Origin of the sequence: Aestuariibaculum marinum (genome assembly GCF_014596975.1) — a bacterium.
Taxonomy (GTDB): domain Bacteria; phylum Bacteroidota; class Bacteroidia; order Flavobacteriales; family Flavobacteriaceae; genus Aestuariibaculum; species Aestuariibaculum marinum.
Window position 1 is genome coordinate 173015 of record NZ_JACVXD010000003.1, and the last position, 57671, is coordinate 230685.

The 57671-nt window shown below is 35.4% G+C and carries 44 protein-coding genes (2 of these 44 running past the window's edge); 24 read left to right on the plus strand and 20 right to left on the minus strand.

Annotated features, from left to right (window positions below):
* The 4 genes in view from ICJ85_RS08035 to ICJ85_RS08050 are tightly spaced (at most 54 nt apart) and all read left to right on the plus strand, a layout consistent with a single transcriptional unit that may run on beyond the window.
* On the plus strand, window positions 1-1914 hold the 3' portion of the coding sequence (locus tag ICJ85_RS08035; protein WP_188223277.1) for a SusC/RagA family TonB-linked outer membrane protein. It extends 1005 nt beyond the left edge of the window; only the last 1914 of its 2919 coding nucleotides appear in the window; its start codon lies beyond the left edge, outside the window; the stop codon is at window positions 1912-1914.
* Window positions 1915-1932: 18 nt separating this feature from the next.
* Window positions 1933-3585 (plus strand): RagB/SusD family nutrient uptake outer membrane protein, encoded by a 1653-nt coding sequence (locus tag ICJ85_RS08040; RefSeq protein ID WP_188223278.1) that lies wholly within the window; start codon window positions 1933-1935, stop codon window positions 3583-3585.
* Between the two features lie 54 nt (window positions 3586-3639).
* The gene (locus ICJ85_RS08045) at window positions 3640-4200 is read left to right on the plus strand and encodes a discoidin domain-containing protein (protein ID WP_188223279.1); all 561 of its coding nucleotides are present in this window, start codon (window positions 3640-3642) and stop codon (window positions 4198-4200) included.
* A 32-nt stretch (window positions 4201-4232) separates the two neighbouring features.
* Entirely contained in the window at window positions 4233-6062 is a 1830-nt protein-coding gene (locus tag ICJ85_RS08050; protein ID WP_241739510.1) for a DUF3472 domain-containing protein, read from the plus strand.
* A 70-nt stretch (window positions 6063-6132) separates the two neighbouring features.
* On the opposite strand, the gene ICJ85_RS08055 is transcribed toward ICJ85_RS08050, so the two are convergent.
* Window positions 6133-6597 (minus strand): Lrp/AsnC family transcriptional regulator, encoded by a 465-nt coding sequence (locus tag ICJ85_RS08055; protein ID WP_188223281.1) that lies wholly within the window; start codon window positions 6595-6597, stop codon window positions 6133-6135.
* A gap of 169 nt (window positions 6598-6766) precedes the next feature.
* Between ICJ85_RS08055 and ICJ85_RS08060 the strand changes: the two genes are divergently transcribed.
* Window positions 6767-7723, plus strand: a complete 957-nt coding sequence (locus ICJ85_RS08060) for an NAD-dependent epimerase/dehydratase family protein (RefSeq protein ID WP_188223282.1) — start codon at window positions 6767-6769, stop codon at window positions 7721-7723.
* A 12-nt stretch (window positions 7724-7735) separates the two neighbouring features.
* Window positions 7736-8926, plus strand: coding sequence for a glycine C-acetyltransferase (gene kbl, locus ICJ85_RS08065; RefSeq protein WP_188223283.1), 1191 nt, complete (start codon window positions 7736-7738; stop codon window positions 8924-8926).
* A 43-nt stretch (window positions 8927-8969) separates the two neighbouring features.
* Here kbl and cydB read toward each other — a convergent pair whose 3' ends face one another.
* From cydB to ICJ85_RS08125, 12 genes are all read right to left on the minus strand, one after another.
* Entirely contained in the window at window positions 8970-10046 is a 1077-nt protein-coding gene (gene cydB / locus ICJ85_RS08070; RefSeq protein ID WP_188223284.1) for a cytochrome d ubiquinol oxidase subunit II, read from the minus strand.
* Window positions 10047-10048: 2 nt separating this feature from the next.
* Entirely contained in the window at window positions 10049-11380 is a 1332-nt protein-coding gene (locus ICJ85_RS08075; RefSeq protein ID WP_188223410.1) for a cytochrome ubiquinol oxidase subunit I, read from the minus strand.
* 203 nt (window positions 11381-11583) lie between these two features.
* Window positions 11584-12171 carry a methyltransferase domain-containing protein gene (locus ICJ85_RS08080; RefSeq protein ID WP_188223285.1) on the minus strand — a complete coding sequence of 196 codons (588 nt, stop codon included), beginning with the start codon at window positions 12169-12171 and terminating at the stop codon, window positions 11584-11586.
* Window positions 12172-12174: 3 nt separating this feature from the next.
* The gene (gene trxA / locus ICJ85_RS08085; RefSeq protein WP_188223286.1) at window positions 12175-12471 is read right to left on the minus strand and encodes a thioredoxin; all 297 of its coding nucleotides are present in this window, start codon (window positions 12469-12471) and stop codon (window positions 12175-12177) included.
* A 121-nt stretch (window positions 12472-12592) separates the two neighbouring features.
* A complete protein-coding gene (locus ICJ85_RS08090; RefSeq protein ID WP_188223287.1) occupies window positions 12593-13072 on the minus strand; it encodes a hypothetical protein in 480 nt (159 codons plus the stop codon).
* Between the two features lie 6 nt (window positions 13073-13078).
* On the minus strand, window positions 13079-13348 hold the full coding sequence (locus tag ICJ85_RS08095) for a heavy-metal-associated domain-containing protein (protein WP_188223288.1): 270 nt from the start codon (window positions 13346-13348) through the stop codon (window positions 13079-13081).
* 11 nt (window positions 13349-13359) lie between these two features.
* A complete protein-coding gene (locus tag ICJ85_RS08100) occupies window positions 13360-13692 on the minus strand; it encodes a rhodanese-like domain-containing protein (RefSeq protein ID WP_188223289.1) in 333 nt (110 codons plus the stop codon).
* A 130-nt stretch (window positions 13693-13822) separates the two neighbouring features.
* Window positions 13823-15235 (minus strand): MBL fold metallo-hydrolase, encoded by a 1413-nt coding sequence (locus tag ICJ85_RS08105; protein ID WP_188223290.1) that lies wholly within the window; start codon window positions 15233-15235, stop codon window positions 13823-13825.
* A gap of 68 nt (window positions 15236-15303) precedes the next feature.
* Entirely contained in the window at window positions 15304-16101 is a 798-nt protein-coding gene (locus ICJ85_RS08110; protein WP_188223291.1) for a sulfite exporter TauE/SafE family protein, read from the minus strand.
* 66 nt (window positions 16102-16167) lie between these two features.
* Window positions 16168-16800, minus strand: coding sequence for a Crp/Fnr family transcriptional regulator (locus ICJ85_RS08115; RefSeq protein ID WP_188223292.1), 633 nt, complete (start codon window positions 16798-16800; stop codon window positions 16168-16170).
* A gap of 130 nt (window positions 16801-16930) precedes the next feature.
* On the minus strand, window positions 16931-17887 hold the full coding sequence (locus tag ICJ85_RS08120) for a helix-turn-helix domain-containing protein (protein ID WP_188223293.1): 957 nt from the start codon (window positions 17885-17887) through the stop codon (window positions 16931-16933).
* 350 nt (window positions 17888-18237) lie between these two features.
* Window positions 18238-18837: a nitroreductase family protein gene (locus ICJ85_RS08125; RefSeq protein ID WP_188223294.1), complete on the minus strand. Its 600-nt coding sequence runs from the start codon at window positions 18835-18837 to the stop codon at window positions 18238-18240.
* 369 nt (window positions 18838-19206) lie between these two features.
* On the opposite strand from ICJ85_RS08125, the gene ICJ85_RS08130 reads away from it, so the two are divergent.
* The 9 genes from ICJ85_RS08130 to ICJ85_RS08170 all read left to right on the plus strand — a co-directional run bounded on the left by ICJ85_RS08130 (window position 19207) and on the right by ICJ85_RS08170 (window position 37124).
* Window positions 19207-20481, plus strand: a complete 1275-nt coding sequence (locus ICJ85_RS08130) for a BNR repeat-containing protein (RefSeq protein WP_241739511.1) — start codon at window positions 19207-19209, stop codon at window positions 20479-20481.
* 248 nt (window positions 20482-20729) lie between these two features.
* Window positions 20730-23837 (plus strand): glycoside hydrolase family 2 TIM barrel-domain containing protein, encoded by a 3108-nt coding sequence (locus ICJ85_RS08135; RefSeq protein WP_188223296.1) that lies wholly within the window; start codon window positions 20730-20732, stop codon window positions 23835-23837.
* Window positions 23838-23858: 21 nt separating this feature from the next.
* Window positions 23859-26009 carry a family 43 glycosylhydrolase gene (locus ICJ85_RS08140; RefSeq protein WP_188223297.1) on the plus strand — a complete coding sequence of 717 codons (2151 nt, stop codon included), beginning with the start codon at window positions 23859-23861 and terminating at the stop codon, window positions 26007-26009.
* Between the two features lie 124 nt (window positions 26010-26133).
* On the plus strand, window positions 26134-27201 hold the full coding sequence (locus ICJ85_RS08145) for a glycoside hydrolase family 43 protein (protein ID WP_188223298.1): 1068 nt from the start codon (window positions 26134-26136) through the stop codon (window positions 27199-27201).
* Window positions 27201-28205 carry a glycoside hydrolase family 43 protein gene (locus ICJ85_RS08150; RefSeq protein WP_188223299.1) on the plus strand — a complete coding sequence of 335 codons (1005 nt, stop codon included), beginning with the start codon at window positions 27201-27203 and terminating at the stop codon, window positions 28203-28205. The genes ICJ85_RS08145 and ICJ85_RS08150 overlap by 1 nt, the downstream gene beginning before the upstream one ends.
* A 23-nt stretch (window positions 28206-28228) precedes the next feature.
* The gene (locus ICJ85_RS08155) at window positions 28229-30070 is read left to right on the plus strand and encodes an NPCBM/NEW2 domain-containing protein (protein ID WP_188223300.1); all 1842 of its coding nucleotides are present in this window, start codon (window positions 28229-28231) and stop codon (window positions 30068-30070) included.
* A 50-nt stretch (window positions 30071-30120) separates the two neighbouring features.
* Window positions 30121-31089: a glycoside hydrolase family 43 protein gene (locus tag ICJ85_RS08160; RefSeq protein ID WP_317173064.1), complete on the plus strand. Its 969-nt coding sequence runs from the start codon at window positions 30121-30123 to the stop codon at window positions 31087-31089.
* 34 nt (window positions 31090-31123) lie between these two features.
* Window positions 31124-33112, plus strand: coding sequence for a DUF2264 domain-containing protein (locus ICJ85_RS08165; protein ID WP_241739513.1), 1989 nt, complete (start codon window positions 31124-31126; stop codon window positions 33110-33112).
* A complete protein-coding gene (locus ICJ85_RS08170) occupies window positions 33057-37124 on the plus strand; it encodes an FG-GAP-like repeat-containing protein (protein WP_188223302.1) in 4068 nt (1355 codons plus the stop codon). The genes ICJ85_RS08165 and ICJ85_RS08170 overlap by 56 nt, the downstream gene beginning before the upstream one ends.
* Window positions 37125-37194: 70 nt before the next feature.
* Here ICJ85_RS08170 and ICJ85_RS08175 read toward each other — a convergent pair whose 3' ends face one another.
* Window positions 37195-37827 carry a nitroreductase family protein gene (locus tag ICJ85_RS08175; protein WP_188223303.1) on the minus strand — a complete coding sequence of 211 codons (633 nt, stop codon included), beginning with the start codon at window positions 37825-37827 and terminating at the stop codon, window positions 37195-37197.
* 98 nt (window positions 37828-37925) lie between these two features.
* On the opposite strand from ICJ85_RS08175, the gene ICJ85_RS08180 reads away from it, so the two are divergent.
* From ICJ85_RS08180 to ICJ85_RS08190, 3 genes are all read left to right on the plus strand, one after another.
* On the plus strand, window positions 37926-38306 hold the full coding sequence (locus ICJ85_RS08180) for a winged helix-turn-helix transcriptional regulator (protein ID WP_188223304.1): 381 nt from the start codon (window positions 37926-37928) through the stop codon (window positions 38304-38306).
* Between the two features lie 191 nt (window positions 38307-38497).
* A complete protein-coding gene (locus ICJ85_RS08185; protein WP_188223305.1) occupies window positions 38498-40846 on the plus strand; it encodes a TonB-dependent receptor in 2349 nt (782 codons plus the stop codon).
* A 97-nt stretch (window positions 40847-40943) separates the two neighbouring features.
* Complete coding sequence (locus ICJ85_RS08190; protein ID WP_188223306.1) at window positions 40944-41984, plus strand: PepSY-associated TM helix domain-containing protein; 1041 nt, start codon at window positions 40944-40946, stop codon at window positions 41982-41984.
* Here ICJ85_RS08190 and ICJ85_RS08195 read toward each other — a convergent pair whose 3' ends face one another.
* From ICJ85_RS08195 to ICJ85_RS08210, 4 genes are all read right to left on the minus strand, one after another.
* Window positions 41985-42137: an SsrA-binding protein gene (locus ICJ85_RS08195; protein ID WP_188223307.1), complete on the minus strand. Its 153-nt coding sequence runs from the start codon at window positions 42135-42137 to the stop codon at window positions 41985-41987. It lies immediately after the preceding gene.
* 511 nt (window positions 42138-42648) lie between these two features.
* Complete coding sequence (locus ICJ85_RS08200) at window positions 42649-44589, minus strand: M56 family metallopeptidase (protein ID WP_188223308.1); 1941 nt, start codon at window positions 44587-44589, stop codon at window positions 42649-42651.
* A 2-nt stretch (window positions 44590-44591) separates the two neighbouring features.
* Complete coding sequence (locus tag ICJ85_RS08205; RefSeq protein ID WP_188223309.1) at window positions 44592-44954, minus strand: BlaI/MecI/CopY family transcriptional regulator; 363 nt, start codon at window positions 44952-44954, stop codon at window positions 44592-44594.
* 138 nt (window positions 44955-45092) lie between these two features.
* Window positions 45093-45935, minus strand: coding sequence for a hypothetical protein (locus tag ICJ85_RS08210; RefSeq protein ID WP_188223310.1), 843 nt, complete (start codon window positions 45933-45935; stop codon window positions 45093-45095).
* 153 nt (window positions 45936-46088) lie between these two features.
* Here ICJ85_RS08210 and ICJ85_RS08215 point away from each other — a divergent pair, with 153 nt between their 5' ends.
* Window positions 46089-47036: a calcium/sodium antiporter gene (locus ICJ85_RS08215; RefSeq protein WP_188223311.1), complete on the plus strand. Its 948-nt coding sequence runs from the start codon at window positions 46089-46091 to the stop codon at window positions 47034-47036.
* 122 nt (window positions 47037-47158) lie between these two features.
* On the opposite strand, the gene ICJ85_RS08220 is transcribed toward ICJ85_RS08215, so the two are convergent.
* Window positions 47159-48181 carry a glutamine synthetase beta-grasp domain-containing protein gene (locus ICJ85_RS08220; RefSeq protein WP_188223312.1) on the minus strand — a complete coding sequence of 341 codons (1023 nt, stop codon included), beginning with the start codon at window positions 48179-48181 and terminating at the stop codon, window positions 47159-47161.
* Between the two features lie 258 nt (window positions 48182-48439).
* Here ICJ85_RS08220 and ICJ85_RS08225 point away from each other — a divergent pair, with 258 nt between their 5' ends.
* From ICJ85_RS08225 to ICJ85_RS08240, 4 genes are all read left to right on the plus strand, one after another.
* Window positions 48440-50626, plus strand: coding sequence for a glutamine synthetase III family protein (locus ICJ85_RS08225; RefSeq protein ID WP_188223313.1), 2187 nt, complete (start codon window positions 48440-48442; stop codon window positions 50624-50626).
* Between the two features lie 143 nt (window positions 50627-50769).
* Entirely contained in the window at window positions 50770-51948 is a 1179-nt protein-coding gene (locus ICJ85_RS08230; RefSeq protein ID WP_188223314.1) for an AIR synthase related protein, read from the plus strand.
* Between the two features lie 135 nt (window positions 51949-52083).
* Window positions 52084-53043, plus strand: coding sequence for a DUF3078 domain-containing protein (locus ICJ85_RS08235; RefSeq protein ID WP_188223315.1), 960 nt, complete (start codon window positions 52084-52086; stop codon window positions 53041-53043).
* Window positions 53044-53333: 290 nt separating this feature from the next.
* A complete protein-coding gene (locus tag ICJ85_RS08240; RefSeq protein WP_188223316.1) occupies window positions 53334-55892 on the plus strand; it encodes an adenosylcobalamin-dependent ribonucleoside-diphosphate reductase in 2559 nt (852 codons plus the stop codon).
* Window positions 55893-55940: 48 nt separating this feature from the next.
* On the opposite strand, the gene ICJ85_RS08245 is transcribed toward ICJ85_RS08240, so the two are convergent.
* Window positions 55941-56555: an ATP-binding cassette domain-containing protein gene (locus ICJ85_RS08245; protein WP_241739514.1), complete on the minus strand. Its 615-nt coding sequence runs from the start codon at window positions 56553-56555 to the stop codon at window positions 55941-55943.
* Window positions 56556-56992: 437 nt separating this feature from the next.
* On the opposite strand from ICJ85_RS08245, the gene prfA reads away from it, so the two are divergent.
* Window positions 56993-57671: the 5' portion of a peptide chain release factor 1 gene (gene prfA, locus ICJ85_RS08250; RefSeq protein ID WP_188223318.1), read on the plus strand. It continues 398 nt past the right edge of the window; 679 of the gene's 1077 nt are visible here — the first part of the coding sequence; it begins with the start codon at window positions 56993-56995; the stop codon falls past the right edge of the window.

A 57671-nucleotide genomic window follows, 5' to 3' on the forward strand; every position in this document is an offset into this window, starting at 1 on the left:
AGAATGAACTTAGATTACGATGTAAGCAAACGCTTAACGTTAAAACCTAAAATGTCTTTTAGCTTTGATGATAGGTATAATGCAGAACATGGACGTTATTCTTCTTACACCAACTTACCATGGGATATTCCTTTTGATGCAGACGGAAACCCTATAAAAGCACAGGATTCTAATGAGTGGATTGGTAGAGATCAGTCTAACTATTACTACGATTTACAATGGAACTATGGGAAAAGTAAAACTTTTAACATGAGTTTTAATGGTGATTTCGAATTTAAAATTTTAGATAATTTAAGTCTTATTTCAACCAATAACTTCACATTATATCATTCTAACGGTATGTCTTACGCAGACCCGCTTTCTGTTGGAGGTACAGCAGATAATGGAAGTTTATATAATTCTTCAGCGAGACGATTTACAAGATTAACAAACCAAATGCTTAAGTATACTAAGGAGTTTGGAGATCATGCCATTACAGCATTAGCAGCTTACGAGTACAACGATTACATGTATGAAGATATGGACGCTACAGGAATTGGTTTAGTTGGTGGGGGTACTATCCTTGACGTTACTTCAGAGCCAAAATCAATTGGAGGTTATAAAAATGAATATGCTTTACAATCAGCTTTCTTAAACGTAGATTATTCATATAGCAACCGCTACTATTTTAAAGGATCTATTAGACGAGATGGTGCTTCTAACTTTGGTTTAGAAAACCAATACGGAACATTCTTTTCAGTTGGAGCAGGTTGGAATATTAGTAACGAAAGTTTCTTTAACAGCGATGCTGTAGATTTATTAAAATTAAGAGTAAGTTACGGTTCTGTTGGTAACAGACCAAGCTCTTTATATCCTTATCAAGGAACATATTCTGCCAGCACACATTACGATGGTATTCCTGCTGCAACATTATCGCAATATGGTAATCCAGATTTAGGTTGGGAAAAATCGTATGAAGCAAATTTTGCTTTAGATATGAGTTTCTTTAACAGACTTAATGTTACTGCAGAGTATTATAATAAAGATACTTCAGATTTATTGTACTACGTAGATTTACCTGCATTAACAGGATTTAATGGATACTGGGAAAACGTTGGAGGATTAAAAAACTCAGGTTTTGAGGTAGCTATTGATGGCGATGTGGTAAGAACTACCGATTTTAATTGGAATTTAGGATTTAACATAGGTGTAAATACCAATGAAATTACCGAATTATTCGAGGGGCAAACTCAAATTCCAAGAGGAAATAAAATTTTTAAAGTAGGTGAAGATATGAACTCTTGGTATATGCGTAAGTGGGCAGGTGTTCACCCGGCAAACGGAGACCCGTTATGGGAGGTTGTAGATTCTGAAACGGGAGATGTAAGCTATACAAGTAACTACAATGAAGCTACAGAACAATTAGTAGGTAGTGCAACTCCAGATTTTATTGGTGGTTTTTCTTCTAACATAGCATATAAAGGGTTTACCCTTGACGCAAGATTTAGCTTCGTGTCTGGAGGATCAATTTACAACAGTTCAAGAGAATTATTTGATTCAGATGGATTATACCCAACATTTAATCAGCAAGTTTTAATCGATGGTTGGTCGCGTTGGGAACAGCCAGGTGATAATGCAACACACCCAAGAGCAATTTATGGAGGTAACAACAATTCAAATAAGCCATCATCACGTTATTTAGAAGATAGAAGTTATTTAAAACTTAAAAACGTAACCTTAGGATATAACATTCCTACTACAATTTTAGAGAAATTACAGTTAAGCGACGCCAGAGTTTATGTAGCTGGAGATAACTTATTAACATTTACAAATTATTCAGGAATGGATCCTGAGGTTGGAGGAATTAATGGAGATACAAGTATGTCTTACCCTGTGCCAACAAGATTTGTATTTGGTTTAAACTTTTCTTTCTAATTATAAAAACAAACACAAATGAAAAAATCAATAGTAGCACTTATAACCATTGGATTATTGAACCTTTCTTGTGATATAGAAAGAAATCCATACGATGAAATCGCTGTATCAACACTTTTTGAAAGTGAAGGCGCTTTACAAACAGCCACTTTAGGAAATTATGCCTTATTAAAAGGAAAAGACGGGATTGATGGTTGGAACGACCAGTTACACCGTATGAGTGAGTACCCTGGAGATAATGTCTCATTAAGTGGAAGTACAACCGATCCTTTAAATTTTATTTATAACTACAGAGCTATTACAACAAACGGAAGGGTTGCAGATTTCTGGAACGATTCGTACAAAGTAGTAGTAGGATGTAACGTAATTATCGAGTCGGCTGCCGAAGGAGAATCTGATGTATTAGATCACTTATTGGGAGAAAATTATTATTTACGAGCCTTAGTGTATTTTCAAATGGGGAATATTTTTGGCCGTCCGTATAATCAAGGAACAGATAATTTATCAGTGCCTTTAAAATTAACTTCAGATACCGAAGATGTGCCTAATCGTCATACAGTAGGCGAAGTTTACGATCAAGTTATTAGCGATTTATTAAAGGCAGAATCTTTAATGTCTTTAGATAAATCGGCTGGTTTTGCAACTAAAGAAGCGGCTCAGGCCTTATTGTCTCGTGTGTATTTATACATGGAAGATAACGTGAATGCTGAAGTTTATGCAGATAAAGTAATTACATCGGGTAGATATCAATTATTATCATATAGTGATTTTAGAGAAATGAATTATTTAAATCCAAAGAATAATTCAGAAGCTATTTTCAATATCATGTTAAATACTAAATCAGATTTACCAGGGTCTTATGATTGGTATACTGTAGGTGCTTTATATGCGACCATCGATGGTGCAGGATGGGGAGAAATGTATCCTTCTAGTACATATTTAAATTTATTAAATGAAAACCCAAGCGATGCCAGATTAGCTTTTATTCAACCACAATATATTGAAGAAACTCCGGCAAACAGAAACCCTTGGGTGTACTGGGTGAATTCATCTTATGAGTATGAAACAAGATTAACTCAAGAAGTAGCTGGTGTAACAACTTTTACTCAAGATGGTATGACGTATACTGTTCAAGAGGAAGATGTTAACGGAAAAACCAAGTATTTCTTCATGAATGGTACAACAAAACAGTATGTAGACAAAGGTTTTGAAATGCCTAAACGTAATGGATTCCCAAAATGGTTTATTACTAAATGTTCGCTTCAGGAAGACGATGTACATTTATGGTCTCCATCGGTGTCTCGTTTATCTGAAATGTATTTAAACAAGGCTGAGTCTTTTGCTAAACGCGAAATGGATCAACAAGCTATCGATCAGGTAAATATTATTAGAGAGAGAGCTGGAATTCCTGCTTATACTTTAGAGACAATTCCAGAAGGCAAAACCGTTTTAGACATTGTTTTAGAAGAGCGTCGTTTAGAGTTAGCTTATGAAGGACACCGTAAATTTGATGTCTTTAGAAATGGACAAACCATGAACCGTAGATATCCTGGTGGTCATTTATGGGGTGCAAATCCATTCTACGAAATTCCTGCAACAAGCAATAGAGTAGTAGAGTTTATCCCTGAAAAACAAATATTGTTACAACCTGGGTTAATTCAAAACGATTAAGAAATAATTTATAAAAGCCCTGAAAAGGGCTTTTGATAACTCAAAATATTAACTATGAAAAATTTCATTAAAAATAGAAAAAACGCTGTAGTTACGTTTTTAACAGGATTGGCTTTAGTATTGGTTTCTTGTTCATTAGATACGGTAACTCCAGACCCAGATAAATTACCATCGGTGCCTTTAAGTAGAGCCGGATGGGAGGTTATAGATTACAGTAGTCAGGAAGACCAAGGAGGCGAAGGCGATACCGGTAGATGTGCAGATATTTTAGATGGTAACCCAGATACGTTCTGGCATAGCTGTTGGAATGGTTGTACGCCTGTACCACCACACTTTATTACTGTAGATATGCAAACCGAGCAAGAAGCAAAAGGTTTCTTTTTAATGCAAAGACAATCATTATCAAGAAATATCGAGACTTGCGAAATTCAAATTAGTTCAGATAATTCTAACTGGGAGTCTTTAGGGGTGTTTACCTTAGAAAAAGTTAAAAACCAACAGGATTTAGCTTTCGAAAGTCCTAAGACTTTCAGATACTTTAAATTTATTGTTAAAACTGTATTTGATGGTACAGATAATGCAGCATTAGCTGAATTAGTACCGTATACAAATTAATTGAATTTAGTAATAAATACATGAAAACTTTTATGAAGTTAATAATTAACGTTATTGTTTTCAGTCTTGTTTTAATGAAGGTGTCTTGTAGTTCAAGCGACTCAGGTACCTTCGTTGAAGAAGACCCAATTACAGAAACTCCTGATAATAGTGTTGATGTAAAAAAACTATCAATTTCAGTGGCTTGCGAAGGAAATAGTTGGGTTGCAGAAACCATATATCCTGAGAATACCGGAAATATTGTTGGTGAAGGAGGTATTTCTAATTGGACGGATGCAAATAACAAGATCAGAACCTACTTTTATGCAAAAACAACTGGAGATATTCAGGTTGGTTTAAAAGGTAAATTTACGTCAACTACAAAGCTTAAAGTTACTTTAGGGAGCGTGAGTAAAGAGGTAGAATTTGAATCTTCAGCTACGGCTCAAAAATATGCTGTAGGTACTTTTAAGATTGAAAGCAAAGGATATCATTTTGTGGAGTTAGAAGGTTTAATTAAATCAGGAAGTACGTTTGGTGAAATCTCTGATATTTTATTAGGCAACGCCACTTGGAGTTCTAATATAGTGTCTGTACAACCCGATTGGTTTTATTGGGGACGTCGAGGACCATCAGTACACCTGGGCTATACCATGCCAGAAGGTAAAAACATAACTTGGTTTTATAATGAATTAACTGTTCCTGAAGGGATGGATCCAATAGGTACATATTTTATGGCTAATGGTTTTGCCGATGGATATTTTGGTATGCAAGTAAACTCAGAAACCGAAAGACGCGTATTGTTTTCTGTTTGGAGTGCTTACGATACTCAGGATCCTAATCAAATTCCTGATGAATACACTGTAGATCCATTAGGGTACGGAACAGATGTAACAGTTAAAGAGTTTGGAGGTGAAGGTTCTGGAGCGCAAAGTTATTTGGTATATAATTGGAAAGCAGGGAATACATATAAATTCTTATTGAGAGGAGAGTCGAACACTGAAAATACTATGGATTACACGGCTTATTTTTATGCCCCTGAAGTTGGTGATTGGAAATTAATAGCAAGTTTTAGAAGACCTTTCCCTTCAAATTCAGCTAAATATTTAGGGCGTTTACATTCTTTCTTAGAGAATTTTACACCATCAATGGGAAGTAATGTTAGAAAAATAAATTATTCAAATCAATGGGTTTATGATACTAACGGAACTTGGTCTGAAATGACAGGCGCGAAATTTACCGTAGATAATACGGCAGCCAGTGGTGTTCGTTTTGACTATGATGGAGGGGCTGATGGAGCAAATTTTTATTTAAGGAATTGCGGATTCTTTAGCGATAATGAAATACCAAACACCTCATTCACGCGAACTCCAAAAGGCGTAGCTCCAACAGTAGACTTTAGTAAATTAGAAGTTCCTAAAATACCTGAAGAAGTAGTGCGTAATCTTTTAGATAGAAGTACATGGACTGTTGTAGATTATAGTTCACAGGAAGATCAAGGAGGAGAAGGCGATACTGGTAAGTGTTATGATATTTTAGATAACGATGTTAATACGTATTGGCATTCTTGTTGGAATAATTGTACAGGAACACCGCCTCATCATATAGTTGTAGATATGGGAGAAAGTAAAACTATTGCAGGTTTTAGATTTATCCAAAGACAATCCTTATCGAGAGCTGTAAAGGATATTGAATTACAAGTGAGTGCTGATAATACGACATGGACAAGTATTGGAGACTTTACGTTGGCTAATGTGTCTACAGTTTTAGATATTGATTTAAGTGAAGCTAAAACATTTAGATATTTTAAATTTATAGCTAAAACATCTCATGATGGAAGTGACTTTGCTGCTATGGCAGAAATAGTGCCATATACAAATTAAAAATAATTGTTTGGTTTAACTTTTTATAGAAGTTAGTTGAGAGCCTTTGGTGTTATGCCAAAGGCTTCTTCTATATAACAAATTCTGTAGATTGTTTAATTTCTTTTAAAACAAAGTAACTTTCTAAAATTCCAATGTTCGATATGTTAGAAAGCTTCACCCGTACAAAATCATGATAGTCATCTAAACTTTTCATATTTATTTTTAGAAAGAAATCCACTTTTCCAGCCATATGAAAACACTCTTGCACTTCAGGAAGTTCTTTAATCTGCTCTTCAAATTTATCAATAAACCCTTCGTTATGGTAGCGCAGTGATACCATACAAATAACGGTAACCGGGTAGTTGAGTAGCTTCTTATCTAATAAGGCAACATACTTTTTTATATAACCATCGTTTTCCAGTCGTTTTATACGTTCATAAACCGGAGAAACCGTCATGTTTAAAGTAGCAGCAATCTCTTTAGTGGTCTTTTTAGAATCGTTTTGTAGGATTTTTAAAATGGTCAAATCCACATTATCCAGTTTTTCTACCATAAGATTCAAGTTAATTTTTCTTCAAATAAAGATAAATAATTATTTTAAAAGTAAAATTTTCTTTAAAATTTAATTTTTAAAATATTAATCACTTAATATGGTTGTTTTGTTAGTGTATTTCGTCTTTTAAATGGCATAATTTGTAATTTTATACTTTATAATTTCAGGTATGAAAAACGAAAAAATATTAGTTACGGGAGCTGGTGGTCAGTTAGGTTCTGTGTTAGTTGAAGCCCTTAAAAACAAGTTTGGAGAAGATGCTGTTATTGCTTCAGATTTAAACCCTATCAAAAATTATAAAGGTATTTATGAGCAGTTGGATGTTACCAATAAAAACTGTCTGGAGTATATCGTTAAAAAGTATAAGGTGACTCAAATTTATCACTTGGCAGCCATTTTATCGGCTAAAGGCGAGCAGAATCCATTACAAACCTGGGACATAAATATGAAAACTTTATTTAATGTCTTAGAGGTATCGGTTGCTGAAAAGGTGAGTAAAGTTTTTTACCCGAGTTCCATTGCGGTATATGGTGATATGGCGCCTAAAATGAATACAGCTCAGAGCGATTTCTTAAATCCATCAACGGTTTATGGGATTAGTAAAGCTTCAGGTGAAAACTGGGCACAATACTATTTCTTAAAATACGGTTTAGATGTCCGTTCGTTACGTTATCCGGGAGTAATTGGATACCAATCTTTGCCAGGAGGCGGAACTACCGATTATGCTGTTGAAATTTATCATAAAGCGATAAAAGAAGAAAACTTTGAATGTTATTTGAGAGCCGATGCGATGCTTCCAATGATTTACATGGAGGATACCATTCGTGCCACTTTAGAACTTATGGATGCGCCAAAGGAGTCGATTTCTGTAAGAACATCGTATAATCTTCAGGGGATGAGTTTTACTCCAGAGGAAATTACAGCGTCTATTCAAAAATATTATCCTAATTTTAAGGTGACTTATAATCCGGATTTCAGACAAAACATTGCTGAAAACTGGCCGTCATCTTTAGACGATCATCAAGCAAGACAAGATTGGGGATGGCAACCTAAGTACGATTTAGATGCCATGACTCAGGACATGCTTAAACACTTAAAAGAACAATACAATTTAGTAACTCTATAAAAATTCAAACATATGTACGGAGCAGTTAAACAACAGCTTGAAAACGAGTTAAACGAAATAAAAGAATCTGGACTTTACAAAAAGGAGCGTGTTATTACGACGCCTCAAGGTGCAGAAATAAATACGACCGCAGGTAATGAAGTTTTAAATTTTTGTGCAAACAATTATTTAGGATTGTCTTCGCATCCCGATGTTGTAGAGGCTGGGATTGAAGCTATGAGAACGCACGGATTTGGATTGTCTTCTGTGCGTTTCATTTGCGGTACGCAGGATATCCATAAAGAATTGGAACAGAAAACATCTGAGTTTTTAGGTATGGAAGACTGTATTCTTTACGCAGCAGCATTTGATGCTAATGGGGGTGTTTTTGAACCTATTTTAGGTCCTGAAGATGCGATTATTTCAGATGAATTAAACCATGCATCAATCATTGATGGTATTCGTTTGTGTAAAGCGGTGCGTTACCGTTATTCTCATAATAACATGGAAGCTTTAGAAGAGCAGTTAAAAGCGGCCTCTGGAGCAAGAAGAAAATTAATTGTTACTGATGGTGTCTTCTCTATGGATGGTACAATCGCACAATTAGATAAAATTTGTGATTTAGCTGATAAATACGAAGCTATGGTTATGGTTGACGAATGTCATGCCACAGGATTTGTTGGTAAAACAGGTCGCGGAACACATGAGTATAAAAATGTTATGGGACGTATCGATATCATCACCGGAACTTACGGAAAAGCTTTAGGTGGTGCTTCAGGAGGATTTACAGCTGCGAAAAAAGAAATCGTTGAGATGTTAAGACAAAAATCACGTCCGTATTTATTCTCGAATACTTTGGCACCAGCGATTGCCGGAGCATCGATTGCGGTTTTAGATAAATTAAAAACATCAACCGATTTAATTGAAAAAGTTCAGAATAACGCCAAACGTTTCAGAACAAAGATGACTGAGGCTGGTTTCGACATCATTCCTGGTGAGCACCCAATTGTTCCAGTTATGTTATATGATGCTAAATTAGCTCAGGAATTTGCTGCCAGATTACTTGATGAAGGCATTTATGTGATCGCCTTTTTCTATCCGGTAGTACCAAAAGGAAAAGCAAGAATTCGTGTACAGCTTTCTGCCGGACACGAAATACATCATATCGATAAAGCTGTTGAAGCCTTCACTAAAGTAGGGAAAGCCTTGAACGTTATTAAATAACAACAGCTTTTAATTAAACTAAAACTTTCTTAAATGGGTAATGTTAGTGCTCTCCGTAGCCTACATTATCCATTTTTCCTTTAAATACTTTATACTGAATGGTAAAGTAAACAGCAACTAAAATCACCGCAATAATAAACCAGTTAACACCAATTGAAAGTCCGTAACTGTCAGCGGCCATGTTGTAAATGGTTAAATCTGGATTTGTTGTATTTGTTGAAGGTAATAACTTCGGAAAAATAGAGGCCACTGTTGAGGTAATTCCTCCGAACAAAAACAACGAAGAAAATAAAAATCCCATACCGTCTTTTTTGAAAGTCCTTACTTTAAACAACCCGAATAACCCTGTAAAAGTGATGATTGGAAAGACCCACAACCACGGTGTTTTTATAAAGTTATGGAAGGGCTGTGGTTCGATAATATGCCAGATGAAAAGGGATAGAACAACCAAAGCAAGCAACCCAAAATTCAGTTTAAATATGATGCTTTTTAGTTTTGAATTTAATTCTGAATTGGTTTTGTAAATAATCCAGTTCGCCCCGTGAATGGTTAAGGCGATAACTCCAATAATTCCTAATAAAATGGTAAACCAGTCAATAATACCTAAATGTTCGGCTTTAGGGCTAAATGTGGGATTCCAAAGCGGTAAAAAGAAATAATGCGGTTCGTGTGCTGAAACGCCATCAGTCACCATCCCTAAGTTAACGCCACGCACCACGTTTCCTAAGGCAATTCCGAAGAATAACGCTAGAAGTAAACTTGCTATTCCGAAGGCTTTATCCCAAATGGTTTCCCATATTTTGTTGTGTATTTGTCCGCGTAATTCTAAACCAATGGCTCTAAAAATGAGTAGCCATAAAATCATAATTAACGGCAGGTAAAATCCACTAAATGATGCTGCGTAAAGGGTAGGGAAAGCAAAAAATAAAACGCCACCAGCAGCAATAAGCCAGACTTCGTTAGCATCCCAAAACGGCCCAATGGCATTGGTAATGGCTTTTTTATCTTTTTCGGTTTTAGCAAAGAATAAATGCACAATGCCAGCTCCAAAATCGTAACCATCTAAAATAACATAAACGGTTAGCATGCACATTAAAACGATATACCAGAATAATTCCATAGTTAGTGCTTTATAGTTTGTGGGCCTTTATAAATAATCTTTCCGACAAGGATTAAAAAGAGTAGACCTAATAAAAGATACAATCCAATAAATCCGAGTAAGGTGAATAAGGTGTTTCCAGATGAAACGGTAGGCGAGATACCTTCGGAGGTTCGTAGTAAATTATAAACCAACCACGGCTGACGACCTAGTTCCGCAGTGTACCAACCCGTTGTATTGGCGATATATGGAAACGGTACCATGAACAGCAACGCCCATAAAATCCATTTAGTTGTGAACAGTTTTTTTCGGAATAACTGAATAGCCGCTAAAAACATGAGTCCGATAAAAATGGTTCCCAGTCCAACCATAATATGATACGCATAATACAACCCTGGAATATTGGTTGGGTAGGTGTTGGGTTCAAATTCGTTTAAGCCTTTGATTTCGGCATCCCATTCCTGATAGGTTAAAAAGCTTAGAATGTTAGGAACCGCTATTTTATTGTCTAATTTCTTTTCAAGGATGTTGGGCTGACCAATTAAAACAATTTCGCTACCACCTTCTTCTGTTTCAAAAATACCCTCCATAGCCGCAAAAGTGACAGGCTGATGTTTTACAACGTTTTTAGCCACTAAATCGCCCGTTGGAAAAGCAACTAAAACACTTGAAAATAAACCAAAAATAACGCCGGTTTTAAGAAATAGTTTTCCGAAGTCGCTATGTTTATTATTCAACAGATAAAAAGCACCAACAGCCGAGACTACAAAAGCGGCTGTAATGATGGATGCTAATTGATTATGTAAATAAGATGGCAGTAACCAAGGATTTGAAAAAAGGGCGCCAAAATTATTTAAAACGAATTTGCCGTTTTCTAAAATCTCATAGCCCACAGGATGCTGCATCCAAGAGTGTGTGGCTATAATTAAATATCCACTGGCCCAAGACCCTAAAAAGACTAAGAATCCGGTTATAAAATGGAGTTTGTGCCCAAGAAGTTTTTCACCAAAAAGGAAAAGCCCTAAAAACGAGGATTCCAGAAAAAAGGAGAACATACCCTCCATAGCCAGTGTCTGGCCAATGATGCCTCCGGTAAGTTCGGAGAACTTCGCCCAGTTGGTTCCGAATTGAAATTCCATGGGGATGCCAGTCACCACGCCCATGGCAAAGTTAATGGCGAATATTTTCATCCAGAACTTTGCAGCTTCATTATAGTTTTCGATTTGTGTTCTTAAAAATTTCCACTTAAACCAGACAATCATTAAAGACAATCCCATGGTTAATTGCGGAAACAAGTAGTGAAAGGTAATGGTGAATGCGAATTGCATTCTATCATAGAAAAGCATGTCTTCCATAGGGGTGGGTTTGATTCCTAACAAAAATACGGCACAGAAAATTAAATCTCCTTGAAACACATAAAAAAAAGCTTCCTTTTTCAAGAAAGCTTTTTGGCCTATTAATCAATTAATATGGGAGTATAGTTTTATACATTATTAATCTTCTGCAAGTTATTGTTTTTAAGTGAAATGCTTTGTAATAAATGTTACACAAGTCCTTTTTAGTCAACTTTTTTATGCGTCATTTTTATGAATAATTCCCTGCCATGTCTTGGTTTTATTGAATTATAGCATGGAGCTAATTCGATATTAAAATAAGGACTGAAATAATTGATGTAATCTGCTTCGCACCCACCAAAGGGTGGTTCGGTTTGGTTTAAAGGCATATCAAATAAAAGCCCGACCAGTTTTCCGTTTGGCTTTAAAATTTCATGCATTTTTTCTGCATATTTAAAACGCAATTCCGGGTTAATGGCACAGAAAAATGTTTGTTCGATAACCAAATCGAAGTGGTCGTTTAAATCGAAAAAATTACCTTGTATCATTTGGCTTTCAGGAAACTCATGAACACGAGCCTTAATATTATCTAAAGCGGTTTTCGAGAGGTCAATAACATAAACGTTTTTAAACCCCGAGAGAAATAAATATTCCGCCTCGTAAGCATTGCCAGCACCAGGAATTAAAATTTTTAAATCTTTATTGGTGAGCTGATCGATGTAGGTTTTTATTGGGGTTGAAATATGACCAATATCCCAACCCGTATTATTGGTTTTGTAACGGTTGTCCCAATACGATTCCGATAAATCCATAGGCTATTTGTACGATTGTAATAACGAAATTAAATCATTCTTTTGAAGTACGCCAGACTGACGCCATAATTGCTTTCCGTTTTTAAAAATCATTAAAGTTGGTACACCGCGTACCTGAAATTTAGTTGCTATAGACTGATTTTTATCGACATCTATTTTTATAATGGACACCTGATCTTGCAGCTCTTCTTTTACATCTTTAAGTATTGGGCTTTGCATTTTACAAGGACCACACCATTCTGCAAAAAAATCGACCAAAACCGGTTTGTCTTGATTTATTATTTCTGAAAAATTACTCATATCATTTAAATAAATATATACTAAAGTTAAGTTGTTATAGGCCTATTTCTAGGTTTATGTCGTAACCAGCAACTTTGTCGTTTAGGAGCAAATAACCTAACAGGATATACTGTTTTAACATCTATAGGCTTTTATTCATGCCCATGCCTTTTCGTTTACCTTGCTGCTCTTTAAAATGCGCTTCAAACCATTCGGGTTGCGCAATATCGTTGTTGTACATATATTCAGAGATTTGTTTAATAACGCGGTCGGGAAAAACCATGATAGGCATGACTCCAAAGCGTTCTACAGCTTCAGGCATTTTAGAAATTTCTTCCGAAGGCTTTTTCATCCATAACAGCATGTCTTCGGTAAATTCTTCTTTAGTTGTATTCGCCGAGATGTAACGCTTTTTTATAGCAATCATGGGTGGTGCTAATCTATTGTCATGACTTGTTGTTGCATCGTGACAACTATAGCAATACGTTTCCATTAATTTTTTACCAGGATGAACAGTTGCCTCTTTAGGTTGTTCTGTAACAACAGGGTTTTGTTTGTCGTTATTTTTACAACTTGAAAGTGCAGCAACTAATACAAGTAAAGTAAGGAATTTTGTTTTCATAATGTGTTATTTTGAAAGTTTACCCGTAGCACAACTCACAAAGGATTTAGCCTTAGACGAAAAATTGTTGTCATCTTCAATCGATGGATAACCAAGAGCTTTCAATTTGGTTTTTATTTTTACTACTTCAACTTCATCATTGCAATCGAAGCTTACACTGCTTTTATTTAAATCAACATTAAGATTAGAAATACCGTCGATGGAATTTAAATTATTGGTTATGGTTTTAGCACAACCTCCACATTTAAGATTTTGAATTATTATTGTTGTTTGCATATCCTGTTTTTTTAACGGTAACTTGAAATGCCTCCTTGTAAATCGTAGATTTCGGTGAATCCCATACTTGATAATTTTTTAGAGGCGCTGCGACTTCTGCCACCACTTTGGCAATACAAATAAACCGCTTGATCTTTCTTTAAAGCTTCGCATTTTGAGGTAAACGCACTGTTGAAAATATCGATGTTTTTCGCGTTTTTAATAGATCCGGATTTAAATTCGTTAGGGGTTCTAACATCAATTAATTGAACGTTTTTCTTTTGAATATGTGTTTTAAAATCGGACGCTGATAATACTGTGATATTCTCGTCTTTTGTTCCGAAAAGGAATGATAATATGGACATGTTAAATTGAATTTTAGTGTTAAATATTATGCTATAAATTTACGATACAAAACCGATTCAGGGGGTAACCTTTGTTACAAAAAAAGAGAGCGGTATAACCGCTCTCTTTTAATCTATATAATCTTAAAATTTATTTTAAAGTAGAAGGACAAACGTAGTCCGTTGTCGGGATCCCTGCATTTTTAATCGCGGCATAACCACCGGCAACATCAACTAAGTTATGGATACCTCTGCTCTTTAAAATAGAAGCAGCGATTACCGATCGGTATCCACCAGCACAGTGAACGTAGAATGGTTTGTCTTCAGGGAATTCAGCTAAATAATCGTTTAAATAATCAAGCGATGTGTGGTGTGCGTTTACCACATGCTCCGATTTAAATTCACCGTCTTTTCTAACATCAAACACAGGAACCTCTTCTTTATCTAATATTGACTTGAATTCTTCAGCAGAAATCGATGAAATGGTATCGTATTCGAAACCATTGTGTTTCCAGGCTTCAAATCCACCTTTTAAATACCCTAAAGTATTGTCGAATCCTACACGTGATAAACGAATGATGGTTTCTTCTTCTCGTCCTTCTGGAGCTACTAAAAGAATAGGTTGTTTAACATCGGCGATAAGCGCACCTACCCATGGCGCAAAACCACCATCTATACCTATGGAAATTGATCTTGGAATATGTCCTTTAACGAAATCATTCTGATGACGCACATCTAAAATGATTGCGCCGGTTTCGTTCGCAATAGCTTCAAACTCTTTAGGTTCTAAAGGTCGTGTTCCGCGTTCTAAAACATCATCAATATCGTCGTAACCTTCCTTATTCATTTTTACGTTTAACGGAAAGTATTGTGGAGGTGGTAATAAACCATCGGTAACTTCCTGAACAAATTCTTCTTTAGTCATATCGGCACGCAGGGCATAGTTGGTTGCTTTTTGCTCACCAATAGTCCCAACGGTTTGTTTACTTAAGTTTTTACCACAGGCAGAACCTGCACCGTGCGCAGGATATACAATAACATCGTCTGCTAACGGCATAATTTTAGTGCGTAAACTATCGAATAATAACCCGGCTAATTGCTCCTGAGTCATACTAGCTGCTTTTTGTGCTAAATCAGGACGACCAACATCACCAAGGAATAGGGTGTCGCCACTAAAAATAGCGTGGTTGTTTCCGTTTTCATCCTTTAAAAGATATGTCGTACTTTCCATAGTATGACCAGGTGTATGCAGGGCTACAATGGTTATATTTCCTAATTTAAACTCTTGTCCATCGGTAGCGATAATTGCATCGAAGTTAGGATTGGCTTCAGGGCCATAAACTATAGGAGCACCTGTTTGTTTTGAAAGCGTTACGTGTCCACTTACGAAATCGGCATGGAAGTGTGTTTCAAAAATGTACTTGATAGTAGCGTTGTTGTCTTCAGCCTTTTTAATATAAGGGGATACTTCTCTTAAAGGGTCAATAATAGCGACTTCACCATTACTTTCAATGTAATAAGCACCTTGTGCTAAACATCCGGTATATATTTGTTCTATCTTCATAATCAAATCGATATTTCGTGTAAAATTAGTTTATTTTTAAAAATTAAGGCGTAACATAAGTTACAATATTAGTGTTGTGAAAACTCCTTAATGATGATGTAAACGGCCATAATTAGGACAAACCATCCAAAGCTTTTTTTCAATTTTTTGTTAGAAACGTATTTCGATAAATAACCACCTATTAAGATACCTAATACAGTGATAAAAGAAAAGGATAACAAGAAGGTCCAGTCAATATCTAACGTATGCAAGTCTCCTGTAAACCCTATAATTGAGTTTAGGGAAACGATAACTAATGAGGTTCCTACAGCACGTTTCATTGGTAAGCCCGCCCAAAGGACTAATGCCGGAACGTATAAAAATCCACCACCGGCTCCAATTAATCCGGTAATAACACCAATAGTAGTTCCTTGTATAAAGGTTTTATAATAAGGTTGCTTAGTGTGGGTTTCAACAACTTCCTTTTTGGTTTTAATCATGGATGTTGCTGCCAAAAACATAATGATGGCAAAAAACACCATAATGGCCATTTCCTTAGTTAATGTATAGCCGTTAAGTGTAAATATATCTTCAGGAATTCCGGGAACTAAAAATCGTCTGGAGATGTATACAGCTAAAAACGAAGGAAATGAAAAAGATAATCCGGTTTTAAAATCGACTAAATTTTTCTTCGCTTTTTGAATTACTCCAACTAAAGAAGATGACCCCACAACAAATAAAGAATAAGCTGTAGCAACAATAGGATTAAAACCTAACAGGTAAACTAGTAGAGGTACGGTTAAAATGGAACCACCACCACCAATTAAACCTAGAACAAGTCCTATGATTAATGCGCCAACAAAGCCTATAATTTCTACAACAGTCATAATTTTATTTTAAGCCACAAAACTATGCTACTTGTCGGGGGCATACTGTAACATTGGTTACATATTCTAAAGATCTAAAATTTTAATGTTATTTCGGTTTAGTTTGATTTTACCGGCATTTTCAAGGGATTTTAGTAGTCGGGAAATAACAACTCTAGAGGTATGTAAATCGAAAGCGATGTTTTGGTGGGTAACATTAATTACATCATTATGATTTACCATGGCTTTATCTTTTAAGTATTTTAAGAGTCTTTCATCCATTTTTAAGAACGCAATGGTATCTATAGCTTCCAAAAGCTCGCTCATTCTATCGTGGTAACTTTGAAGGATGAAATTTTGCCAGCTCTTGTATTTTCCCATCCATTCGCTCATTTTTTCCACTGGAATCATGATGAGTTTGGTTGGAGTTTCGGCAACAGCGCGTATTTCACTCTTTTTTTGCCCCATACAACAGGATAAGGTCATGGCACAAGTGTCTCCGCGTTCAATAAAATAGAGAAGAAGTTCGTCTCCTTTGTCATCTTCTCTTAAAATTTTTACGGCACCACTAACCAATAAAGGCATCGATTTAATGTAATCGCCTATATCCATAAGCAGAAACCCCTCGGGAACTTCTTTGTAGGTTCCTACGTTATTTATTTCGTTTAGTAGCGCATTTTCAAAGAGATAGCCATAATTTTCTTTTAGTTCGGTAATCATTAAAGCTCGAATTTTCAGTATAAAGATATTGACTAAATATTAAATAGCCTACATTAAAGTTGTAATAAGCTTGTTTTTAAAGGGTTGTGGGGTTTGGGACTGTGTGAAAATTTCTTTGGGAAAGAATTAATTAAACTTCACTTGGTAAAATCCCAAAATGATTTTTAAAGGCCTTGGAAAACTGACTTAAATTAGAATAGCCCATTAAAAAGCCTGTTTCGGAAACTGAATGTTTGTTTTCCTGTAAAGTTTCCATCGCTTTTTCCATTTTCTGTTTTAAATGGTATTGATATGGTGTTGTTCCAAAGACTTGTTTGAAAATACGATTAAATTTAGAAAGGCTCATACTGGCTTGTTCAGACAGATTTACCAATTGTATTTCTCTGTGAGGATTGGTGTCTAAGATTTCACGAATTTTTAATAACTGATTTAAATCGTCAGGGTGGATATTTTTTGTGCTCGAATCAAGTTGTCTGTTGCCAAATTTTGAAAACAAGTAATCTATAATTTGTAATATGCTTGAAATCGATGTCAGTCTGTTGTTTTCATCAAAATTAATGTGATTAAGGAGTTTTTTTAAATTATAATCTAGGTTTTCTGAAAGGCAAATGGGATGATTCGTATTAAAAAAATTGCTCAAATGCCCATAATCCGGGATAACGTTTTTAAATAACCATTCTTTGGAAAGAAGTAAATTAAAAATCAAGATAGTTTCGTTGGCAGGAACACAGGTTTGCGACGACGTCATTGAAGAGTAAAATATCATATTTACATTTTCAATGGACTGGCTTATGGTTTTCTTTTTAACAGTTTGTTTAATTTCCGCCTTAGAGAGATAAAAATTTATTAAAAACATATCATTATGATCGCTGGCAAGCCTTTCTAAAATCAAATCCTCATTTAATATTACGTTGGTTTGCTGGGCCCATAAACCATTTTGAACTTCAAGGTATTTTAGTTTTCCCTGTCCAAATTCAGGGTTTAATAAAAGTTGTGTGTCTTTTATAGTTGATGGAACTAAACTATTTATATGGGTATACCATTTACTGGGTGTTGTTAACCGAAATTGAATTTTTTTAAACGTCATGAGAGAAAAAAACGATTAATATAATTAAGCACATTAGAGGCTGAATTTTGGTAAAATAAATTATAAGTAAATATTTTTCAGAACACAGGCTTAGTTGATGAATCCTAATTTAGATAAATTTTTATAAAAAGCTAGAGTATTGTAGCTAATCTTTATAGCTTTTGAAAACTGTTTGAAACGAATTTAGAGTGTTTTTTTATTTCAAAATCCTCCAAAAGAATGACTTAGGAGGATTTAAAGAACGTGCTTAACGTTCTGATGAATTCGGGAATAATAATGGTTAAAAACATTATTATAGAAAGGTGTGTTTGCTATTAATCACCTTGGGTCGCAAGTAAATGATGAAGAGATTAATTGATATTAATAATAACATCTTCAAAGCATCGTCGCGTTTTGGGTTTATTTGTAGATTCGAAAAAATCATTTTCGGTTTCAAAATTTATAGCTAGAGTCAAAATTGGTTTATAGTCAACCATGTTTAAAATTTCAATGTATTTCTCTGGTTTAATATTTTCTATAGGTGTAGGATGCATGCCCAGAGAAACAGCTGTACCTAAAGCAATGCTAAAAGCGATGTAAACTTGTTTAGAAAACCAAATTTTCAAATCGGACTCCGAAGTGAAATTTTTAATATTATTGTAAAGATCTTGCAGACCTTCAGGAAGTTCTTTTTCGATGACTAATTGAAAGGAATCTAAATTTTCAACAACACTAAAAACGATTAAAACGTCGGCTTGATTAATTTTTTCTGCATGATCAAGAGAAGATAATGCCAGTTTATGTTTAACACTTTTATTTTTAACAAAAGTAAACTGCCAGGGTTGCATATTCATTGAGGAAGGAGCTAGGTGAAGAATGCGTTTAAGTTCTTCAATTTTTTCATCAGGTGTTAAAGATTTGTCATTTTTTGAATTTGATTGTAGTGTTTGATTTAATTCCAGTTGGTTCATATTTTTATTTAGATATTCTTTGCTTTTAGTTGATTTTAGAGGTTACTTTTGCGGGCTAAATAAGAATAGATGTGGAGAGCTTCAAAACTACAATGGTGATTGACTAAGTTTTACCCCAAGACATTTTTTTATTACTCCTAAACATTTAATACCTACATTTTTTTTACATTGGATATTTTGTGTACCTATTTAAACCATTATGTACCTATTTTTAATATCATTTTTTAATCAATTTTAACCAACCAGTTTTATAAATGATTTTTTAACACTTGAAAAACAAAAACCAAAAACTATAAAATTAATATTTTACTAATTAAGATGATAAGAAGCGTATTATTAATGTTTAAATACTTGTTAGTTTTTTGCAGCATGTTTTGTTTTGTGTCTTGTGCACAAAACATTAAATATTCTTACGTAGGTGAAGGCTGGAGTAAAAATTCAGTAAATACCGTTAAGTTTAGAAAAAATGCTATCATTACACATTCAGGTTACCAGTTTGTTGCTTATTACAATCAGGACAGTTATTTAGTTTTAGGTAGGCGAAAGGTTAATGATTCTAATTGGGAAACACTAGAAACACCATACAAAGGAAATACTAAAGATGCTCATAACGATATAAGTATTGGCATTGATGGCGATGGGTTTTTACACGTAAGTTGGGACCATCACAATACCCGATTACGATATGCTAAAAGTAAAACACCCTTAAGTTTAGAATTAGGAGAGGAATTGTCGATGACCGGAAAGCAAGAAGACAAAGTCACCTATCCTGAATTCTATAATTTGCCCAATGGAAATCTGTTGTTTTTCTGCCGTTCGGGAGAATCTGGACGAGGTAATTTGGTTATTAATTCATACGATATTCAATTAAAGCAATGGTCTCAAATACAGAGTAATCTTATAGATGGTGAAGGTCAGCGCAATGCTTATTGGCAAGCTGCTGTAGATGCAAAAGGAGTTATTCACTTATCATGGGTTTGGAGAGAAACCTGGGGAGTAGAAACCAATCACGATTTGTGTTATGCGCGTTCTTATGATGGTGGTTTAACATGGAAAAAGTCTACTTCTGAAATCTATAAATTACCAATAACCTTGGCTACGGCTGAGTACGCTTATAAAATTCCACAAAACAGTAATTTAATTAATCAGACAGCTATTACAGCAGATAGAGAAGGGAATCCATTCATAGTAAGTTATTGGAATGAAGGAACCATCCCTCAGTACCAAATAGTGTATTTTAAAGATGCTGCCTGGCATAAAATTAATACAGGTTTTAGAGATGAATTATTCGTGTTAGGAGGAGGAGGCACTAAAAGTATTCCTATATCGAGACCAGATATTTTAGTTGATGATGGTTTTGTTGGGATTCTCTTTAGAGAAGCGTCCAGAGGTAATAAAGTTTCTATGGCTTATTCAAACATTATCGATAAAAAAACACCCTGGAGTGTAATCGATATCAGTGAGTTATCGGTAGGTCAGTGGGAACCTAATTATGATATCGCCTTATGGAATAGTAAAAAGCAGCTCCATATATTTTTTCAAAATGTAACTCAGATAGATGGAGAAGGGGTGGCTAATACAAGTTCATCAGAAGTAAAAATATTAGAAGTAAAAAAAATAAACAAATTAATAGGTCGTAAATAAGACAAATGACATGATAAAACAAAGGGGGGTAAGGTGTGGGTGCTTAGGGTGAGTTTTTTAATGATAAAATTATTATTTGGACATTTACTACCCTATAATTTGTCGATTTACACACCTTATCTTTAATCGATTTTAAAAATATTTGCGAGTATTAATATTAAGTTTTAATATTACATTATATAATAAGTGTTTTTTTTACGCTTATTATATAGCCAGCGAACTAATTAAAAATATAAACTAATTAAACAATGCGTAAACTAATTTTAGTTCCGATATGCTTTTTACTTGTCAATTTAGGTTTTTCTCAAAACAGTAAAAATGAATGGGAAAATCCTTCTATAATTGATAGAAATAAGGAACCGGGAAGATCATCTTTTATATTATATGAAAATGAAGCTTCAGCTTTAACAGGCATAGCAGATAATTCTAATTATTATAAGAGTTTAAATGGTACTTGGAAATTTAATATTGTTAAAACTCCCGACGAAAGACCTTTAGAATTTTATAAAGTTGATTTAGACGATTCTGATTGGAATGAAATTAGCGTACCTTCAAACTGGGAAATAGAAGGGTATGATACGCCTATCTACACCAATGTAACTTATCCATTTCCTAAAAATCCGCCGTTTATAGATGAAAGCTACAATCCGGTAGGGACTTACAGAACCTCTTTTAAAGTAGCTAAAGGTTGGGAAGACAAAGCAGTGATTTTACACTTTGGGTCAATCTCAGGATATGCGAGAATCTTTTTAAATGGCGTGGAAATAGGGATGACCAAGGCTTCGAAAACAGCTGCTGAATTTGATATTACCGAGTATTTAAATAAAGGAGACAATGTTTTGGCGGTACAGGTGTTTCGTTGGCATGATGGTAGTTATTTAGAAGATCAGGATTTCTGGCGTTTAAGCGGAATTGAACGTGATGTATATTTACAGGCGATGCCTAAAACCACCATTTGGGATTATTTCGCTAAGGCTAATTTAGATGAGACGTATACTAATGGACTTTTTAATGTTGATATCGATTTAAGACAGTTCGAAAAAAAGGCTTCCAAAAACCAAGTGGCATCTATTCGTCTGGTTGATGCCAATGGAAAAGAGGTCTATTCCGAAGAAAAGAAGCTTAAAACCTCTGATAAAAGCGTGAATTTTTCAGCAACCATAAATAATGTCGAGAAGTGGAGCGCAGAATCACCTTATTTATATCGATATATTATTACTCTTTCCGATAAGAAAAATAGCCAGGTAATTTCAAAGAAAATAGGCTTTAGAAAAGTTGAAATTAAAGATGCACAGTTAATGGTTAACGGTGAGCCTTTAATGGTGAATGGTGTAAATCTTCACGAGCATGATGGTATCTCTGGGCATAAGCCTAATAGAGAAACTATGCTTTTGGATTTGAGAGTTATGAAGCAAAATAATATCAATTCGATTCGTATGAGTCATTATCCACATGATCCGTATTTATATGAGTTAGCTGATGAATACGGGTTTTACATTGTTGACGAAGCGAATATTGAAACCCATGCTATGGGAGCCGAAAAGCAAGGAAAGTTTGATAAAACCAAACATCCTGCTTATTTGTCAGAGTGGGCGCCAGCACATACAGATAGAATAAAGCGTATGTTAGAACAGGATAAAAATGCAACATCTATTATCCTGTGGTCTATGGGAAATGAATGTGGTAATGGCCCTGTATTTTATGAAGCTTACAAATGGTTAAAGGAAAGAGATACAACACGTTTTGTACAGTTTGAACAAGCTGATGAAAATGACGATACGGATATTGTTTGTCCGATGTACCCGAGAATGGGAACTATGAAAGATTATGCGGAATCTAACAAAACACGTCCGTTTATCATGTGCGAGTACTCGCATGCCATGGGGAATAGCAATGGGAATTTTCAGGAGTACAGAGATATTATGAACTTGAGCCCGAAAATGCAGGGTGGATTTATCTGGGATTGGGTAGATCAAGGCTTAAAAACAGAAACCGAAGACGGTAGAATGTTTTGGGCTTACGGAGGAGATTTAGGAGGCGAAAACCTTCAACATGATGAAAACTTTTGTGCGAATGGATTGGTATCTGCAGATAGAACGCCGCATCCGGCCCTGGAAGAAGTGAAAAAAGTATATCAAAATATCTCGTTTAAACTTAATGAGAATGTTTTAAATGTAACTAATGAGTATGACTTTACGAGTTTAGATCAATACACTTTCAAGTGGCAACTAAAAGCTGATGGTGTTGTGATTAAGGAAGGAACATTTGAAGTTTCAACACAACCAAACCAAGCGGATGCTGTGACTTTAGATTTACCTGTTTTAGATACGCAAAAAGAATATTATTTAGATGTTTATGGTTATACAAAGTATGAAGCACCATTAGTACCCACAAATCATGAAATAGCCAGAGAGCAATTTAAAATTGGAAGTTATTCATACTTTGATAATGTTTTAACTACAGAAGGAAATTTAGTTTATGAAGTTTTTAGAGATGTTCTTCACTTCGCAGGTGGAAATATTATTGGTGGTCTTGATTTAAAATCAGGTAAATTACTTCAGTATAGATTAGCCAACAGTGATTCAAAAGTAATTTCACAATTCCCGGAACCATTTTTCTGGAGAGCACCAACCGATAACGATTATGGTAATAAAATGCCTGAACGCTTAGGCGATTGGAAAATGGCACATCAGAATTTAAAGGTTAATAGTGTAGAGGTTGGAGAAAAAACAGTAAACGGACTTCCGGTAAAAGTTGAATTTACAATTACAAAACTCGATGTTCCATATACAGTAGACTATCTTATTCAAAATGATGGTTCTATAAAAATCACAGCAAGCATTGATATGCAAGGTAAAGAATTACCTGAGTTGCCAAGGTTTGGGATGCGAATGGTGTTAGACGGAAGCTATGATAATTTATCCTACTACGGAAGAGGACCTTGGGAAAATTATTCCGACAGAAATACATCGTCTTTTGTTGGCGTTTATCAAGATGATGTTGAAAACCAGTTTACCTGGGAATATATTCGTCCGCAAGAAGCCGGTTATAAAACCGATGTGCGTTGGTTTACTTTAGAAAATTCAGCAAATCAAGGATTACAAATTATAGGAGAGCAACCCTTAGGATTTAGTGCCTTAAATATGGCAACGGAAACTTTAGATGGCGGGAAATATAAATCACAAAGACACCCAACGGATATGGAAGTAGAAAAGGATAAGGTCTATTTACATGTAGACCTGAAACAACGCGGGGTTGGCGGAGATAACAGCTGGGGGGCATATCCTCATAAACAATACCGTTTACATGATAAACAGTATAGCTACACTTATCAATTGAAATTGATTGAGGAATAATTTAATAAAACTTTAAAACTAATGAATAGCTGTAGACCGTATTTACTAAAGCTCGTGTTAATAGGGGTTTTATCAGTTAGTTTGTTTTCATGTGAAGCAGAGGAAAAATATACCACGTATTTATTCACATATTTTACAGGAAATAGCGGAGATGAAGAAGCTATAAGATATGCTTTAAGCAATGATAGCTACAACTATTATGCGCTTAATGGTAATAACCCGATTATAGATTCCAAGGATATCAGTTCTACGGGAGGCGTTCGCGACCCTCATATTTTAAGAGGAGTCGATGGAAAAACCTTTTACATGGTGGTTACCGATATGGTTTCTGCTAACGGATGGAGTTCTAACAGAGCTATGGTTTTAATGAAATCAACCGATTTAATTAACTGGACATCTACGGTAATCAATATTCCTAAAACTTACCCAGAGGAATTTGGTGATGTTGTACGTGTTTGGGCACCACAAACCATATATGATAGCAAGACAAAGCAGTATATGATTTACTGGTCAATGTTGGGTGCCGAAGGCCCGGATATTATTTATTATGCGTATGCCAATAAAGATTTTACCGGTCTTGCAACAACACCAAAACAATTGTTTTTTAGCCCGACCAATAGTGCATGTATCGATGGTGATATCATCTATAAAGATGGAGTGTATAATTTGTTTTTTAAGAATGAAAGTCACGGCGGAGGTATTAGAAAAGCCGTTTCAGATAAATTGACAGAAGGGTATGTGCAGCAAGATGGGTTTTATGATCAAACGGATGCTGCTGTAGAAGGTTCAGGGATTTTTAAATTAATTGATTCTGATGAATATATTTTAATGTACGACATGTACATGGCAGGAACCTATCAGTTTGCTAAATCTAAAGACTTAGAACATTTTACTGTGGTTGATGATGCCATATCTATGAATTTTCATCCGCGTCACGGAACGGTAATTCGTATCACTGATAGTGAGAAAAATGCTTTATTGGAGAAATGGGGGGTTTTAGATAAAAGTGCTTTTGTAAGTTTCAAAGGAGAAGGTATCAGACAAAACAATGTAGATATAAATGATGAAGCGGAAACCATTTATATTCCTGTTAAATTGGGGAGTGATATAAGCCATTTAGATTTGAAAATTGAAACGCTTCCTTGGGTAAATATATTAACTACCGGTGCACAGGATTTTTCTAAAGGAACAGTAGATTATACTATTGAAACAGCAGGTAAGCAAAAAACATACAAAGTTTCAGTTCATGAACACAATAATCCAGTGTTAAGCGGATTCTATGCCGATCCTGAAATCATTTATTCAGAAAAAAATAAGAAATATTATATCTATCCAACTAGTGATGGTTTTACAGGATGGTCGGGGACGTATTTTAAAACCTTTTCATCACCAGATTTAGTGAACTGGGCTGACGAAGGTGTGATTTTAGACCTAAAAAAGGATGTGAGCTGGGCAGACCGAAACGCCTGGGCACCGTGTGCTATCGAGAAAAAAGTAAATGGGGAGTATAAGTATTTCTATTATTTCTCAGCAGCACAAAAAATAGGTGTAGCTGTATCTGATAATCCGGAAGGGCCTTTTGTCGATTCAGGTAAGCCTATCATTGGAGAAAAACCGGAAGGAATCAATAGAGGTCAAGAGATTGATCCGGATATTTTCACCGATCCGGTTTCTGGAAAAACTTATTTGTACTGGGGTAATGGCTATATGGGCGTTGTTGAATTAAACGATGATATGGTTTCAGTAAAACCTAATAGCTTTAAACGTTTACATCCAGGAGCCACGTTTAGAGAAGGAACCGAGGTGTTTTTCAGAAAGGATAAATACTATTTTTTGTGGTCTGAAGACGATACAAGAAGTCCGAATTACCGCGTGAGGTACGCTACTGCCGATTCACCATTAGGGCCTTTAAATATTCCTGAAAACAATTTAATTTTAGAGAAAAGACCAGAAAAAGGTATTTATGGAACCGGACACAATAGTGTGATCCAAACACCAGATTCAGATATATGGCATATTTTATATCATAGATTTACGCGTCCAAATGGAATTGAGATGGGACGAGCAGCAGGTTATAATCGAGAGGTGTGCATTGATAAATTAGAGTTTAACGAAGATGGAAGTATAACACCAGTTGAGCCAACCATTTCAGGCATCCTATCTTTAAACTAAACCTGAAATTTGTCAATCTTAACTTGTTTTAGATTCTCACTTAACAAGTTAAGATGAAGTGGAGTTTTGTACTAAAAAAAGGAATGATGCTTAGATAATGAATAACATAACAGCAAATTGGAGCATGAAATTTTATAAACACATATTTGCTTTATTTTTAGTGGCGATATTTGGGCTTTTCAGTTGTAAAACCTCTAAAAACTCGATAAAAGAAGAAGATTTCAGTGTTTATTTAATGACGTATTTTAAAGATGATGATCATAGTTTACATATGGCATTAAGTACAGATGGTTATACGTTTACCGATATAAACCAAGGAAAAGACATTGTTGCAGGCGATACTATTGCAAGTCAGAAAGGTATTCGAGATCCACATATATCAAGAGGTCCCGATGGAGCGTTTTATTTAGTTATGACCGATTTACATATTTTCGGAAAAGAAAAAGGGTTCCGAAATACCCAGTGGGAGCGTCCCGGAGATCAATACGACTGGGGTAATAACAGAGGATTTGTCTTAATGAAATCTTACGATTTAATCAATTGGACCCACAGTAATTTTTTATTTGATGAACATTTTGAAGGCTATGAAAATATAGGATGTGCCTGGGCACCTCAAAGTATTTATGATCCTAAGGAGAAAAAAATGATGGTATATTTTACCATGCGAATAGGGCATGGGTTAACCAAGTTGTATTATGCCTATGCTAATGAGTATTTTACAAAATTAATTACCGAACCAATACCGTTATTTGAATATCCTGATGAAACTATTCAAATTTTAGATGCCGATATAGCACCGTTGCCCGATGGGCGTTATTGCATGACCTATGTGGCACAGGAAAAGCCAATAGGAATAAAAATGACATTTTCAGAAGACATAAATAAAGGGTACCAGTATAATCCTGAATGGATTGATAAAGAGCCAGGCTCTTGTGAAGCCCCAAATGTATGGAAGCGTTTTGATAGCGACACCTGGGTATTAATGTATGATATTTATAGTATCAATCCGCATAATTTCGGGTTTGTTGAAACTTCAGATTTTAAAAACTTTAAGGATTTAGGGCATTTTAATGAAGGGGCAATGAAAACTACTAATTTTAAATCACCAAAACATGGCGCTGTTATTACATTAACAAAGCAGGAAGCAGTAAAACTTGCTAAACATTATAATTATAATTTAACGATTGAATAATGAATTTAAGAAAGACCTTTATCGTATCAACATTAGGAGTAATTGGGGTGTTACAAAGTACATTTGCTCAAGAACATGAACAGATTAAAAATAGTAAAATAATACATACATGGGAAGCCAAAGGCAACCCTGTTGTAACCCATAAATTCACCGCCGATGCAGCCGCTTTAGTTTATAACGATACGCTTTTTATATATGCAGGGGAAGATTTTAAAGGCGGTCAAACACGGTATAATATTTTAAACTGGTGCGTCTTTGCAACCACCGATATGAAAAATTTCTGGGAATATAAAACGCCATTAAAAGCATCAGATTTTTCCTGGGGCGAGCAAAATGCGGCCTGGGCAAGTCAGGTGATAGAACGTAACGGTAAATTTTATTGGTATACGAGTTCTCAAACAACAGGTATCGGGGTAGCGGTTTCCGATAGACCCGAAGGGCCTTTTAAAGATGCTTTAGGAAAAGCCCTGTTTACTAACGAAGATAGCTTCGGAAAAAAACACAGTTGGAGAACTATCGACCCTACAGTATTTGTCGATGATGATGGTCAAGCATGGATTTACTGGGGGAATGGCGCATGCTGGGTTGCCAAGTTGAATGAAGATATGGTCTCTTACGATAAAGATTATGGAATTAAAATGGTAGATATTCAAGGTGACATGGATTTTCCGTTCACTGAAGCGCCATGGATTCAGAAAAGAAATGGCAAATATTTATTATCGTTTGCCGTTGGCTTTCCGGAGCGTATCGCTTATGCCATAAGTGATAAACCTGAAGGTCCGTATCAATATAAAGAAGTGATTAATGAAATTGCAGGAAACAGTAACACCAACCATCAGGCCATTATTGATTTTAAGGGTGAATCGTATTTTATTTATCATAACGGCGGTATTCAAACCAATGGCGGAAGTTTCAGCCGTTCAATATGTATTGATAAACTGGAGTATAATGAAGATGGTACGATTAAACCAGTGGTCATGACTACCAATGGAGTAAGCAATTAAACGATATAAACTAATTAATTATAATGAAATTAATAAGCGTCTTCAAGGTATTTACTTTAGCTATGCTACTAGTAGCTTGTGGAAACAGTAAGAAGCAGAAACAAACCGATTTTAAATCTTGGGCATTAACCCCTCCAATGGGGTGGAATAGTTGGGATTGTTTCGGGCCTTCGGTTGTTGAAGATGAGGTAAAAGCCAATGCCGATTATATGGCTAAACATCTTAAAGATTATGGTTGGGAGTATGTTGTGGTTGATATTCGCTGGTATGCCGACAATCAAATATCAGGGCACTACAATAAGCATGATCAAACTGATTTTATTATCGATGAATATGGACGTTATATGCCCTCAATAAAACGTTTTCCGTCCTCAATAAATGGAGCCGGATTTAAACCTTTAGCCGATTATATTCATAGTTTAGGGTTAAAATTCGGAATCCATATCATGCGTGGTGTTCCAAAAGAAGCTGTGTTTAATAAACTACCCATAAAAGGTACCAATATCATGGCAGACCAGATATACTCAACCGAATACGAGTGTACGTGGTTACAGGACAATTATACAGTTGTAAAAGAGAAACCGGGAGCACAGGAGTATTACAATTCTATCTTCGATATGTATGCTTCCTGGGGACTGGATTTTGTAAAGGTGGACGATTTATCACGTCCGTATCACACCGATGAAATTGAGATGATTCGCAAAGCCATCGACCAAACAGGAAGACCAATTGTTTTAAGTATGTCGCCGGGTGCAACACCTATCGACGAACATAACCATGCAACGGGCAATGCCAATATGTGGCGTACTATTGACGATTTATGGGATAACTGGGCGCAGTTAAATTATTCTTTTGAAAAATGTGCCGAATGGGCACCTTATATTTCAGCCGGAGCCTGGCCAGATGCGGATATGTTACCCATGGGGAAATTTATTCGTGGCGAACGTGCTACAAATCGATATACAAAGTTTACTAAAGACGAACAATATACCTTAATGACCTTGTGGACCATGTTTAAATCACCTTTAATGTTTGGAGGAAATTTACCTGATAATGATGAATTCACAAACATGCTGTTAACCAACAAAGAAGTGCTTGAAGTTCATAGTAAATCAATAAACAACAAGCAATGGTTTGATGAGGATGATATAATTGGATGGACAGCCGACGATCCGGATAGTGATGATAAGTTTGTAGCGGTTTTTAATAGTGCGGGAGACGGGTTTGTGTCAACAAAAAGTTTGTTGTACAGAAGTGGAACCGTGTCGCATTTAACCGATGGTTTTGGTGAAGATATTGATGTTGAATTGCCCGAAGGAAGTACCGATTTATATTTAATTGTAAACGATGGCGGCGATGGGTATTCGTGGGATCACGCCAACTGGATTAACCCAACCATTCATTTAGACAATGGAGATAAGGTAAAACTAACCGATTTAACTTGGGAAGAAGCCTTTACTGGTTGGGGAACCATAGGCATAAATAAAAGCGTTTCAGGAGGACAATTAAATATTAAAGGAATGGTTTACGATAACGGTATTGGGACACATTCTCAATCTATAATTCACTACAAACTCCCTGAAAATAGCAAACAATTCACGGCTTTTGGAGGTTTAGATATTGTTGGAACGAATGACAAATCAGGATCAACCGTAGAGTTTATGATTTCAACTGAGGATCCCAAAATTATGAATGAAGATCCAACGGCGATTCCTGTTGATTTAGAAGCCTTAGGGTTTACAGGTGCGTGTGCTATCAGAGATTTATGGAATCATAAAGACTTGGGAACCTATTCTGGTTCAGATTTTGCACCAACCATTAATTACCACGGTGCAGGATTGTATCGAATTTCAAAAGCTAAATAATAATGATGTCATTTAATTTGAATTTTAAAAAGATTAGTTTCACGATAATAGTGGCTTGTCTTTTCGTCTGTTTAAACGTTTTTGCTCAAAGAGAAGTAAAGCATAATATACCCTTAAATACTATTCGTTTGAGTGATCCGGCGATTTTGGCCGATAAAGGGTCTCAAACCTATTACATGACCGGAACAGGAGGTCTGTTATGGAAGAGTAAAGATTTAAAATTCTGGGAAGGTCCGTACCATGTGGCTAAGACCAACCCGGATTCCTGGATGGGACCTAATCCTATGATTTGGGCAGCAGAACTTCACCAGTATAAAAACAAATATTACTATTTCGCTACGTTTACCAATCGTGATGTTAAAATTGATACTGTAGCTGGAAATATTATTGAACGTCGCGCCAGTCATATTCTTGTTAGCGATAAACCCAAAGGACCTTACGTGCCAATGGCAGATGATATTTATTTACCAGCCAATAATCCAACTTTAGATGGTACTTTTTGGGTAGATACTAATGGAAAACCGTATATGGTGTATTGTTACGAATGGTTACAAAATGGTAATGGTACCATGGAAAAAATTGAATTAAAACCTGATTTAAGTGGTTCGATTGGAGAAGGGCAATTATTATTTAAAGCCAGCGATTCGCCATGGAGTCGCGAAAAAGATGAGCACGGTAATGACAAGCCGAATAAAGTTACCGATGGACCTTATTTATTTAAAACAGACACAGGTCGTTTAGGGATGATTTGGACCAGTTGGATTTATAATGATTATACGCAAGGCGTGGCTTATTCTAAAACAGGTACGCTTGACAGTCCTTGGATTCAGGAAAAAGACCCTATAACGCCACCTAATTTTGGACATGGCATGTTGTTTAAAACCTTTGAAGGAAAAACATTAATGTCGGTTCATAGTCATAAAAAAGTAAATGGCAGATCGGTTAGAATTCCGCATTTGTTTGAAGTGGATTTAACAGGGGAAAAACTAATTGTAAAAAAAGAGTATTCAGTTGAATAATATGAGTTTTATAAAGTCTTTATCGTGGGTTTTTATGTTTTTAGCATTGGGTAGTTTTGTTGGGTTTTCACAAACCACTACCAATGTTTTTGAGATAGAAAATCCCGATTATAATTTAAGTCCGTACACAGGAATGACGAAGCAGCATTGGAAAGATGCTGCTTTGTACTTGCTTGAAGGTGCATTTAGTTATATAAATACTTTGGATGACCCCATGAAGTTTCCAAAGCAACCAGGGAAAAGTTATCCTCATAATGAAAGTCGTGTGCCAACAGAAAAACTGGAAGGGTTGTGTAGAACCCTGTTTGTGGCGGCACCTTTACTTAAAGAAACACCAGATTTAGTTATTAATAACATAAATGTAGCAGATTACTATCGATATCAAATCGGTAAATTAACAGATGTGAACAGCGAATCCTATATTGTGCCTAGACCAAAAAATGGAGGCCCCAGTCAGAATTTGGTAGAATTTGGTGCCTTGGCTTTATCCATGCTTATTAGTCCGGATGTCCTTTGGGAGCCATTACCACAAGAGACTAAAGATAATTTGGCGAGTATCATGTTAAGTTATGGCGATGGACCTACGGTAGACTCGAACTGGAAGTTTTTCAACATTTTTGTGTTAAGTTTTTTTAAGGAACAAGGTTATACTGTTAATGAAGATTTATTGGTTGAATATCTGGAAAAATCCTTGACGCATTATCGCGGGCAAGGCTGGTATAACGATAGTCCTGCTTACGATTATTACAGCATGTGGGCGTTTCAGATGTATGGCATGATTTGGTCTGAATATTTTGGAAAGCAGCATTACCCGGAAATTGCAGATAAATTCATTACCAATTTTAAAGATTTAAAATACAACTATCCCTATTTGTTCAGTGAAGATGGAAAAATGATTATGTACGGAAGAAGTATTAGTTATCGTATTGGAGCAATCATTCCATTTCCTTTAATGGGATTATTAGATGATAAACAAGATATTAATTTTGGCTGGATGCGTCGTATTTCGTCTGGAGTCATCAGGCAATTTTTTACGCATCCGGATTTTATGAAAGACCAAGTACCAACACTTGGGTTTTATGGTGCCTTTGAACCGGCGGTACAGGTTTACAGCTGTCGCGGAAGTGTGTATTGGATGGGGAAAGCCTTTTTAGGATTGTTAGTGCCGGATGATAATCCGTTTTGGACAGCGACTGAGAATAATGGCGCATGGGATGAGACCTTCAAAAAAGATGAGGTTTACAATAACTTTCAGGAAGCGTCAGAGATACTAATTACCGATTACCCGAATATTGGCGCTTCCGAAATCCGTGCCTGGTGTCATGAAAAGGTAAAAGACGATTGGCAGAAATTCCGTTCAACCGAAAATTACAACAGACTGTCTTATAACAGTGCCTTCCCTTGGCAAGCTGATGGAGAACATGGAGAAGTGGCCATGAATTATGTGATAAAAAATAAGAATAACGATTGGGAAGCCTTGCGATTATACAATTTTAAAAAGTTTGAGGATGGCGTTTATTATCGTGATGTTATATTAGAAACAGACGAGAATATAAAATTTAGTTTAGCCGATATTCCTCTATCGAATGGTATTTTAAGGGTGGATAGAAATGAAAGTGATAAGCCTATCTCTATGCGTTTGGGGCATTATGCTTTGCCGCAATTGAAGTCAGAAATCATAGTTAAAAAGAAAAAAGTAAAAGGCTATGAAGCTACCATAATTGATAATGGAAGATATCAATTGGCTATGATTCCAATAATGGGATGGGATAAAACAGAGGTGCTTTTTACAACAGATTTGCATCCTGAAACTGAATGTAGTAAAGTTATAAATGTTGAAAAAAATGAAAGTGTATCTAATACACTTAAATCGAAAATTTATATTACCTTGATGCTCTGGAAAAAGTCCGGCCAAAAATGGACAACCAACCAACTAACACCAATTAAGAATATTAAGCTTTTAGAGAATGGAGGTATTGATATTAAAATTAAAGGCTCAAAAACGAAAACTATTAACTACTAGATGGCATGTATGTTTAAGTATCTGTATTGTTTTTAGTTTCTTATCTAACTTAAACGCACAAACTTTTGAGCGTATAGAAAACTATGCGGGATTGGGTACTGCCATCCAAAACAATGGAGCAGCTTTAGCCGATTACGACGTCGATGGAGATCTAGATGTATTTGTCGTTGCCAAAGCTCAGGATGTTGTTGGAGATGAAACTACACAAAGTAAATTATTTCGTAATAACAACGACGGTACATTTACTAATGTAACAGAGAATTCGGGTTTGACAAACTTGTTCCCCGAAGGAGAAACCGGAGAAACTTCAATTGCCTTTACAGGATTTAAATTTGGTGCCTTTTGGGGGGATTACGATAATGATGGCTATCCTGATATATTCATGACCCATACCAATAAGATGCATTTGTTTCATAATGAAGGTAACGGAACCTTTAAGGAAGTTACGATTGAAGCTGGATTCAAAAAGTATAATGATTGTATTAATACAGGAGCAACCTGGTTTGATTATAATAAGGATGGCTTACTGGATATTTTTATAGCTGATTGGAATAGTGATTGTGAAGGGAATCGCCTTTACAAAAACAATGGCGATGGCACATTTTCAGATGCGAGTAGTGTTTTTCAAGGGGTGAATAGTAAACATTCTTATCAAAGTATTCCATTCGATTTTAATGGTGATGGTTGGCTAGATTTGTATGTTGCTAACGACTTTATTCCAGGACCGAATGACCTTTTTATAAATAAAGGAGGTGCTGGATTTACAGAGCAGGCTGCAGATTATGGTTTAGATACCTCTCGAGGCGATATGGGAATTACTATTGGAGATTATAATAATGATGGCGAGTTTGATATTTATGTTACGACGATTGGAGATAATGCTTTAATGAAGAAAACGACTGAAGGAGCTTATGAAGATTTATCCCGAACGTTTAAAATATATAATGCAGGTTGGGCTTGGGATGTGTCTTTTTCGGATTTCGATTTAGATCGCGATGAAGATCTATTTGTTGTTAATGGTTTTGATTATCCAAATTCAGGGGACAGGCATAACGTTTATTATGAAAATGTATTAGAAACAGGAACTGAAGGTTTTGTTAATAGTTCGGTTAAGACTAAATTGAACGAGGAAGCCATCAGCGTCACAGAAGCTGTATTTGATTATGATAACGATGGTGATTTAGACATATTTGTCACCAATAATGATGGCCCATCGTATTTTTATGAGAACAAGCTAACCGATGTTAATCAGCCTGCCAAGGATTTGCATTGGTTTAAAGTGAAGCTTGAAGGTACGACATCGAATCGTGATGCCATAGGCACAACACTAGTTATAAAAACAACCAGTGGATCCTTATTCCGTTACTATTCCGGAAAAGGCTTTTTGTCTCAGCACTTAAAACCAGTACATTTTGGGTTAGGAGCTGATACTGAAATTCTTGAACTTAAAATCACTTGGCCATCAGGACTTATAGAAACCCATACCAATATCCCGGCCGATAAAACCATTTTAGCGAAAGAGGGCAATGGTTATCAGGTTTTAGATATTCAACCGAGTATAAAACCTTATGGTTGTACCGATCCTAATACCTGTAATTATAATCCCAATGCCACGGTGAGTACCGGTATGTGTAATTATCTTGAGACGTCAAAGATTACCGGAACGATAAAAACCCATAAAAATAGTATCGAGTCTTACAGTTACCCTGTGACCTCCGATGTATCCGTGGACTGGAAGATTACCGGAGGTGAGATTATCGAAGAGCCAAGTGATGGTAATATTATTGTGAAATGGGGAACAGGAAGTAATGGTACCATAACCTTAACAGCATCTAATTCCAAATGTATTAGCGAACCTGTAGTGTTGTCGGTGACGCTATTAGATGAAGATGTTAATTTTAAAGAACAGTCCATTGCTCGCTTATGGAACGAAACGTTGCTATCACTAATACGTAAGGATTATGCACGTCCCACAGTTCATGCGCGAAACCTGTTTCATGCGGGTGTTGTGTTGTACGATGCCTGGGCCGTATATGATGATAAAGCATCGACGTATTTACTAGGAAATAGTCTACATGGATTTAACAGCGATTTTGAAGGCTTTACAACGACAGACAATGTAATCGAAGCCAGAAAGAAAACCATTAGTTATGCGGCGTATAGGTTGTTGAGTGAACGTTTTGCACATGCGCCAAATCCAACCTTGTCACAAAGTATTTTAGATGAAATGATGGCAGGTTTAGGCTATGATATCTCGATTACTGATGAAGATTATACAACTGGAAATCCAATAGCATTAGGGAACTATATTGCTAGTCAGATGATTGCCTATGGTTTACAGGATGGCTCTAATGAAATCAACCAGTATACTAACGAGTATTACCAGCCGGTTAATGCACCGTTAAGTTTAGCCTATCCTGAAGGTTTGGCAGATATTAATCCAGATCGCTGGCAACCACTAAGCTTCAATAATTTTATCGATCAGAGTGGCAATGTTATTGGCGGTGTAACCCCTGGATTTTTAAGTCCGGAGTGGGGAAGTGTACAGCCGTTTTCCATGGAAGATGAAGATAAAAGTACGTATTCAAGAGATGGACATGACTATCAGGTGTATTACGATCCGGGAGCCCCACCAATGAGTACGTCAGAAGATTACAAATGGTGTTTTTCACTAGTCTCTAAATGGAGTTCACACTTAGACCCTCACGATGGAGTACTGTGGGATGTCTCCCCAAAATCTATAGGTAATATAACGGAGGATCACTTTCCACTCGAGTATGCCGATTACAAGAACTTTTATAAAGAATTGGAAGGAGGCGATATAGGCGTTGGTCGCTCGAGAAACCCGGTAACGCAATTACCTTATCAGGAACAAATCGTTCCAAGAGGAGACTACACGCGTGTACTGGCCGAATTCTGGGCTGACGGACCAGACTCAGAAACACCACCGGGACATTGGTTTACGATTTTAAATTACGTAAACGACCATGAGATGTTTACCAAACAATTTGAAGGTGAAGGCAATATATTAAGCGATTTAGAGTGGGATGTAAAAGCGTACTTTTTAATGGGAGGCGCTATGCACGATGCTGCCATTGCTGCTTGGGGCGTTAAAGGCTGGTATGATTATATCCGTCCTATTTCGGCCATTCGCTATATGTGTGAGATCGGACAATGCACAGATACCAGTCAATCCAATTACAATCCAGATGGGATTCATTTACAGGACGGACTCATTGAAATCGTAAAAGAAGGCGATCCGCTGGCAGGTACCAATAACGAACACGTTGGCAAAATAAAACTCTACGCCTGGAAAGGTCATGACTTTATAGAAGACCCAAAGGTAGATGAATCCGGCGTGGGATGGATTCTGGCCGAGACCTGGTGGCCTTACCAACGCCCAACATTTGTAACCCCACCATTTGCAGGCTTTGTATCGGGACATTCAACGTATTCCAGAGCGGCAGCCGAGGTGATGACCCTACTTACTGGCGATGAATACTTCCCTGGAGGTATGGGCGAGTTTTTAGCCAGGAAGAATGAATTTTTAGTTTTTGAAGAAGGCCCTTCGGTAGATGTAACATTGCAATGGGCCACCTACAGAGATGCATCCGATCAATGTAGTTTATCACGTATCTGGGGAGGAATTCACCCACCAGCCGATGATATTCCGGGACGATTTATGGGCATTAAAATCGGTCAGAAAGCCTTTAATTATGGTAAGCAGTATTTTGAAGGAGCAGAACCATCAATAGATGAGCTAACCACCGAACTAAAAGTTTATCCCAACCCTATATTGACATCATCAAACAGCATAAAGGTATCTAACACACAAGCCACTGATGTGTTCCAATTGTTTGATATTAATGGGAGGTTTTTACAATATTTGAGTAATACTTATAATGAAGATACCAAAGTATCAGAGCTTTACTTTACAAAGACCCTGTCAACAGGAGTTTATGTGTTGAAAATAAATAACTTATCACGTAAAATTGTGGTGATTAATAAATAAAAAACAATGAAGTTTAACATAAAAAAAGCCCGACATGATTGCCGGGCTTTTCTCTTCACTAATTAACCTACTACTTTATCTCATGGATAAATTCTTCTTTTTCTTTTCTGTATTTTTTCAAGTTGACATTCCAGTCGTTGTCTGCGTCACGGTATCCTAATGCCAGAATAACAGCGCTTTTAAGGCCTTTTTCTCTTAGACCTAAAATTTCATCTAACTTTTCAGGTTCAAAACCTTCTATTGGTGTTGCGTCTACTTTCTGTTCAGCGGCAGCTGCAATAGCCATAGCGAACGAAATATAGGCTTGTTTAGCAGTATGTTGCTGGTGCCAAGATTCACCAAGTGGTTCGTATAATCCCCAAAGTGTCTGTTTGTAGTCGTCCATGGTGTTATGCGGTAGCTCTCTGGCATCCATCATTTCATTAAACACTGTAGTTATCTTTTCATGAGAATATCCATCCCAAGAAGCGAATACTAAGAGGTGAGAACACTCAGTTATTTGAGCTTGATTCCAGGCTATAGGTCTTATTTTTTCTAAGGTTTCCTGATTTGAAACCACAAATATTTCATAAGGTTGTAAGCCCGAAGACGAAGGCGCTAATCTGGCAGCCTCAAGAATATAGTCTAATTTATCTTGAGGGACCGTTTCTCCTGTCATTCTTTTGGCAGCATATCTCCAATTTAGTCCTTTTAACAATTCCATAATTCAAATTTTTTCTGCAAATTTATCTTATATTGGTGACAAATAGTAACTTTGTAACCAAAAGTAATAGTAACATATTAGTAACCAAGTAACATTCCATGGAAAATAAATTATTTAAAGCAGGGTGTACATTACCAAAAAAGGCCTGTGAACATAAAATACGAGCAATACACGATGTTATGTATTTAATAGGAGGAAAGTGGAAAATTTCGATTATAGCTTGTTTGTGCTATGGAAATAAACGATATACTGATATTTTGAATGAAGTAGAAGGTATTTCCGGAAAAATGCTGAGTAGAGAGCTAAAGGAGTTGGAAATGAATAAAATGATAGAGCGTACCATTCTAGATACAAAACCAGTAGGCGTGGAATACTCGTTGACCGATTTAGGGAAATCGTTAAAATCGATAATTGATATTTTGGCCGACTGGGGAATTGCTTATCGTGAAGAACGTAAGCTTATTGAAGAACAGGTGTAAGTTAAATAAAATGAAATTTATAAATGTTTTCAGCAAGGCTTTCAAGAGATTGATTGCCTTTTTTAATTTGTAACATATTAATAATTAACGTGTTTGTTTTTTATTTGGATTTATTCTTAATTATTTATTGATTTTGTACGATTTAATACTACTTTTGCAATCAATTTAAAATAAGTCTAAATAAATATAAAATGAAACACTTACTATTTTGTATGTTTTTTATGAGCTTTTTGGGGCTTTTTGCGCAGGAAGCTAATATTCATGGTGTAATTACAGATGAAAATAATCAACCCATTTCGTACGCGGCGATAACTTTAAAAGGGTTATCGAAAGGAGCTGTATCAGATGATAACGGAATTTATAAAATAGAACATCTTGAAGCAGGTAATTATACTTTGCAGTTTTCAGGTGTTGGATACATCAAAACATCTCGTTCGGTTACTTTGAAGAATAACGAATCTTTAGAAGTTCATGTTTCATTACAAACCGATTTAGGAGCACTTAACGAGGTTGTTATTACTTCTAACCGTGTTAGAGAAACTTTAGATGAAGTGCCTTCTTCAGTATCTGTAGTTACAGCTCAACAAATGGAAAATTTAGGGCAAACGAGCACGACTGTTGCTGATGTTTTATTGGAAGTACCAGGAATAGCTTTAAGTACAAATCAAACCAGTAACACAGGACAAACCTTAAGAGGTCGAAAAATGCTAGTGCTAATTGATGGTATTCCTCAGTCTACACCATTACGAAATGGAAATAGAGACATTAATACAATCGACCCGAACACTATAGAACGGATAGAGATTATTAAAGGAGCGACAGCTATTTACGGAAATGGAGCAGATGGTGGAATTGTAAACTACATTACAAAAAAAACTAATGCAGCTAAAGCCTTTGAAAGCACTACTGTTTTAGGGAGTACAGGAGCATTAAAAAACACCGATAAAACTGTAGGTGCTAACATCTCACAAACCTTTTCAGGGAACCTGGATAAGCTAGGATATGTTGTAAACGGTACCTTTAGACAAACAGGTGTGTTTCGTGATGCAAATGGTGAAGTGGTATCGCCTTATTACGGAATTGGCGAAACAGACCAGTATAGTTTATTTGGTAAATTAAATTATCAAATAGCAGACAATCACAAAGTTGAAGTGATGTATAACTACTTTAGTAGCAATCAAAACTCAGACTATGTAGCGCAGGTAGGAGAATTTGGAGTAACGCCTTCAATTGGAGTTTTAGGAGAAGATTTAGGTGCAGATCAAGGAAACAGATACAATCATAATGCGCAAATTACTTACGATTTTACGAATATTTTTGGAGATACAGATTTTAAATTGAATTTGTATGCTCAGGATTTTAGAACGGTTTATGGGTTTACAACAAGTTTTTACGACCCGGATTTAGGGTTCGATGGTGGACAATCGTCAATCATTTCAACTAAAATGGGTGCACGTTTTAACTTTAATACACCTTATGAGTTAGGAGAAGTAACAGGAAATGTTTTATACGGTGTAGATGTTCTAAACGATGTAACAGCTCAGGAATTGGTTGATGGTAGACCATGGGTGCCAGAAACAGATATGACGAATTTAGCACCGTATGCACAGTTGAAAACACTTTATGATGATTTTGTTTTTAAGGCAGGCATCAGATTTGAAAACATCGGAATTAACATTCCGGATTATGTAACATTAATCAGATATAGAGTAGGTGAAACAACGCCAAGTAGTGGTGGCGTAGCTGTTGAAGGTGGTGATTTAGAATATAACGCAACCACGTTTAATGTAGGTTTACGTTACAACAAATGGTCGGTTTTTAAACCTTTCGTAAGTTTCTCTCAAAGTTTCTCTATTGCAGATTTAGGAAGAACACTACGTTCGGCAACAGAAAGCACGGTAAGTCAAATTAATTCTGATGCCGTTATCGCGAATAACTACGAAGCAGGGTTTAATGGACGTATAGGAAATACAAACTTTAGTGGAGCTTACTTTATAAGTACATCGAAATTCGGAGCAACTTACAGTGAATTACCAAGTGGAGTCTTCGAAATCGATCGCCAACCAGAACGTGTTTATGGTTTTGAAGCAACAGCAGATACAAAACTAACAAACAATCTTGGTTTCGGAGCTTCGGTGTCTTATACTGAAGGAAAATTAGATACCGAAAACAACGGAGATTATAATACCTATATGAATAGCGATCGTATTCCGCCATTAAAAACGGTAGCTTATTTAGCTTATAATTGGGCAAATAAATTCAATGCACGTTTATCGTACATTTACTCAGGAAACAGAGACCATTTTGAAGGTAATGATTCAGGAGACTATGCCTACGGACAGGGGCCAATTTCAAGTTTTAACTTAGTGAACTTAACAACGAGTTACCAGCTAACTCCAAGTACCAAAATAGGTTTAGGAATTGAAAACTTACTAAATGAAGATTACTATAATTTATTATCGCAGTTTGCAGCGCGTGATAACGATTATATAAAGGCTAACGGAGCACGTTTTAACTTAGCGCTAACGGTGAAGCTATAACAACGCAAGAGTAATTTTTAACATCCTGTAAAATATTTTACAGGATGTTTTTTTGTTATAAACTATTTATTGCTAAAGTTTGCATTTTATTTGAAACGTGAATAATAGAACTCTTTTAAAATATCATTCTTATTTAGGTTTAATCGCGGGTGTTTTTCTTATCATTATAGGCTTAACAGGAGCTGTTCTTGCCTTTAATGAAGATATCGATGAAGCTATTTTTAAACCATATCAGGTTGAAGGATACCCAAATAGTTTAGCTTTAGATAAAGCTATTGAAACGGTTCAAAATCATTTTCCTGAATGGGAAGCGCGTATAGTGCATTTTAAAAAAGGAGAAAGTATCTTATTTAATTTACGATTACCTGATGCTAGACGTTTTGTTTTTGTGCATCCCGAAACGGGCCAGGTTATAGCAAATATCGATGCCAATAACACAATGACAAAGTGGATTTTAAAATTACATTATTCCTTTTTTGCTGGTGTAGTTGGGCGTATATGGGTATTAATAGTTGGCATTTTATTCTTTTTATCCCTAATAACAGGTGTTATTTTGTACCGTAAAGTCATCATTAAAACATTGTTATTTAAGGTGAAAATTAAGCGTGGGCATACACGTAATTTTTATTCGGCATGGCATCGTTATGTTGGTGTTTGGGCGTTATTGTTGAATTTGGTATTAGTTATAACAGGTGTTTTTTTAGCCTATAAAGTAGCTAAAGGAGGATTAGAAACTCCTAAAATGCCAGAATTTGTAAAGTTAAACCTTTCGGTTGAAGAGAGTTTGAATAAGATAAAATCAGCTTATCCCGATTTTACACCAACCTACATTCGTTTACCAAGGCAAGCATCTAGTGCTATAACAGTAAATGGGGTGTTTAATACCGATCCGTTTTATTACAGTCAATATTTTAATAAGTTTCTTATAGATAATAAAACAGGAGAAATAAAGAGCGTAACTAAAGTGTCTGAAGCGGGTTTACTTACACGCTTAGACAGTATGATTTCTCCACTTCATTTTGGACAATACGGAGGCCTAGTTATTAAGTTATTGTATTGTTTCATTGGCTTATCCGGTCCGTTCTTATCCATTACCGGATTTGTAATCTGGTATAAAAAGAGAAATAAATCTAAATAACTAATCTAAGGCACGCTTGGTGACATACCAGCGCCAGCCAATAATAGCGAGTTGCAACTTTGTGGCTTTACTAATATCTAATTTTCTTTTAGAATAACTAGGAAGAATAAGTTTATTAACCTTTGCTAAAATTTTGAAGACTTGTTTTTTCATTTGGTAAAAATAGTAAAACTTATTCTAGACTAAGTTTTACATTTTTTTTTGATTATTGGCTTATAAAACTGATAGCAGAATTAAGATTATAAGCTTAACAAGTGTGATCATAAGTTTTGGTTTTAAAGGTTAGTTTGTTTTAGTTATATCAATGTTTTTTCAATATATATAAAGGGAGATATATCGTACAAATGGTTTGGTATAAATCTGTGAATTTGAATACTAAAATGTAATTTAAAAAATAGAATACATTTCAATATGAAATATATTTATCTATAAAGGTATTATAAATTGAAATATTAAAGTGTGGTTATTATTTAAAATTGAAATAATTGTAGGCGTTTTTTAGAACGTGTTTTAAAAACCAAGGGGCATTTTATTCTTTAGAGGCCTGTTTTTGTAAGTTTTATCTTTTCTTTAGGATTTTGTTGAAAAAATTGGAGCAACGTAATTGCATAAAAAAAACCGAGCCTATTGGCTCGGTTTTTGGTTTAATTGATGAATTTTAAGTTTACTTTTTTGTGGTAATAATAATGACTCCATTTTTACCTTTCGCTCCGTATTTTTCAATAGCAGCTTTTTCTTTTAGAACGTTAAGACTTTCAATAAATTCTGGTTTTATTTTTTTTAATTCTTCTTCAGAAATCTCTTTACCATCTAAAATAAAAATTGGGTCTCCTCCTTTAAATTCTATTTGATGCGTTTTTATGCTATCTTGAAGAGGTCCAACAACTTTAACATAGGGCTGCTTAGAGTTTATGGATTTGCTTTTTATTGTAACAACCCCATTTTTAGCTTTGTCGCCATATTTTTCTACAAGATTTTCACCTTGTTTAGTGACGCTAACAGATTCAATATCAAATGTGTTTAAAGATTGTGCTTGTTTAGCATCAATTATTTTACCGTCAAGAATATAGATAGGTTCATTTTTAAATGAATGATTTAAATCTTTTAAAACATTTGGTATTTCATATATATAAATAGTGTCTTTAGTGGCAGCAATAACATTTTTATTGACGCCTGTTGTAATTTTCCAAGGTGAAGTTTTCTTTTTTGATGTTATTTCAATAACGCCGTTTTTACCTTTTTCGCCGTATTTTTCAATGGCAGCTTTGCCTTTTAAAACATTAACTCTTTCAATTGATTCAGGTGATATTTCTTTTTTATTTTCAGAAGAAATTTCTTTACCGTCTAAATAGTATAAAGGTGGAGGAACAGAATCAAAGGGTTTGTTAATTATGAATTCAGTTTTCCATTGGTTTGGTTTTGGGTCTGCCGTTGTGTCTCTAACTGCAAAAAGTTCTGTTTCAGAAGAGTCTACTGGTTTTGCGCCAATTACATCTTTTGCTTTATAGAATAAAAAAGGTCCTATAGGGGTATTGTTGTTAGGTGCATTCCAAGTCGTTGAACCTCGTTCATTATTAAAATGAGCTTTTAAACTAATAATCTCATCGTTGTTATTTCTGATTAAATTTGAGAATGTAAAATCTATATTTTGATTGTTTTTCAGATTAACTTTAATGTCCTCAAGTTGTTGGTCTGTAAGATCTTTTGTAAAGAGAATGGAGGTGTCTTTAGTGCTGATTCTTTCTTTGTCTTGCGTGTTAACGTAAACTTCCTGAGTATTAAAACTCATTAAAAAGAATGCCAAAGCAGGTATAACCAAAGCATACTTTATTAAATGGGATTGTTTTGATTTTGATTTGTGTAACATAACGATTCGTTTTTTGATTAATGAATTATAGAATGTATTACTTAAAGCCATTTGATGAGAATGTAATTTTGTTTTAAGTAAGGTGTATTGATACTCTTTCTTGTTTGATGTTTGCTCAATAACGGTTTGATCTGCCAGATACTCTAGGTTTTGCTTAATAGCTTTATTATAAAGCCAAATGAACGGATTAAACCATAATATGATACTGGCTATTTGGGTTACTAAAATATCTATAGAATGGCCTTGTGAGACATGTGCTTTTTCGTGTTTCAGAACATGTTCTAATTCTTTTTCGGTAAAATGGTTGGGATTATACACAATCCAATTGAAAAAGGAAAAAGGCTGAGTGTCTTGTGTAGTTTCAATGAGTTTATATGATTCTTCTTTTTTTGATTTATCTTTTATAATTACAGATTTAAGTGAAAATAATTGAAGTAAAAATCTGGTTGAAAATAATATTAAACCTGTGAAATAAACATAGGGGAGGTAGTCTAAAATATTAAAGGGTGTTTCTTGTACTTCGTTTATTAAGGGATTGTTATAGCTAACATTTGGTAAGACCACAGGGGTATACTCGATATAAACAGGAATGATGATAAGAGGAATAAGGAAAGCCGTAACACATCCGGAAATTAAAAACCAACGGTTAGTCTTGAAAAATGTTTCTCGTTGTAAAAATAATTTGTAAATAATATAGAATATTATGGTAATGGCACTGGTTTTTAGTAAATATTCCATGACTACTTATTCTTACTTTCAATTAGGTCTATTATATCTTTAAGTTCGTCTACACTAATTTTTTCTTCTTTAGCGAAAAAGGAAACCAGATTTTTGTATGAGTTATTAAAATAATTATCTAATGCAGAGCTTAAAAATTTGGCTCGGTAAGCTTCTTTGGTTACAATAGGGAAGTACTGATGGGTTTTACCAAATGCATTGTAACCCACATAGCCTTTTTCTTCCAAGTGCCGAATAATAGTAGATAAGGTATTGTAATGTGGCTTGTCGTTGGTTATTTCAGCCAGTACGTCTTTAACAAATGCTTTTTCAAGTTTCCAAAGAATGTGCATAACTTCTTCTTCCTTGTTTGTTAGTTTTTCCATAATACCATATACTTTTTAATTTGATCAAACTTATAACTATTTTTGTAGTTACACAACTATTAATTTAGTTTTTGTGAGGATTTAACATAAAAAAGAGGCTCAATGCCTCTTTTAATTTCATATTAGTTGAATGCAGAATCACTTCGTTGTAGCTATTACGGCACCGTCTTTAGCTTTCTCGCCATATATACTCATGGCGGTTTTCGGTTTTAAATGGTCTACTACTTTTAGTTTGTTTTCCTTTGCTAATTTATCTAATGTGTCAAAGTCACTTTCTTTGCCATCAATAATAATAAGTTTATTAGTGTTGGGGTCGTCTATAAATTTAAATTGGCCAGGTTTGCCATGTTCAGGATTAAAAAGCGAAGAAAAAGCCTCAGAATCGAATTGTTCTTCCAGTTGTTTTCTTAACTTATCCATGTCTATGTTTTGGCCATTAAAAGAGAAGCTACCGTTTTCGTTATTAAAAAAGTCATCGAGATTGAAACTTCCAAAGTTTTTCAAGTTCATCCCAGGAATAGAGTCGTTGTCGAAACTAAATAGTTGCATATTAGGCATGTTTGAAAAACCTAAGGCGTTTTGATCTAAACTATTTTTTGATGATATAAATAACGAACTGTTTTTCCTGCCAAACGTAATTTCAGGAATAGGATTCGTACTGGAAAAACTACTAATTGCAGATTGGTTATTATCTGCCCTTAATTCAATTTTAAGACCGGTAATTTCGTTTAACTCATTGCGTTCAATGTTCTTAAAACTGGCTGTTACACCACTGTCTTTCATCATGTTTTTGATATCCTCAAAATCTTTTTCCGATGTCTTTTTGTTAATGGTCGCAATCACATCAGAGTCTTGATTAATAGTTTTGCACAGCAAATTGGATTTTGAAACATTAAACGCAAAACTGTTTATTGAGACAAGACCTAAAATTACAAAAGCGCAAAGGCTTAAACCTAGTTTTAAAGCATATTTAGATTTCATAATATATGGTTTTAAAAGATTCTGATTTAAAGTTAAGACTTAATGTTTTTGCTTGTAAAAGTTTAACCAAACTTTAAAAACAAGTGTTAATAAATGTAAATTTATAAGTTCATAGAAATTAGCGAAACCTTATCTTCGCATAAAATTTATTATATGAGTATACTATTAGTCCTGTTAGGATTTGCACTTTTAGTTATAGGCGGAGAGTTTTTGGTGCGATCGTCGGTAGCTTTATCATTTAAGTTTAATATTTCTAAAATGGTCATCGGAATGACGGTGGTGTCGTTTGCAACTTCTGCACCAGAGTTATTGGTTAGCTTACAGGCAGCCTTGTCTGGGTCTTCGGCTATTGCAATTAACAATGTAGTGGGGTCTAATATTGCCAATATTGGATTGGTATTAGGGTGTACTGCCTTATTAGGATCTATAGCAGTAGATAAGTCTTTTTATAAATTGAACTGGCCTGCTATGATGTTGTTTAGTTTGGTGTTGTATTATTTTTTAAGTCAAGATGGTTTCTTGTCCGCGATCGAGGGTGGTATTTTGTTTGCTGCATTATGGTTGTTTTTAATCGTGTTAATTAAATATGCAGGCAAGGATACCGAAGTAGAAGAGGTAGATGATGCTTTGGCAGTAGTATCTAACTTTAAAATAGGAATATGGTTATTAATAGGAGGGGTAGCACTATATTATGGTAGTGAATGGTTGGTTGAAGGCGCAAAAGATATCGCAAAATCTATTGGGGTAAGCGAAGCAGTAATAGGCGTGTCTTTAATAGCTATAGGTACTAGTGTTCCTGAATTGGCAGCCTCTATAATAGCTGCAGCAAAACAGGAGAAAGCTATTTCTTTGGGAAATTTAATTGGTTCTAATATATTTAATATTGGTTCTGTTCTAGGACTAACAGCCATTGTAAAGCCAATTGAGGTGACTGAACCTTTAATATTGTCAAGAGATATTTTCTGGATGCTTGGTTTTGCTTTTATTTTGCTGCCTCTTGTGTTTGTGCCAAAACGTTTTGAGATCGATAAAATGAAAGGCTTAATCTTGGTTTTGGCCTATGGGATTTTTATGTTTTTATTGTTTAACAATGGAAAATAGGAATAAAGCTATTGATTAAAGAGATATATAATCGTGGTTTAACACGATGTATTTATATAATAAAAAAGGGTTTACAAATTTGTAAACCCTTTTTTATTATGAACAAAGTATAAACTTTATAATTAAATTTTTGCAGACTTAACAGTCTTAATAATTCTAGCTGCAATTTTGTATGGATCACCATTTGAAGCAGGACGTCTGTCTTCTAACCATCCTTTGTATCCTCTTTCTACAGTTGCAATTGGAATACGGATTGAAGCCCCACGGTCAGATACACCGTAAGAGAAATCAGTAATAGCAGCCGTTTCGTGTAAACCTGTTAAACGTTGGTCGTTAAACTCACCGTACACAGCAATGTGCTCATCAACTACAGGACGGAAAGCTTCACATATTTTTTCGTAAGTTGCTTTATCTCCACAAGTTCTTAATGTGCTGTTAGAGAAGTTAGCGTGCATACCAGAACCATTCCAGTCTAAGTCTCTACCTAGTGGTTTTGGGTGGTATTCAATATAGTATCCGTACTTTTCAGTTAAACGGTCTAATAAGTATCTAGCAATCCAGATTTCGTCACCAGCTTGTTTTGCTCCTTTAGCGAATAATTGGAATTCCCATTGTCCACAAGCAACCTCTTGGTTAATACCTTCGAAGTTTAATCCAGCTTCGATACATAAATCAGCATGCTCTTCAACTAAATTACGCCCGTGAGTGTTTAATCCTCCAACAGAACAGTAATATAATCCTTGTGGAGCAGGGTAACCTCCTCTAGGGAAACCTAAAGGTAATTCGGTTTTTGTATCCATGATAAAATACTCTTGCTCAAAACCAAACCAGAAATCGTCATCTTCATCATCAATTGTCGCTCTACCGTTAGATACGTGAGGAGTTCCATCAGGATTTAAAACTTCAGTCATTACTAAGTATCCATTGATACGCTCTGGATCTGGATAAATAGCAACAGGCTTTAAAATACAGTCAGATGAACCTCCGATGGCTTGTCTTGTTGAAGACCCGTCGAAAGACCAGTTTCCTATTTCCTCTAAAGTTCCTTTAAAGTCTTCGTGTTCTTCAACTTTAGTTTTACTTCTCATGTTTTGGGTAGGGAAATATCCATCTAACCAAATGTATTCTAGCTTAATTTTTGCCATAATAAATATTTTATAAAATGATAATATTGATATTTAAGGCAAATATATATTTTTATTTTAGACTTTGTATTTTGTGGGGGTGTTTTCCGAAAACTTAAACTTATTTTTATTTAGACCCTATTTTTTTGAGGTATCCATTAAAAAAACTATATTATTTTATATTAAAACTGAAAAATTCTTAAATGGTAAATAGTACTAAATATTGCCGATATTCTTATTTTTGCGGAAAATAGTTTTAAATATAATAACATTCAGATAATGCCTACATTACGATTTCATGCTATAAAAGAATCGCTGTCTAATAAACCTGTATTGGTTGAAGAGAATGAGCGTCGTTCCAAATTATTTGGTCAGAATGTGTTTAACGAAAACACCATGCGACAATACTTAACTAAAGATGCCTTTATGGGGGTAATGAATGCGGTGAAGTTTGGAAAAAAGATTGATCGTAGTCTCGCAGATCAGGTGTCGTCCTCTATGAAAGACTGGGCCTTATCAAAAGGGGTAACCCACTATACGCACTGGTTTCAACCATTAACCGGGACAACCGCAGAGAAACACGATGCTTTTTTTGAAACCGTAGGAGACGGTATTGCTATTGAAAAATTTGGTGGCGATCAGTTAGTGCAACAAGAACCAGATGCATCAAGTTTTCCGCATGGAGGCATTAGAAATACTTTTGAAGCCAGAGGCTATACAGCGTGGGATCCTACTTCTCCAGCGTTTGTGTACGGTACAACCTTATGTATTCCTACTATTTTTGTAGCGTATACAGGCGAGGCTTTAGATTATAAAACCCCATTATTAAGAGCGTTACAGGCAGTAGATGCAGCAGCAACCGAAGTTTGTAAATATTTCGATAAGAATGTTAAGAAAGTGACATCGTCTTTAGGATGGGAACAGGAATACTTTCTAATAGACAAAGCGCTAGCAACCAGCAGACCGGATATAACATTAACAGGACGTACTTTATTAGGGCATTCGTCTGCAAAGGGACAGCAGTTAGATGATCATTATTTTGGTTCTATTCCTACAAGAGCGTTTAATTTTATGCGTGAGTTGGAAACCGAGTGTGTGTTATTAGGTATACCGGTTAAGACCAGACATAACGAGGTAGCTCCAAATCAGTTTGAATTAGCGCCTATTTTTGAAGAGGCGAATTTAGCAGTCGATCATAACTCGTTGTTAATGGATGTTATGGGGCGAATTGCTTCAAAACACAACTTAAAAGTGTTGTTACACGAAAAACCATTTGCCGGTATTAATGGTTCAGGTAAGCATAACAATTGGTCCTTGTCAACCGATACAGGAGTGAATCTATTGGCACCAGGAAAAACCCCTATGAGTAATCTTCAGTTTTTAACCTTTTTCATTAACACGATTAAAGCGGTGCATGAACATGAAGAATTGTTAAGAGCATCTATCGCTTCAGCAAGTAATGACCATAGATTAGGAGCTAACGAAGCACCACCAGCTATTATTTCAGTGTTTATTGGTCAGCAGTTAACAAAAGTACTTGAGGAATTAGAGGGGGTAACTAAAGGTAAATTATCTCCGGAAGAGAAAACAGAGTTGAAATTAAATGTGGTCGGTAAGATTCCGGATGTGCTTTTAGATAATACCGATAGAAACCGAACATCGCCATTTGCTTTTACTGGAAATAAATTTGAGTTTAGAGCGGTTGGATCTTTAGCGAACTGTGGTAACCCAATGACTATTTTAAATACCATAGTGGCAAAGCAACTTCAGGATTTTAAAGTAGAGGTTGATAAGCTGATTGATAAAAAGGATTTAAAGAAAGATGAAGCGATATTTAACGTGCTTCGGGAGTATATTAAATCGACAAAATCCATTTTATTTGAAGGTAATGGTTATGGAAAAGAGTGGGAGGTTGAAGCTAAAAAGCGTGGATTAAGTAATAATAAAACCACACCAGAAGCACTTAAAGCAAAGATTTCCGATAATACGATTAAGTTGTTTGAGGAAATGAATGTGATGAGTTCTATTGAGACCAAGGCGCGTTACGAAATTGAAATGGAAGCCTATATTATGCATATCCAAATTGAAGGTCGTGTTTTAGGAGATATTGCACGTAATCATATTGTGCCAACCGCGGTAAAATATCAGAATGTATTAATAGAAAACGTAAAAGGGTTAAAAGAGATTTTCGATAAAAAATTTACTACGGTTTCTAAAGAGCAAATTAATTTAATTGAGGAAATATCTAGTCATATAGAGGGGATTAACTCCAATGTGACTAAAATGATTAATGAGCGGAAAAAAGCAAATACGCTAGAAGATGTTGAAAAGAAAGCTTTAGCTTATTGCAATGATGTTAAGCCGTTGTTTGACGATATTCGTTACCATTGTGATAAATTGGAATTATTGGTGGATGATGAAATCTGGCCATTAACTAAATACAGAGAATTGTTATTTACCAGATAGGATTCCATTAAAGAAGTATTTAAATAGAACTTAAAATTAAGATGTGCTTTACGGCGTTTTAATCTTAATTGTCGATAAAAAATCCCGTTTTAATACGGGATTTTTTATTTCAAAGAATTAAATTTGCAGCTCAATACAATACTATGAGTCAAGAAGTTTCTAAACGCTACGCACAACGCGGAGTTTCGGCATCGAAAGAAGATGTACATAATGCAATTAAAAACATTGATAAAGGGCTGTTTCCTAAGGCTTTTTGTAAAATTGTTCCAGACTATTTAACAAACGACGAGGATTACTGCTTAATCATGCATGCCGATGGCGCAGGAACAAAATCATCTTTGGCTTATATGTATTGGAAAGAAACCGGAGATCTTTCGGTTTGGAAAGGTATTGCTCAGGATGCTTTAATTATGAATATTGATGATTTATTATGTGTTGGAGCAACCGACAATATCATGCTATCATCAACTATTGGTAGAAATAAAAACCTGATTCCTGGAGAAGTAATTTCAGCAATCATTAACGGAACAGAAGAGTTAATTGAAGAATTAAAGTCTTTTGGTGTAACCATTCATTCAACTGGAGGTGAAACTGCAGATGTTGGGGATTTAGTGCGTACCATTATTGTGGATTCTACGGTTACAGCACGTATGAAACGCAGCGATGTGGTTGATAATGCAAATATTCAGGCTGGCGATGTTATCGTTGGTTTAGAAAGTTTTGGTCAGGCGACTTACGAGAAATCGTATAACGGTGGTATGGGAAGTAATGGGTTAACATCAGCCAGACACGATGTATTCAATAATTACTTAGCTAAAAAATACCCTGAAAGTTTTGATGCTTCGGTGCCAGAGGATTTAGTGTATTCTGGTAATGTAAAATTAACCGATGCAGTTGAAGATTCTCCAATTGATGCCGGTCAGTTAGTATTATCGCCAACACGTACTTATGCACCAATCATCAAGAAAATTTTATCAGAATACAATAGCGATAAAGTGCATGGTATGGTGCACTGTTCGGGTGGAGCTCAAACTAAAATTCTTCATTTTGTAGATCAGTTCCATATTGTTAAAGATAATATGTTCCCAATTCCGCCTTTATTCAAGTTGATACAAGAGCAGAGTAAAACCGATTGGAAAGAAATGTACCAGGTATTTAACTGTGGACATAGAATGGAGTTATATGTATCTCCTGAAATAGCAGAAGACATCATTAAAATTTCGAAATCATTTAATGTAAATGCACAAATAATAGGTCGGGTAGAGGCTTCAGAAACCAAAAAGCTTACAATAAAAAGTGAGTATGGTGAGTTTAACTACTAAACTTTTTATTCAATGTCGTTGAAATGGAACGGTTATTGATGACAAGTGTATTTTATTAAAGTAAACTAACACAGCTAGTAAAATAAACATCCATATAAAGGTATGTTGCTTTTTATGAGCATTATGTAATGGCACATGAAAAACATTGTATTAATAATTTTTTGTTTCTTTTTTCAAATTATTTCAGCACAACCAGATTCATTATTCTTAAAAATTAAACCAGAGAAATACGAAGGCCCGCAGTGGGTGCAAAAAAACAAAGCTACGGTAGATTTAAGCGAGGTGGCTTTTGTAAACTGGAATGCTGGGGGTACAAATTCTATTAGTGGTTTATTAGGGTTTGAAACGTCGGCTAATTATTCCGATAAATATTTTAACTGGAAAAATAATGCTGTGCTTCGTGTGGGGATGAATAAACAGGAATCGACAGAATTGAGGAAAACCGATGATTTATTTGAAATCAATTCTAACATCGGTTATCAACCCAACGATAATTCCAACTGGTTTTATTCTGCGCGTCTTAATTTTAAAACCCAATTATTTAATGGTTATAAATATCCTAATAAGGATAATCCTATATCGCGTTTTATGGCACCGGGTTACCTCTTCTTTGGGGGAGGTATGGAATATGGTAAGAATATAGATAAAACATCACTTTATTTTTCACCAGTCACAATGAAAGCGACCTTCGTACTTGATGAAGATTTAGCCAATGCTGGGAAATTTGGTGTAGAGCCGGGGGTTTACGATTCAGAGGGAAATTTATTAGTGCCAGGAAAGCGTGTGCGTCGTGAGGTTGGTATTCTTGTGACCAACAGTTATGAAATGGAAGTGGCTCAAAATATAAAGGCAAAACATCAGTTAAGTTTATATTCAGATTATATCAATAATTTTGGTAATGTGGATATCGATTGGAGCTTAGATTTTGATTTTAAGGTTAACAACTTTATTAGAGCTACTCTTGGTTCGCATATTCGTTACGACGATGATATTAAAACTCAAGAAGAAACAGATGTAGAGGGCGAGTATGCCGAAGCTGGAGCAAAGATTCAGTGGAAGCAATTCTTGGGTATTGGGTTTGCTGTAGATTTTTAGGTTTTTTTTTTTTTTTTTTTCGATAATTACTGAAATTTTTGATTAAAATTACTTCGTAATTAGTAGAAAACACGATACTTTTTTCTTTAGATTTTGTAGTTTTTCGCATTTTACAAGGTTTGAATAATGTTTCAAAAATTTGTTAACTTTTTATTGTTGATAAATTTACAAAACTATAATAGTCAATAAGTTGCGTTTTTTTATTGAAAACTTTATGATTTTTATCATGTTTTAGTTTGGAGATTTTTTACGTTATTTGTGGTGTAGAACAAGTAAAAACTTCCATTCCTATGCCTGTAGAAACACAAACTCACCAAAAGCCAACAACTTACACTCAAGACGAAGCATTCGAAGCTTCAAAAATCTATTTTAAAGGGGACGATTTAGCTGCCCGTGTTTGGATTAATAAATATGCCTTAAAGGATTCAGAAGGTAATTTATACGAGAAAACGCCTAACGATATGCACCGTCGTATCGCTAAGGAAATTGCAAGAATTGAAAGTAATTATGCTAACCCACTTTCCGAAGAGCAAATTTTCGATTTAATCAAAGATTTTAAATATATCGTACCACAAGGAAGCCCTATGGCAGGTATTGGTAATCCGTATCAAACAGCATCGTTATCTAATTGCTTTGTTATTGGTAATTCAGGAGAGTCTGATTCTTATGGTGGTATAATGAAGATAGACCAGGAGCAGGTGCAGTTAATGAAGCGCCGTGGAGGGGTTGGTCACGATTTATCGCACATCAGGCCAAAAGGTTCTCCTGTAAAAAATTCAGCGTTAACCTCTACGGGAATTGTGCCTTTTATGGAGCGTTATTCAAATTCTACACGAGAGGTGGCACAAGATGGTCGCCGTGGAGCTTTAATGTTGTCGGTGTCTATTAATCATCCGGACTCAGAAGATTTTATTGATGCAAAATTAGAGCAGGGAAAAGTTACAGGTGCGAATGTGTCGGTAAGAATTGATGATGCTTTTATGAAAGCTGTTAAGGCGGATGGAGAATATGTTCAGAAATACCCAATTTTCAGTGAAAACCCAAAATATAGTAAAACCATTCAGGCCACCGATGTTTGGAAGAAAATTGTACATAATGCATGGAAATCTGCCGAGCCGGGGATTTTGTTCTGGGACACGGTAATTAATGAGTCTGTGCCAGATTGTTATGCAGATTTAGGCTATAAAACCGTATCTACAAACCCATGTGGGGAGATTCCGTTATGTCCTTACGATTCTTGTCGTTTATTGGCAATTAACTTATTGTCTTACGTAGAGAATCCGTTTACGACGCACGCTAAATTCAATTTCGATTTATTTAAGCAGCATGCAGCTATAGCGCAACGAATGATGGATGACATCATCGATTTAGAGTTAGAGAAAATCGATGTGGTTTTAGAAAAAATTGATAACGATCCTGAATTAGATGAGGTGAAAGCTGTTGAGCGTAACCTATGGTTAAATATTAAAAAGAAAGCTGAAGAAGGAAGACGTACAGGTATTGGTATTACTGCCGAAGGCGATATGTTAGCTGCTTTAGGTATTCAATACGGAAGTGAAGCCGGTAATGCTTTTTCTTTAGAGGTGCATAAAACCTTGTGTTTAGAAGTGTATCGTGCTTCAGTTTACACGGCTAAAGAGCGTGGTGCTTTTGCAATTTATAATTCAGAAAGAGAGAAAAACAATCCGTTAATTCAGCGTATCAAGAATGAAGACGAGAAGTTATATTACGATATGTTGGAATACGGACGTAGAAATATTGCTTTATTAACCATTGCGCCAACAGGAACAACAAGTTTAATGACGCAAACATCGTCTGGTATTGAACCTGTATTTATGCCGGTTTACAAACGTAGAAGAAAAGTAAACCCTAACGATAAAAACGTGCGTGTCGATTTTGTTGATGAAGTAGGTGACTCTTGGGAAGAATATGTGGTATTCCATCATCGTTTTAAACAATGGATGGAAGTTAATGGTATCGATACCAGTAAGAACTTTACACAGGAAGAGTTAGACGAATTAATCCAAAAGTCACCCTACTACAAAGCAACATCAAATGATGTAGACTGGTTGAGTAAAGTGAGCATGCAGGGTGCGATTCAAAAATGGGTAGACCACTCGATTAGTGTAACCATCAACTTACCAAACGATGTCTCTGAAGATTTAGTAGGAGAATTATACCTTAAAGCCTGGGAAGTAGGTTGTAAGGGGGTAACTGTTTATCGTGATGGATCGCGTTCTGGGGTTTTAATTTCGAATGACGAAAAGAAGGAAACCGAGAATTCGGAGGTATTAACAACATTCCCGGTAAAACGTCCGGAAGTTTTGGAAGCCGATGTTGTGAGATTCCAAAACAATAAAGAAAAGTGGATTGCTTTTATTGGTTTGATCGACGGTAAACCATATGAGATTTTTACAGGTTTAGCTGATGATGAAGATGGTATTTTAATTCCGCGTTGGGTAAATGAGGGCTTAATCATTAAAGGTAAAAATGAAGACGGAACCAAACGTTACGATTTCCAATATAAAAACAAAAGAGGTTATAAGACGACTATTGAAGGACTATCTTATAAATTCAATCCAGAATTCTGGAACTATGCGAAGTTAATTTCAAGTACGTTACGTCATGGTATGCCAATAGATAAAGTGGTGGACTTAATCAATAGTTTACAATTAGATAATGCGTCTATTAATACCTGGAAAAATGGTGTGGTTCGTGCGGTAAAACGTTACGTTGAAGATGGCACCGAGGCTAAAGGACATGTTTGCGATAACTGTAAATCTAAAAACTTAGTGTATCAGGAAGGCTGTTTAACTTGTACAGATTGTGGCTCCTCAAAATGTGGATAAAAGAATTTTAAAATAAAGAATTTAAAGGAAGTCGGAAGGCTTCCTTTTTTATTGGTTGAGAGTTCCCATACTAAGATAGTTATAGGTTTCTAATTCTTCAAGATTCTTTATTGACTTTGAAGTGCCGTTAAAGATTAGGTATAAGTTATCTGAAACATCAATGACGTCGTTATATCTATGATCGGTTATTATAATTATTTTGTTTTGTTTCTCTTCATTAATAAGCGTTTTAACATGTTCAATCATTAGAGGAGATATACCGTTAAAAGGTTCGTCCAATAATACAATATCACAATGCTTTTTAAGGATTAAATAAATTTCTATAAAGCGTCGTTCACCTCCAGATAATTGATTAAAGTGTTTGTCTTTAAATTTATAAAATTCAGGAAATGCCTTGGCAAATTCAACCCAATTAACTTTAAATAAATTAAAAATAGATATAATTTTTTTTCGATTTGGAATAAAGTCATGCTGAGGAAGGAAAGCGACTGTTTTACTTAGAAATAGAGCTTTTAAAATGTGGGTTCCGTTTATTCGTAATAGTTTGTATTTTGGAGAAAGCGAACCAAAAATAATATTTAAAATACAACTTTTTCCTGAGCCGTTACGTCCTAAAATACCTGTGACTTTTCCTTTTTCCGCCCTTAAATAAGTGGATCCCAAAATGCGTTTCCTTTTAAAATAAAGCTCAACATTGTCTAATTCCAGAACCACATAAATAGATTTAAAATTAAAAATAGAAAAATAGTCACTGTAATATCGATAAGATAAAATATACCAAATAGTTTTAAAGAAGAAATGCCTAAGTTTTTATAAAACATCAATTTTTGTTTAGATGCGGTTTCAGATATGAAAAACCACAAAAAAGCAATTAAAAGTAGTTTAATAAAGATTATAGGTGCTATTTGAAATAAAATTACAAACGATATGATATTTATTAAGGCAGACCAAGCAAGAAAAGGTCTGTAGAAATCTAAAATTACTTTTAGTTGATGTATCATATCTATCTTTAACGAAAATTAAAATTAATTATTTCAATTTTTGAACTCACGATTTATCAATTCATAAATTATCGTATTTTTGCGACACAATTTAATTAGATGTTAGACAAATTACAAATAGTAAAGCAGCGTTTCGACGAGGTGAGTGATTTAATCATTCAGCCAGATATTATATCAGATCAAAAACGCTATGTACAACTTAATAAAGAATATAAAGACCTTAAGGTACTTGTTGAAAAGCGCGACGAGTATATTGAAGCGACTAATAATTTAGCAGAAGCCGAAGAAATCATTGCAGATGGTAGCGATGCCGAAATGGTAGAAATGGCTAAAATGCAGTATGAAGAGTCTAAAGAGTTAATTCCTAAATTAGAAGATGAAATTAAGTTTCTTTTAATTCCAAAAGACCCTGAAGATGCTAAGAATGCTGTAGTCGAGTTACGTGCCGGAACAGGTGGTGATGAGGCTAGTATCTTTGCTGGAGATTTATTTAGAATGTACACTAAATACTGTGAAGGCAAAGGCTGGAAAGTAGATACGGTAGACTTTAGCGAAGGAACTAACGGTGGTTTTAAAGAAATTCAGTTTGAGGTGTCTGGTGAAGATGTTTATGGAACTTTAAAATTTGAAGCAGGGGTTCACCGTGTACAACGTGTGCCACAAACCGAAACACAAGGTCGCGTGCATACTAGTGCTGCAACGGTAATGGTTTTCCCGGAAGCCGAAGAGTTTGATGTGGAAATCAATCCTAAAGATGTACGTATCGATTACTTCTGTT

Bases quoted from the DNA above. Each gene is read 5' to 3' on its own strand.
- ICJ85_RS08175 (WP_188223303.1), bottom strand. From the start codon at position 37,827: ATGGAATTGTTAAAAGGACTAAATTGGAGATATGCTGCCAAAAGAATG.
- ICJ85_RS08205 (WP_188223309.1), bottom strand. From the start codon at position 44,954: ATGGAAAAACTAACAAACAAGGAAGAAGAAGTTATGCACATTCTTTGG.
- ICJ85_RS08110 (WP_188223291.1), bottom strand. From the start codon at position 16,101: ATGACTGTTGTAGAAATTATAGGCTTTGTTGGCGCATTAATCATAGGA.
- ICJ85_RS08120 (WP_188223293.1), bottom strand. From the start codon at position 17,887: ATGACGTTTAAAAAAATTCAATTTCGGTTAACAACACCCAGTAAATGG.
- ICJ85_RS08055 (WP_188223281.1), bottom strand. From the start codon at position 6,597: ATGGTAGAAAAACTGGATAATGTGGATTTGACCATTTTAAAAATCCTA.
- ICJ85_RS08090 (WP_188223287.1), bottom strand. From the start codon at position 13,072: ATGAAAACAAAATTCCTTACTTTACTTGTATTAGTTGCTGCACTTTCA.
- trxA (WP_188223286.1), bottom strand. From the start codon at position 12,471: ATGAGTAATTTTTCAGAAATAATAAATCAAGACAAACCGGTTTTGGTC.
- ICJ85_RS08225 (WP_188223313.1), top strand. From the start codon at position 48,440: ATGCCTACATTACGATTTCATGCTATAAAAGAATCGCTGTCTAATAAA.
- ICJ85_RS08060 (WP_188223282.1), top strand. From the start codon at position 6,767: ATGAAAAACGAAAAAATATTAGTTACGGGAGCTGGTGGTCAGTTAGGT.
- cydB (WP_188223284.1), bottom strand. From the start codon at position 10,046: ATGGAATTATTCTGGTATATCGTTTTAATGTGCATGCTAACCGTTTAT.
- ICJ85_RS08075 (WP_188223410.1), bottom strand. From the start codon at position 11,380: ATGGAAGACATGCTTTTCTATGATAGAATGCAATTCGCATTCACCATT.
- ICJ85_RS08230 (WP_188223314.1), top strand. From the start codon at position 50,770: ATGAGTCAAGAAGTTTCTAAACGCTACGCACAACGCGGAGTTTCGGCA.
- ICJ85_RS08130 (WP_241739511.1), top strand. From the start codon at position 19,207: ATGTTTTGTTTTGTGTCTTGTGCACAAAACATTAAATATTCTTACGTA.
- ICJ85_RS08105 (WP_188223290.1), bottom strand. From the start codon at position 15,235: ATGAAGATAGAACAAATATATACCGGATGTTTAGCACAAGGTGCTTAT.
- ICJ85_RS08180 (WP_188223304.1), top strand. From the start codon at position 37,926: ATGGAAAATAAATTATTTAAAGCAGGGTGTACATTACCAAAAAAGGCC.
- ICJ85_RS08140 (WP_188223297.1), top strand. From the start codon at position 23,859: ATGAATAGCTGTAGACCGTATTTACTAAAGCTCGTGTTAATAGGGGTT.
- ICJ85_RS08195 (WP_188223307.1), bottom strand. From the start codon at position 42,137: ATGAAAAAACAAGTCTTCAAAATTTTAGCAAAGGTTAATAAACTTATT.
- ICJ85_RS08050 (WP_241739510.1), top strand. From the start codon at position 4,233: ATGAAGTTAATAATTAACGTTATTGTTTTCAGTCTTGTTTTAATGAAG.
- kbl (WP_188223283.1), top strand. From the start codon at position 7,736: ATGTACGGAGCAGTTAAACAACAGCTTGAAAACGAGTTAAACGAAATA.
- ICJ85_RS08040 (WP_188223278.1), top strand. From the start codon at position 1,933: ATGAAAAAATCAATAGTAGCACTTATAACCATTGGATTATTGAACCTT.
- ICJ85_RS08125 (WP_188223294.1), bottom strand. From the start codon at position 18,837: ATGAACCAACTGGAATTAAATCAAACACTACAATCAAATTCAAAAAAT.
- ICJ85_RS08155 (WP_188223300.1), top strand. From the start codon at position 28,229: ATGAAATTAATAAGCGTCTTCAAGGTATTTACTTTAGCTATGCTACTA.
- ICJ85_RS08150 (WP_188223299.1), top strand. From the start codon at position 27,201: ATGAATTTAAGAAAGACCTTTATCGTATCAACATTAGGAGTAATTGGG.
- ICJ85_RS08200 (WP_188223308.1), bottom strand. From the start codon at position 44,589: ATGGAATATTTACTAAAAACCAGTGCCATTACCATAATATTCTATATT.
- ICJ85_RS08170 (WP_188223302.1), top strand. From the start codon at position 33,057: ATGGAGGTATTGATATTAAAATTAAAGGCTCAAAAACGAAAACTATTA.
- ICJ85_RS08045 (WP_188223279.1), top strand. From the start codon at position 3,640: ATGAAAAATTTCATTAAAAATAGAAAAAACGCTGTAGTTACGTTTTTA.
- ICJ85_RS08220 (WP_188223312.1), bottom strand. From the start codon at position 48,181: ATGGCAAAAATTAAGCTAGAATACATTTGGTTAGATGGATATTTCCCT.
- ICJ85_RS08115 (WP_188223292.1), bottom strand. From the start codon at position 16,800: ATGATTACCGAACTAAAAGAAAATTATGGCTATCTCTTTGAAAATGCG.
- ICJ85_RS08240 (WP_188223316.1), top strand. From the start codon at position 53,334: ATGCCTGTAGAAACACAAACTCACCAAAAGCCAACAACTTACACTCAA.
- ICJ85_RS08235 (WP_188223315.1), top strand. From the start codon at position 52,084: ATGAAAAACATTGTATTAATAATTTTTTGTTTCTTTTTTCAAATTATT.
- ICJ85_RS08185 (WP_188223305.1), top strand. From the start codon at position 38,498: ATGAAACACTTACTATTTTGTATGTTTTTTATGAGCTTTTTGGGGCTT.
- ICJ85_RS08165 (WP_241739513.1), top strand. From the start codon at position 31,124: ATGTTTTTAGCATTGGGTAGTTTTGTTGGGTTTTCACAAACCACTACC.
- ICJ85_RS08145 (WP_188223298.1), top strand. From the start codon at position 26,134: ATGAAATTTTATAAACACATATTTGCTTTATTTTTAGTGGCGATATTT.
- ICJ85_RS08135 (WP_188223296.1), top strand. From the start codon at position 20,730: ATGCGTAAACTAATTTTAGTTCCGATATGCTTTTTACTTGTCAATTTA.
- ICJ85_RS08080 (WP_188223285.1), bottom strand. From the start codon at position 12,171: ATGGATTTATCGGAATCGTATTGGGACAACCGTTACAAAACCAATAAT.
- ICJ85_RS08095 (WP_188223288.1), bottom strand. From the start codon at position 13,348: ATGCAAACAACAATAATAATTCAAAATCTTAAATGTGGAGGTTGTGCT.
- ICJ85_RS08100 (WP_188223289.1), bottom strand. From the start codon at position 13,692: ATGTCCATATTATCATTCCTTTTCGGAACAAAAGACGAGAATATCACA.
- ICJ85_RS08215 (WP_188223311.1), top strand. From the start codon at position 46,089: ATGAGTATACTATTAGTCCTGTTAGGATTTGCACTTTTAGTTATAGGC.
- ICJ85_RS08210 (WP_188223310.1), bottom strand. From the start codon at position 45,935: ATGAAATCTAAATATGCTTTAAAACTAGGTTTAAGCCTTTGCGCTTTT.